The 57,671-nt window shown below is 61.7% G+C and carries 44 protein-coding genes (2 of these 44 cut by a window edge); 16 read left to right on the forward strand and 28 right to left on the reverse strand.

Annotated elements, in window-relative coordinates:
• The 9 genes from thrC to ffh form a co-directional block, all read right to left on the reverse strand.
• On the reverse strand, positions 1-447 hold the 5' portion of the coding sequence (gene thrC, locus LUB09_RS17760; protein WP_057007235.1) for a threonine synthase. 963 nt of this gene lie to the left of the window's left edge; only the first 447 of its 1,410 coding nucleotides appear in the window; it begins with the start codon at positions 445-447; the stop codon falls past the left edge of the window.
• Between the two features lie 67 nt (positions 448-514).
• The gene (locus LUB09_RS17765; protein ID WP_209984430.1) at positions 515-1,819 is read right to left on the reverse strand and encodes a homoserine dehydrogenase; all 1,305 of its coding nucleotides are present in this window, start codon (positions 1,817-1,819) and stop codon (positions 515-517) included.
• Positions 1,820-1,948: 129 nt separating this feature from the next.
• Complete coding sequence (locus LUB09_RS17770) at positions 1,949-2,680, reverse strand: disulfide isomerase DsbC N-terminal domain-containing protein (RefSeq protein WP_209984432.1); 732 nt, start codon at positions 2,678-2,680, stop codon at positions 1,949-1,951.
• 142 nt (positions 2,681-2,822) lie between these two features.
• Complete coding sequence (gene xerD / locus LUB09_RS17775) at positions 2,823-3,719, reverse strand: site-specific tyrosine recombinase XerD (RefSeq protein WP_209984434.1); 897 nt, start codon at positions 3,717-3,719, stop codon at positions 2,823-2,825.
• Positions 3,720-3,919: 200 nt separating this feature from the next.
• Positions 3,920-4,270, reverse strand: coding sequence for a 50S ribosomal protein L19 (gene rplS, locus LUB09_RS17780; protein ID WP_003175895.1), 351 nt, complete (start codon positions 4,268-4,270; stop codon positions 3,920-3,922).
• A 43-nt stretch (positions 4,271-4,313) separates the two neighbouring features.
• Complete coding sequence (gene trmD, locus LUB09_RS17785; RefSeq protein ID WP_209984441.1) at positions 4,314-5,087, reverse strand: tRNA (guanosine(37)-N1)-methyltransferase TrmD; 774 nt, start codon at positions 5,085-5,087, stop codon at positions 4,314-4,316.
• Positions 5,069-5,605 (reverse strand): ribosome maturation factor RimM, encoded by a 537-nt coding sequence (rimM, locus tag LUB09_RS17790; protein WP_057007239.1) that lies wholly within the window; start codon positions 5,603-5,605, stop codon positions 5,069-5,071. Before rimM ends, trmD begins: the two co-directional genes overlap by 19 nt.
• Positions 5,606-5,610: 5 nt before the next feature.
• Positions 5,611-5,862, reverse strand: coding sequence for a 30S ribosomal protein S16 (gene rpsP, locus LUB09_RS17795; protein WP_003238923.1), 252 nt, complete (start codon positions 5,860-5,862; stop codon positions 5,611-5,613).
• Between the two features lie 251 nt (positions 5,863-6,113).
• The gene (gene ffh / locus LUB09_RS17800) at positions 6,114-7,490 is read right to left on the reverse strand and encodes a signal recognition particle protein (RefSeq protein ID WP_003193965.1); all 1,377 of its coding nucleotides are present in this window, start codon (positions 7,488-7,490) and stop codon (positions 6,114-6,116) included.
• 234 nt (positions 7,491-7,724) lie between these two features.
• Between ffh and LUB09_RS17805 the strand changes: the two genes are divergently transcribed.
• From LUB09_RS17805 to LUB09_RS17815, 3 genes are all read left to right on the forward strand, one after another.
• Entirely contained in the window at positions 7,725-8,537 is an 813-nt protein-coding gene (locus tag LUB09_RS17805) for a cytochrome C assembly family protein (RefSeq protein ID WP_373460566.1), read from the forward strand.
• A gap of 12 nt (positions 8,538-8,549) precedes the next feature.
• Positions 8,550-9,788: a transporter associated domain-containing protein gene (locus LUB09_RS17810; protein ID WP_209984447.1), complete on the forward strand. Its 1,239-nt coding sequence runs from the start codon at positions 8,550-8,552 to the stop codon at positions 9,786-9,788.
• A gap of 152 nt (positions 9,789-9,940) precedes the next feature.
• Positions 9,941-11,251: an MFS transporter gene (locus LUB09_RS17815; protein WP_209984450.1), complete on the forward strand. Its 1,311-nt coding sequence runs from the start codon at positions 9,941-9,943 to the stop codon at positions 11,249-11,251.
• 104 nt (positions 11,252-11,355) lie between these two features.
• Here LUB09_RS17815 and purT read toward each other — a convergent pair whose 3' ends face one another.
• From purT to LUB09_RS17840, 5 genes are all read right to left on the reverse strand, one after another.
• The gene (gene purT, locus LUB09_RS17820) at positions 11,356-12,537 is read right to left on the reverse strand and encodes a formate-dependent phosphoribosylglycinamide formyltransferase (protein WP_209984453.1); all 1,182 of its coding nucleotides are present in this window, start codon (positions 12,535-12,537) and stop codon (positions 11,356-11,358) included.
• A gap of 69 nt (positions 12,538-12,606) precedes the next feature.
• On the reverse strand, positions 12,607-13,074 hold the full coding sequence (locus LUB09_RS17825; protein WP_209984456.1) for a preQ0 transporter: 468 nt from the start codon (positions 13,072-13,074) through the stop codon (positions 12,607-12,609).
• 141 nt (positions 13,075-13,215) lie between these two features.
• Complete coding sequence (locus LUB09_RS17830; protein ID WP_209984459.1) at positions 13,216-13,431, reverse strand: DUF1289 domain-containing protein; 216 nt, start codon at positions 13,429-13,431, stop codon at positions 13,216-13,218.
• Positions 13,428-13,952: a gamma carbonic anhydrase family protein gene (locus LUB09_RS17835; protein WP_231423218.1), complete on the reverse strand. Its 525-nt coding sequence runs from the start codon at positions 13,950-13,952 to the stop codon at positions 13,428-13,430. The genes LUB09_RS17830 and LUB09_RS17835 overlap by 4 nt, the downstream gene beginning before the upstream one ends.
• 35 nt (positions 13,953-13,987) lie before the next feature.
• Positions 13,988-14,590: a CoA pyrophosphatase gene (locus LUB09_RS17840; protein ID WP_057007247.1), complete on the reverse strand. Its 603-nt coding sequence runs from the start codon at positions 14,588-14,590 to the stop codon at positions 13,988-13,990.
• 147 nt (positions 14,591-14,737) lie between these two features.
• On the opposite strand from LUB09_RS17840, the gene LUB09_RS17845 reads away from it, so the two are divergent.
• From LUB09_RS17845 to nagE, 7 genes are all read left to right on the forward strand, one after another.
• A complete protein-coding gene (locus LUB09_RS17845; RefSeq protein WP_231423219.1) occupies positions 14,738-15,289 on the forward strand; it encodes an NUDIX hydrolase in 552 nt (183 codons plus the stop codon).
• 24 nt (positions 15,290-15,313) lie between these two features.
• Entirely contained in the window at positions 15,314-15,817 is a 504-nt protein-coding gene (locus LUB09_RS17850) for a L,D-transpeptidase family protein (protein ID WP_209984468.1), read from the forward strand.
• Positions 15,818-16,079: 262 nt separating this feature from the next.
• The gene (locus LUB09_RS17855; protein WP_209984470.1) at positions 16,080-16,838 is read left to right on the forward strand and encodes a GntR family transcriptional regulator; all 759 of its coding nucleotides are present in this window, start codon (positions 16,080-16,082) and stop codon (positions 16,836-16,838) included.
• 10 nt (positions 16,839-16,848) lie between these two features.
• Positions 16,849-17,955, forward strand: a complete 1,107-nt coding sequence (gene nagA / locus LUB09_RS17860; protein ID WP_209984475.1) for an N-acetylglucosamine-6-phosphate deacetylase — start codon at positions 16,849-16,851, stop codon at positions 17,953-17,955.
• On the forward strand, positions 17,936-18,958 hold the full coding sequence (locus tag LUB09_RS17865) for an SIS domain-containing protein (protein WP_209984477.1): 1,023 nt from the start codon (positions 17,936-17,938) through the stop codon (positions 18,956-18,958). The genes nagA and LUB09_RS17865 overlap by 20 nt, the downstream gene beginning before the upstream one ends.
• 29 nt (positions 18,959-18,987) lie before the next feature.
• Positions 18,988-21,501, forward strand: coding sequence for a phosphoenolpyruvate--protein phosphotransferase (ptsP, locus tag LUB09_RS17870; protein ID WP_231423242.1), 2,514 nt, complete (start codon positions 18,988-18,990; stop codon positions 21,499-21,501).
• A 25-nt stretch (positions 21,502-21,526) separates the two neighbouring features.
• Positions 21,527-23,227, forward strand: coding sequence for an N-acetylglucosamine-specific PTS transporter subunit IIBC (gene nagE, locus LUB09_RS17875; RefSeq protein ID WP_231423220.1), 1,701 nt, complete (start codon positions 21,527-21,529; stop codon positions 23,225-23,227).
• A 143-nt stretch (positions 23,228-23,370) separates the two neighbouring features.
• On the opposite strand, the gene LUB09_RS17880 is transcribed toward nagE, so the two are convergent.
• From LUB09_RS17880 to purL, 3 genes are all read right to left on the reverse strand, one after another.
• Entirely contained in the window at positions 23,371-24,309 is a 939-nt protein-coding gene (locus LUB09_RS17880) for a pectate lyase family protein (RefSeq protein WP_231423221.1), read from the reverse strand.
• A 209-nt stretch (positions 24,310-24,518) separates the two neighbouring features.
• Positions 24,519-24,830: an NGG1p interacting factor NIF3 gene (locus LUB09_RS17885; protein ID WP_209984485.1), complete on the reverse strand. Its 312-nt coding sequence runs from the start codon at positions 24,828-24,830 to the stop codon at positions 24,519-24,521.
• A 4-nt stretch (positions 24,831-24,834) separates the two neighbouring features.
• Positions 24,835-28,731 (reverse strand): phosphoribosylformylglycinamidine synthase, encoded by a 3,897-nt coding sequence (gene purL / locus LUB09_RS17890; protein ID WP_209990499.1) that lies wholly within the window; start codon positions 28,729-28,731, stop codon positions 24,835-24,837.
• Positions 28,732-29,018: 287 nt separating this feature from the next.
• On the opposite strand from purL, the gene mltF reads away from it, so the two are divergent.
• Positions 29,019-30,479 (forward strand): membrane-bound lytic murein transglycosylase MltF, encoded by a 1,461-nt coding sequence (gene mltF / locus LUB09_RS17895; protein ID WP_209984488.1) that lies wholly within the window; start codon positions 29,019-29,021, stop codon positions 30,477-30,479.
• Positions 30,480-30,561: 82 nt separating this feature from the next.
• Here mltF and LUB09_RS17900 read toward each other — a convergent pair whose 3' ends face one another.
• The 5 genes from LUB09_RS17900 to treP form a co-directional block, all read right to left on the reverse strand.
• Positions 30,562-30,837 carry a PTS transporter subunit EIIB gene (locus LUB09_RS17900; RefSeq protein WP_209984492.1) on the reverse strand — a complete coding sequence of 92 codons (276 nt, stop codon included), beginning with the start codon at positions 30,835-30,837 and terminating at the stop codon, positions 30,562-30,564.
• Positions 30,838-30,839: 2 nt separating this feature from the next.
• Complete coding sequence (ptsP, locus tag LUB09_RS17905) at positions 30,840-33,371, reverse strand: phosphoenolpyruvate--protein phosphotransferase (RefSeq protein WP_231423222.1); 2,532 nt, start codon at positions 33,369-33,371, stop codon at positions 30,840-30,842.
• 34 nt (positions 33,372-33,405) lie between these two features.
• Positions 33,406-34,626: a maltoporin gene (locus LUB09_RS17910; protein WP_209984497.1), complete on the reverse strand. Its 1,221-nt coding sequence runs from the start codon at positions 34,624-34,626 to the stop codon at positions 33,406-33,408.
• A 60-nt stretch (positions 34,627-34,686) separates the two neighbouring features.
• Positions 34,687-36,345 carry an alpha,alpha-phosphotrehalase gene (gene treC / locus LUB09_RS17915; protein WP_231423223.1) on the reverse strand — a complete coding sequence of 553 codons (1,659 nt, stop codon included), beginning with the start codon at positions 36,343-36,345 and terminating at the stop codon, positions 34,687-34,689.
• Positions 36,346-36,464: 119 nt separating this feature from the next.
• A complete protein-coding gene (treP, locus tag LUB09_RS17920) occupies positions 36,465-37,907 on the reverse strand; it encodes a PTS system trehalose-specific EIIBC component (RefSeq protein WP_231423224.1) in 1,443 nt (480 codons plus the stop codon).
• Positions 37,908-38,160: 253 nt separating this feature from the next.
• Here treP and treR point away from each other — a divergent pair, with 253 nt between their 5' ends.
• Entirely contained in the window at positions 38,161-38,865 is a 705-nt protein-coding gene (gene treR, locus LUB09_RS17925) for a trehalose operon repressor (protein WP_209984507.1), read from the forward strand.
• A 16-nt stretch (positions 38,866-38,881) separates the two neighbouring features.
• On the opposite strand, the gene LUB09_RS17930 is transcribed toward treR, so the two are convergent.
• Together LUB09_RS17930 and LUB09_RS17935 are read right to left on the reverse strand one after the other, a co-directional pair.
• Positions 38,882-40,117, reverse strand: a complete 1,236-nt coding sequence (locus LUB09_RS17930; protein WP_231423225.1) for a type II toxin-antitoxin system HipA family toxin — start codon at positions 40,115-40,117, stop codon at positions 38,882-38,884.
• Positions 40,110-40,355, reverse strand: a complete 246-nt coding sequence (locus LUB09_RS17935) for a helix-turn-helix domain-containing protein (RefSeq protein ID WP_231423227.1) — start codon at positions 40,353-40,355, stop codon at positions 40,110-40,112. Before LUB09_RS17935 ends, LUB09_RS17930 begins: the two co-directional genes overlap by 8 nt.
• Positions 40,356-41,028: 673 nt before the next feature.
• Between LUB09_RS17935 and LUB09_RS17940 the strand changes: the two genes are divergently transcribed.
• From LUB09_RS17940 to LUB09_RS17955, 4 genes are read left to right on the forward strand one after another with little or no spacing between them, the layout of a single operon-like run.
• The gene (locus tag LUB09_RS17940) at positions 41,029-42,732 is read left to right on the forward strand and encodes a ShlB/FhaC/HecB family hemolysin secretion/activation protein (protein WP_231423228.1); all 1,704 of its coding nucleotides are present in this window, start codon (positions 41,029-41,031) and stop codon (positions 42,730-42,732) included.
• A gap of 11 nt (positions 42,733-42,743) precedes the next feature.
• A complete protein-coding gene (locus LUB09_RS17945) occupies positions 42,744-43,262 on the forward strand; it encodes a toxin-activating lysine-acyltransferase (protein WP_017139694.1) in 519 nt (172 codons plus the stop codon).
• Between the two features lie 44 nt (positions 43,263-43,306).
• Positions 43,307-52,399 carry a hemagglutinin repeat-containing protein gene (locus LUB09_RS17950; RefSeq protein WP_231423229.1) on the forward strand — a complete coding sequence of 3,031 codons (9,093 nt, stop codon included), beginning with the start codon at positions 43,307-43,309 and terminating at the stop codon, positions 52,397-52,399.
• Entirely contained in the window at positions 52,400-53,305 is a 906-nt protein-coding gene (locus tag LUB09_RS17955) for a PoNe immunity protein domain-containing protein (protein WP_231423230.1), read from the forward strand.
• 379 nt (positions 53,306-53,684) lie between these two features.
• Here LUB09_RS17955 and guaA read toward each other — a convergent pair whose 3' ends face one another.
• From guaA to LUB09_RS17975, 4 genes are all read right to left on the reverse strand, one after another.
• A complete protein-coding gene (gene guaA, locus LUB09_RS17960) occupies positions 53,685-55,262 on the reverse strand; it encodes a glutamine-hydrolyzing GMP synthase (RefSeq protein ID WP_003238499.1) in 1,578 nt (525 codons plus the stop codon).
• A 126-nt stretch (positions 55,263-55,388) separates the two neighbouring features.
• Positions 55,389-56,858 (reverse strand): IMP dehydrogenase, encoded by a 1,470-nt coding sequence (guaB, locus tag LUB09_RS17965; RefSeq protein ID WP_003238496.1) that lies wholly within the window; start codon positions 56,856-56,858, stop codon positions 55,389-55,391.
• A 105-nt stretch (positions 56,859-56,963) separates the two neighbouring features.
• Positions 56,964-57,512, reverse strand: a complete 549-nt coding sequence (locus tag LUB09_RS17970) for a sugar ABC transporter ATPase (RefSeq protein WP_209984525.1) — start codon at positions 57,510-57,512, stop codon at positions 56,964-56,966.
• Between the two features lie 141 nt (positions 57,513-57,653).
• Positions 57,654-57,671, reverse strand: partial view of a sulfite exporter TauE/SafE family protein gene (locus tag LUB09_RS17975; RefSeq protein WP_231423231.1) — the final stretch only. It continues 750 nt past the right edge of the window; 18 of the gene's 768 nt are visible here — the last part of the coding sequence; its start codon lies off the right edge, out of view; the stop codon is at positions 57,654-57,656.

The following is a 57,671-nucleotide window of genomic DNA, read 5'->3' on the forward strand; positions in this document are numbered from 1 at the left end:
GATGGCCGCTGAACCGGTGTCACCGGAGGTGGCGCCCATGATCACCACGCGCTCGCCGCGCTTGGCCAGCACGTAATCAAGCAGACGACCCAACAGTTGCAGGGCAAAGTCCTTGAACGCCAGGGTCGGACCGTGGAACAGCTCAAGCACCCACTCGTTGCCGTCCAATTGGCGCAACGGTGCGATGGCACTGTGGGAAAACACGCCGTAGGTTTCTTCCAGGATCTTCTTGAAGTCCGCATCCGGGATGCTACCGGTGACGAACGGGCGCATCACCCGGAACGCCAGCTCGTGGTATGGCAGGCCCACCCACGAAGCGATTTCTTCCTGGGTGAAACGTGGCAGGTTTTCCGGCACGTACAGGCCGCCGTCGGTGGCGAGGCCTGTCAGTAAAACGTCTTCGAAGTTCAGGGCCGGTGCCTGGCCGCGGGTGCTGATATAACGCATGACTGGCTCCTCTACAACATTCTCGAACAGAGGCCGCCGTGCTCACGGGGCCCCTGGAACAGATCGGTTAATTCAAGTGTTCGACACGAATCCGTACCACCGGCCCCACCACGCCTTGCAGGGCTTCCATGGCGGCGATGGCTTCGTTGATATGCCGTTCGAGCACACGGTGGGTCAGCAGGATCATCGGCACCTGGCCGTTCTGCTCCTCGACTTCCTTCTGCATGATCGACTCGATGTTGATCCCGCGCTCCGACAGGATGCTGGCGACCTGGGCCAACACGCCCGGATGATCCTGGGCCTGGATACGCAGATAGTAGGCACTTTCGCACGCCTCGATCGGCAGGATCGGATGGGCCGACAGCGAGTCCGGCTGGAAGGCCAGGTGCGGCACGCGGTTTTCCGGGTCGCTGGTCATGGCGCGAACCACATCCACCAGGTCGGCGATCACCGACGAAGCGGTCGGCTCCATGCCAGCACCGGCGCCGTAGAACAGGGTGGAGCCAGCGGCGTCGCCGTTGACCATCACGGCGTTCATCACGCCGTTGACGTTGGCGATCAGGCGATCAGCCGGGATCAGCGTCGGGTGTACACGCAACTCGATACCTGCCGGGGTGCTGCGCGCCACGCCAAGGTGCTTGATGCGGTAGCCCAGGGCTTCGGCGTAATTCACGTCGGCGGTGGTCAATTGGGTGATGCCTTCGGTGTAGGCCTTGTCGAACTGCAGCGGGATACCAAAGGCGATGGAGGCCAGGATGGTCAGCTTGTGGGCAGCGTCGATGCCTTCCACGTCGAAGGTAGGGTCGGCTTCGGCGTAACCCAGGGCCTGGGCTTCGGCGAGCACGTCTTCAAAGGTACGGCCCTTCTCGCGCATCTCGGTAAGGATGAAGTTACCGGTGCCATTGATGATGCCCGCCACCCAGTTGATGCGGTTGGCGGACAGGCCTTCCCGGATCGCCTTGATCACCGGGATGCCACCGGCCACGGCGGCTTCGAACGCTACGATCACGCCCTTCTCCCGCGCCCTGGCGAAGATTTCGTTGCCGTGCACGGCAATCAGCGCCTTGTTGGCGGTGACCACGTGCTTGCCGTTTTCGATGGCCTTGAGCACCAGCTCGCGGGCCACGGTGTAGCCGCCCACCAGCTCGATGACGATATCGATTTCAGGGTTGCTGGCCACGGCGAAGACATCGTTGGTCATCGCAATACCGGTCGTTTGGAACTGAGGCTTTGGCGAACGCGTGGCAATCTGCGCCACTTCAATCCCGCGACCTGCACGGCGGGAAATTTCCTCAGCATTGCGCTGAAGTACGTTGAAGGTACCGCCACCGACGGTCCCTAACCCACAGATGCCTACTTTGACCGGTTTCACTGAAGAACTCCCCATGAAACGGCCGACGCTAGGTCGGCCGTGGAAAACAGCCGCACAACTGCGGCTTTCAATTAGTGGCCCGCAGGTTTGGCGGCGAGCCCTGATCGTCGAAGCATCGACGATGCTGGTTTATTTGGCATTCAAAGCCAGTTTGGCAACTTGTGGTGCCGGCTGGTAGCCCGGAATCACCTGACCGTCAGCCAAAACGATGGCCGGTGTACCGTTCACGCCGATGGACTGACCGAGGGCAAACTGTCTGGAAACCGGGTTGGCGCATTTGGCGGCCTTGATTTCCTTGCCATCGACCATCTTGTCCATGGCAGCTTTCTTGTCGGCCGAGCACCATACCGCCTGCAACTGCTCGTCACCCGGCGAACCCAGGCCCTGACGCGGGAAGGCGACATAACGCACTTCCACACCCAGCTTGTTCAGCGCCGGCACTTCGGCGTGCAGCTTGTGGCAGTAAGGGCAGGTGGTATCGGTGAACACGGTGATGTGGGTCTTGGTCTCGCCGATCGCCGGGTACACGACGGTCTCAGCCACCGGAATGCCGTTGATCAACCTGGACACGCCCAGGCGTTCGGCTTTCTCGGTCAGGTTGACCGGTTTGCCGTCCTTGAGCTGGAACAGGTAGCCCTGGACGACGTACTGGCCGTCGGCACTGGCGTACAGCACGCGACTGCCCTTGAGCTTGACTTCATACAGGCCGGCCATGGGGCTGGCGCCGATGCTTTCGATGGGTGTGTCGAGCTGCAGGTTGGCCAGGCTCTTGCGAATGGCCTGCTCGGCGGCGTCATCGGCGAAGGCAACGCTGGAAACCAACGCAATGGCTGCGGCGGCAATAATCTGGATCAAGCGCATGGAAACTCCTGAGGGGCAGATGCAGGGACGGTACAGTTATGCCGATTGGAAACTCGGGGGGTGGACCGTCGCCTTTGCTAACCGGCAAAGCCTACCACAGTTGGGCCGCAGGGCAGCCCGTGGCGGCATAAATTGGGCGTTTTCAGCCCCTCGGGTGGTGCCTGGCATGCATATCCTGCAGGCGTGCCCGCGCAACGTGGGTGTAGATCTGGGTGGTGGACAAGTCGCTGTGGCCGAGCAGCATTTGCACCACCCTTAAATCGGCGCCGTGATTGAGCAAGTGGGTAGCAAAAGCATGGCGCAAGGTGTGCGGCGACAGGGCCTTGCCGATCCCGGCGACTTTCGCCTGGTGCTTGATCCGATGCCAGAAGGTCTGTCGCGTCATCTGCTCACCGCGCTGGCTGGGGAACAGCACATCGCTGGGACGCCCGCCGAGCAGTTCATGGCGCGCATCGCGCATGTAGCGCTCCACCCACACAATCGCCTCCTCGCCCATGGGCACCAGCCGCTCCTTGCTGCCCTTGCCCATTACCCGCAACACGCCCTGGCGCAGGTTGACCTGCTCCAGGGTCAGGCTGATCAACTCGGTCACCCGCAGGCCGCACGCGTAGAGCACCTCCAGCATGGCCCGGTCACGCTGGCCGATGGCTTCGCTCAGGTCGGGGGCGGCGAGCAAAGCGTCGACGTCGGCCTCCGACAGCGACTTGGGCAATGGCCTGCCCAGTTGCGGCATGTCGATCTGCAGGGTCGGGTCGAGGGCGATGAGCTTTTCCCGCAGCAAATAACGGTAAAAGCCACGCACGCCCGAGAGAAATCGTGCGGTGGAACGCGGCTTGTAATGCTGCTCCAGGCGCCAGGCGAGGTGATCGAGAATCAGCTCGCGACCAGCGTTGATCAGTTCGAGTTGCTTTTCCTGCAGCCAGCCGTTGAACAAGGCCAGGTCGCTGCGGTAGGCCTGGCGAGTGTTGTCCGACAGGCCTTTTTCCAGCCAGAGGGCGTCGAGGAAGCGGTCGATCAGAGGGTGGTCGATGGCGGGCATGGGGGCTCAGGCTGGTGGCGGTGGTGTCGGGTAGATCCTATCGCAGGCAAGCCAGCGCCCACACTTGAATATGTTTACACATCAACATGTGGGCGCTGGCTTGCCCGCGATAGCTGCAACTCGGCTTTGGGCCAGTCAACAAATCCCGCGCACAAAAAAGCAGCCCGAAGGCTGCTTTTTTCTGCATCGGAACGCTGGACTTAAGCCAGTTTTTCCTTGATGCGAGCTGCTTTACCGGACAGGTCACGCAGGTAGTACAGCTTGGCTTTACGTACGTCACCGCGACGCTTGACGGCCATGCTGTCGATCTGCGGGCTGTAGGTCTGGAAAGTACGCTCTACGCCAACACCGTTGGAGATTTTACGAACAGTGAAAGCACTGTTCACACCACGGTTACGCTTGGCGATTACCACGCCTTCGAACGCTTGCAGACGCGAACGGTCGCCTTCCTTCACTTTCACCTGAACGACAATGGTGTCGCCCGGGGCAAAGGTAGGGATCTCTTTGGTCATCTGCTCTGCTTCGAGTGCAAGGATGATTTTGTTAGTCATGCTGTGCTCCTAAGGTAAGTCAATGGACCTACCATCGATACGTTTAACTATCGTCCCGCGCGAGGATGTATTCCTCGAGCAGCTTCTTCTCTTCTCCAGAAAGCGAGCGGCTATCCAGAAGATCGGCGCGTCGTTCATAGGTCCTACCAAGGGACTGCTGTAAACGCCAACGCCGGATGTGTGCGTGATTGCCACTTAGCAACACGTCGGGAACACGCTGATCCGCATACACCTCCGGGCGGGTGTAATGCGGGCAATCCAGCAAACCATCCGTGAAGGAATCTTCCTCCGCGGAGTCCGCATGCCCTAAAGCTCCAGGCAGCAGCCGTGTAACCGCATCTATCAGGACCATCGCCGGCAGCTCACCGCCAGACAGGACATAGTCCCCAATCGACCACTCTTCATCGACATGAGCGTCAATAAAACGCTCGTCAATGCCTTCATAGCGACCGGCAATCAGGATCAATGCTTCCTCATTCGCCAGTTCGCGGACCCCAGCCTGTTTCAGCTGACGGCCTTGAGGGGACAGGTAAATTACCTTCGCCTTCTCCCCAGCAGCTGCCTTGGCCTGAACCAGTGCGTCTTCCAGGGGCTTGATCTTCATCACCATGCCCGGGCCACCGCCAAATGGGCGGTCGTCCACAGTGTGATGCCGATCCGTCGTGTAGTCTCGCGGGTTCCAACAGGTGAGCTGCAACAGCCCCTGTTTCACCGCCCGACTGGTGATGCCATACTCGCTGATGGCGGAAAACATCTCGGGAAACAAACTGATCACTTCAATGCGCAAATTAGCCACGCCTAGAAGTCCGCATCCCATTCCACCTTCATCTCGCCTGCGGCCAGGTCGACGGCCAACACGCAGTGCCCGGTATAGGGCAACAGCCGTTCGCGATCATCCAGGCTGCCAGCGCAAGGCTTGACCACCATTACATCATTGGCGCCGGTTTCCAGAAGATGATCGATTTTCCCGAGCAATTGCCCCAGTTGATCAATAACCTTCAGACCTTCCAGCTGGTACCAGTAGTACTCGCCATCGGTCAATTCAGGGAACAGGTTGCGCGGCACGCAGATCTCATAACCGGCAAGAAGACGAGCTTCTTCACGATCATCAAGACCCTTGAGCTTTGCGACCAGGAACTTGTCGCTCCCGCGCCCACTGACCAGCTCGACCTGTTTCACACTACCTTCGCGCTTGAGCGTCCAGGTCTTGTACTGCAACAGGTTTTCAGTCGGATCAGTAAAGGAATACACCTTCACTTCGCCGCGAACGCCATGAACAGAGTAAATCTTGCCGATAACGATCAAATCATCAGCAACAGTTGGCGTCGCGTTCATATTGCTCAGGCTGCGGCCTTAGCCGAGTCCTTCAACAACTTTGCAACGCGCTCGGATGGCTGTGCACCCACGCTCAGCCAGTAGGCTACGCGCTCTTGGTTCACGGACAGACGAACTTCTTGACCACGAGCGATCGGGTTGAAGAAACCAACCTGTTCCTTGTGCGAACCGTCGCGCGGGTTGCGGCTGTCGGTTACGGTCAAGTGGTAAAACGGGCGCTTTTTGGAGCCGCCAAGGGCAAGACGGATTGTTAGCATGTGAACATCGTTCCTGTAGTCGGTGCTGCAAATCTAAATGCACAGCGGGCATAGGTGCCCGAAAGGCCGCATATTCTAAGGAATATCCGGACTTTTGCAAATGTCTTTTTCCGGCGCCTGCCCGCGTGCCATTCAGATCTGCTATAGAGCCGTCGTTAAAAACGGCGAGTCAGCCCCCGCCAACGGCGGGTTTGCTGGAGATCCCACATCCCTGTGGGTCGGAGCGCACGCTGTGCCTGCGCTCGAATACTTTACATTTTCGGCATGCCACCGCCGGGCAACATACCGCCCATGCCGCGCATCATCTTGGCCATTCCGCCCTTGGCGGAGAATTTCTTCATCATCTTCTGCATCTGCTTGTGCTGCTTGATCAAGCGACCGATGTCCTGCACCTGAGTGCCGGAGCCCATGGCGATCCGACGCTTGCGCGAACCGCTGATCAGCTCAGGGTCGCGGCGCTCGGCCGGGGTCATGGAATTGATGATGGCTTCCATCTGCTTGAACTGCTTCTCTGCCGCGCCCTGGGCATTGCCCATCTGCGCCAGGTTCACACCGCCGATGTTCGGCAGCTTGTCCATCAGGCCACCAAGGCCGCCCATGTTCTTCATCTGCTGCAGCTGGTCACGGAAGTCTTCGAGGTCGAAGCCCTTGCCCTTCTTCAGCTTCTTGGCCAGCTTGTCGGCCTTGTCCTTGTCGAGGGTGGCTTCGGCCTGCTCGATCAGGCTGAGCACGTCGCCCATGCCGAGGATGCGCGAAGCGATACGCTCAGGGTGGAACGGCTCGAGCGCTTCGCTCTTCTCGCCCATACCGATGAACTTGATCGGCTTGCCGGTGATGGCACGCACCGACAGCGCGGCACCGCCACGGGCATCGCCGTCGACCTTGGTCAGGATCACGCCGGTCAGCGGCAGCGCGTCGCCGAAGGCCTTGGCGGTGTTGGCCGCATCCTGGCCGGTCATGGCGTCGACCACGAACAGCGTCTCGACCGGATTGATCGCGGCATGCAGCGCCTTGATCTCGCCCATCATCTCTTCGTCGATGTGCAGGCGACCGGCGGTGTCGACGATGACCACGTCGATGAACTTCAGTTTGGCTTCTTTAATAGCTGCGTTGGCAATGTCGACCGGCTTTTGGCTCAGGTCCGACGGGAAGAAGGTCACGCCCACTTCGCCCGCGAGCATTTCCAGCTGCTTGATGGCGGCCGGACGGTAGACGTCAGCCGACACCACCATTACCGACTTCTTCTTGCGCTCTTTAAGAAAGCGCGCCAGTTTGCCGGCCGTGGTGGTTTTACCCGCGCCCTGCAGACCGGCCATCAGCACGACGGCCGGCGGCACGGCGCTGAGGTTCAGGTCTTCGTTGGCGGCGCCCATCAGGCTTTCGAGTTCGGCCTGGACGATCTTCACGAACGCCTGGCCCGGGGTCAGGCTGCGCGACACCTCAGTGCCGACCGCACGCTCCTTGACCGAGTTGACGAAGTCCTTGACCACCGGCAGGGCGACGTCGGCTTCCAGCAACGCCATGCGCACTTCGCGCAGGGTGTCTTTAATATTGTCCTCGGTCAGCTTGGCCTTGCCGGTAACGTGGCGCAGCGTCTGCGAGAGACGGTCAGTCAGGTTTTCAAACATGCGCGATCCTTTCAGGCCCCATTCATCGAAATGCTTTGGTAGACCGAGGTAATGACGGCCCAGGCTGTGGTAAATCGCTATTAAAAACAGCGCTCGGCGAGCCTGCGGCGTGGGCAGGTCGCGGATTATAGCGAAGACTGCGCCCATGCACACCCGCTGTCTGGCCCGGGAGTCTTTCGTGCAACGTCTGTGTATGCCAAACTCAGCGCCTTTCGGGCTTTCCTTTCAGGATTTATGCTTCCCTTGTCACCCAGTTTGCTACCCAGCCTCGCCGCCGCCATCCTGTATGCCGCTGCGACCCTCTACCAGGGCACCCGCCTGGCCAAATGCGTCAAGGCCGACAAACGCCTGCTCGCAGGCCTTGGCGGCCTCGCCCTGGTGGCGCACGTCGCCAGCCTGTTTACCCACCTGATGACGCCGATCGGCCTGGGCCTGGATTTTTTCAGCGCCGCCAGCCTGATCGCGGCGGCCGTGATCGGCCTGACGCTGATCGCCTGCACGCGCATCCCGGTGGAAAACCTGCTGGTGCTGCTCTTCCCGCTGGGCGTGCTCACGGTGCTACTGGCGCAGTTCGCCCCCACCGGCACGGTGCAGGTGATCGATGAAGAGCCGGGCATCCTGTCGCATATCCTGCTGTCGATCCTCGCCTACGGCATGTTCACCATCGCGGTGTTCCAGGCCCTGCTCCTGCTGCTGCAGGACCACCAGCTCAAACATAAACACCCTTCTGGCCTGATCAAGAACTTCCCGCCGCTGCAAACCATGGAAAGCCTGCTGTTCGGGTTCCTGTGGGCCGGCTGGACGCTCCTGTCGCTGTCGCTGATTTCCGGCTGGCTGTTCGTCGAGAACCTGTTTGCCCAGCACCTGGTGCACAAAACCCTGCTGGCGTGCCTGGCCTGGGTGGTGTTCAGCGTGCTGCTGTGGGGCCGCAACCGCCTCGGCTGGCGCGGGCACAAGGCAATCCGCTGGACCCTGGCCGGTTTCTGCCTGCTGATGCTGGCCTATTTCGGCAGCAAGCTGGTTCGCGAATACATCCTGCATATCTGACGGGCAGTACACATGGACAACTTGCCCCTGGGGCCGATGCTCGCGGTAATCGCCCTGCTGGTGTTATGGGCGGCGCTGTTTACCGCCATCGAAGCCGCCCAGCAGCACCTGCTGGCCCTGCGTCCCGGCACGCGCCAGGGTGACAAGGCGGCCGCACGCCTGAACTTCCCGCGTAACAGCCTGATCCTGTGCAACACCCTGTGCCGGGGCGTGGTGGTGATTCTCTGCACCCTGCTGGCGATTTATGCGTGGGCGCAAAACGGCCCCTGGCTGGGCTGGGCGATCTCCAGCGCCCTGCTGCTGGTGCTGGCCGACTACCTGCCCCGCGCCCTGGCCACCCGCCACCCTCAGGCGGTGCTGGGGTTTGGCAATGTGCTGCTGGGCCTGCCGTTGAAACTCCTCTACCCCCTGGCCTGGCTGCTCAATGCTTTGAGCTTGCTGCTATTGCGCCCGTTTGCGCGCAAACCCGGCGTGGTGAAACACAGCGATGACCCACTGCCCGATCATGACGACGAGCCGCAAGCCGACACCGATGAAGACCGCACGCCTGGCATGCCCGGTATCCATGCGCTGGACAACATCACGGTGAATGACATCCTGGTGCCGCGCAGTGAAGTGGACGGCATCAACCTGGATGATTCGATCGACGAAATCATCGAGCAACTGCGCAATACCCTGCGCACCCGACTGCCGGTGTTTCACAGCGACATCAACCAGGTCGAAGCCGTGCTCAATACCCGGCAGATCCAGCACCTGCTGCCCGATGCCCGCCTCACCAAAGACGGCTTGCTGAGCGCCTGCCACGAACCCTACTTCGTCCCGGAAAGCACGCCACTGCAACTCCAGTTGCTGAACTTCCACAAACAACAGCGGCGTCTGGGCATGGTGGTGGATGAGTACGGCGAAGTGATGGGCATCGTCACCCTGGAAGATATCCTCGAAGAAATTGTCGGCGAGTTCGAGAACGAGCAAAGCTCGGACAACCCGCATATCGAGGCCCAGACCGATGGCCGCTACATCATTGACGGCGCCGCCTCGATCCGCGACCTGAACAAGAGCCTGACCTGGCACCTGCCCAGCGACGGCCCCAAGACCCTCAACGGCCTGGTGACCGAAGCACTGGAGACCATTCCGGATTGCGCGGTATGCCTGAAGATCGGCCGGTACCGCCTGGAGATCCTCGAGACCGAGGACAACCGGGTCAGCAAGGTGCTGATCTGGCACACCAGCCGTGTGCCTGTCGCGATCTGACAAAACACAGCTCACCCTGAGGGAGACCTGCCCCCTCCCGCACTGGATTTGCGGTAGCTGATGCCACGCTGTTGTTCCTATAATCCCTGCGAGCCCCGCCCACCCAGTCCTATGGGTGTTCGACCAATAACAACGACCGCCAGGGATACCTCATGACCACCACGTATAGCGAGGCAGCGCCTGCCGCCCCGAGCAATTCGACCGCACGGGTTGCCACCGCAAGCATCGTCGGCACCGCCATCGAGTTCTACGACTTCTATATCTACGCCACCGCAGCTGCACTGGTGATCGGTCCGGTGTTCTTCCCGCAGACCTCCGGCACCGCGCAGATGCTCGCGTCGTTCCTGACCTTCGGCATCGCCTTTATCGCCCGTCCACTGGGCTCGGCGCTGTTCGGCCACTTCGGTGACCGCATTGGCCGCAAGTCCACGCTGGTCGCGTCGCTGCTGCTGATGGGCGTATGCACTACGCTGATCGGCTTGCTGCCCGGTTACGACAGCATCGGTGCCTGGGCGCCGATTCTGCTGTGCGTGCTGCGCTTCGGCCAGGGCCTGGGCCTTGGCGGGGAATGGGGCGGCGCGGCGTTGCTGGCCACCGAGAACGCTCCCAAGGGCAAGCGCGCCTGGTTTGGCATGTTCCCGCAACTGGGTCCGTCCATCGGCTTCCTGGCGGCCAACGGTCTGTTCCTGATTCTGGCGATGAGCCTGAACGACGAGCAGTTCCGCAGCTGGGGCTGGCGTATTCCATTCATCCTCAGCGCGGTGCTGGTGATGGTCGGCCTGTACGCCCGCCTGAAGCTGCATGAAACCCCGGTGTTCGCCAATGCCGTCGCCAAACAGGCGCCGGTGAAAGTGCCCCTGGTGGAACTGTTCAGCCAACATTGGCTGCCGGTGCTGCTGGGCGCTGCGTCGATGGTGGTGTGCTATGCGCTGTTCTATATCACCACGGCGTTTTCCCTGAGCTACGGGGTGTCGACACTGGGCTACAGCCGCGAAACCTTCCTCGGCCTGCTGTGCTTTGCGGTGCTGTTCATGGGGCTGGCGACACCGCTGGCGGCGCTGGCCAGTGATCGCTACGGGCGCAAGCCGGTGCTGATCGTCGGCGCGATCCTGACGATGCTGTCGGGCTTCACCATGGAACCGCTGCTGACCCAGGGTTCGACCTGGGGGGTCGCCTTGTTTCTGGCCCTGGAGCTGTTCCTGATGGGGGTGACGTTCGCCCCGATGGGCGCGCTGCTGCCGGAGCTGTTCCCGACCCGCGTGCGTTATACCGGCGCTTCGGCTGCGTATAACCTGGGTGGCATCGTGGGGGCTTCAGCGGCGCCGTTCTTCGCGACCAAGCTGGTGGCGATGGGCGGGCTGAGTTATGTGGGCGGGTATGTGTCGGCGGCGGCGCTGATCAGCTTGATTGCGGTGCTGTGCCTGAAAGAGACGCGGGATAACGACTTGAACAAGGTGGCCTGATAGAGCGCTATCGGGAGCAAGCCCCCTCCCACATTTGATCGTGGTTCACAGGGTTGGATGTGTGAATACATTCAAATGTGGGAGGGGGCTTGCTCCCGATGCTTTTAGAGCTCTACAACAACAGCCTTCGAAGCACGGGTCGCCTTGGCTCGAGCCGCTTCAATCGACTCATCCCGCGCCAACGCCACACCCATGCGGCGCTGGCCATTCACCTCCGGCTTGCCAAACAACCGCAATGCCGTGTCCGGCTCGCTCAACGCGGCACCGAGGTTGGCAAATGCGGTCTGCGTCGATTGACCTTCCACCAGAATCACCGCCGACGCCGACGGGCCGAACTGACGAATCAACGGAATCGGCAGGCCAAGAATGGCGCGCGCGTGCAGGGCAAACTGCGACAGGTCCTGGGAAATCAGGGTCACCAGGCCAGTGTCATGGGGGCGCGGCGACACTTCGCTGAACCACACCTGATCGCCCTTGATGAACAACTCCACACCAAACAGACCGCGACCGCCCAGGGCCTCGGTCACCGCTTTGGCAACGCGCTCGGATTCCGCCAGGGCCACCGGGCTCATGGCCTGGGGCTGCCAGGATTCCTGATAGTCGCCCTTCTCCTGACGATGACCGACCGGCGCGCAGAACGTGGTACCGCCGATGTGGCGCACGGTCAGCAGGGTGATTTCGTAGTCGAAGTCGATAAAGCCCTCGATGATCACGCGGCCCTTGCCGGCACGCCCGCCTTCCTGCGCGTAATCCCACGCCTGGCGCACATCCTCGGCGCTACGCAACAGGCTCTGGCCCTTGCCCGACGAACTCATCACCGGCTTGACCACACACGGGAAGCCCAGGTCCTGCACGGCCTTGCTGTAGTCTTCGAAGGTATCGGCAAAGTGATACGGCGAGGTCGGCAGGTCCAGTTCTTCGGCAGCCAGGCGACGGATGCCTTCACGGTTCATGGTCAGCGAGGTGGCACGCGCGGTCGGGATCACGGTGAAGCCTTCGGCTTCCAGCTCGACCAGGGTGGCGGTGGCGATGGCTTCGATTTCCGGCACGATGAAGTGCGGTTTTTCCGCCTCGATCACCGCGCGCAGGGCGGCGCCGTCGAGCATGTTGATCACGTGACTGCGATGCGCCACCTGCATGGCCGGCGCGTTGGCGTAGCGATCCACGGCAATCACTTCAACGCCCAGGCGTTGCAGCTCGATCACCACTTCCTTGCCCAGCTCACCGCAGCCACACAGCATTACGCGGGTCGCGGTCGGCGACAATGGAGTTCCGATTCGGGTCATCTCAGGTCCTCAGGGGAGCGGATCATGGGGAGAAAGGCCGGCATTTTACATGAACTGTAAAAATTGGCCTCAGTTGGCGACAGCCCGTTTACGCAGACGCCAGGCCATGATCAACCACACCACCGTGACGCCGGCGAATTTCGACACCAGCGCCGTACCTGCAACGGCCGGGGTCAGCGCGCCGATCAGACCGAAGAAGATAAAGGTATCCAGAGGAATGCTCAGCGCCGAACTGATCCACAGGCGGTCATGCAACGGCCGCTGGGTGATGCTGAACACCAGCCAGTCGATGCATTCGGACACTGCGAACGCCGTGGCGCTGGCCAGCGCGATGGACGGGTCGGAGGTGATGTAGGACAGCACCAGCGCGGCCAGCATGGCAATGATCGCACCGTGGCCGAAGCGGGTTTGCACCATGTCGCGCAGGATGAACACCAGCCCGCCCCAGGCGGACCAGATGACGTCCAGGTGCGGGGCGGTGGAGAAGGCGAAGTTGATCAGCACGACGCTGCCGATGTAGGCGATCAGGAAGAGCATGGGGTAGAGCCTGTGGGTAATTAGGTTGTCAGATAAGGCCTCATCGGGAGCAAGCCCCCTCCCACATTTGATCGGGTTCACCCAGTTGGATGTGTGAATACATGCAAATGTGGGAGGGGGCTTGCTCCCGATGGCGGTGGTTCAGGCGCCGGACTTGCCCGGCATCATAAACACCAACCCACCGGCCACCGCCCGCTCATGACACAACCCCAGCACCACCCGGCGCTCGGCATTGTCCATGCGGCTCCAGCGCGTAATCTCGGCCACCGTGCGCTGGCAGCCGGTACAGATATCGTCATCATCCAATGCACAGATGCTCACACACGGCGAGGCGACGGGACGTTCAGCCGGGTTCATGCCTGCTGCTCGGCCAGGTCGCGCGCATACCGCTGGGCGTTATGCACATAGTGCGCGGCGCTGGCTTCGAGCATGCGCTTCTGCGCCTCGGTCAGCTCACGCACCACCTTGCCCGGCGAGCCCATTACCAGCGAGCCGTCGGGAATTTCCTTGCCCTCACCGATCAGCGAATTGGCGCCGATGATGCAGTGCTTGCCAATTCTGGCACCATTGAGAACCACCGCGTTAATGCCGATCAGGCTGTAATCGTCGACGCTGCAGCCGTGCAGCATGGCGTTATGGCCGATGGTCACGCCGGTGCCCAGGGTCAGCGGGTAGCCCATGTCGGTGTGCATCACGCTGCCATCCTGCACATTGCTGTTCCTGCCGATCAGGATCAGTTCATTGTCGCCCCGCAACACCGCGTTGAACCAGACGTTGGCGCCCTCCTCCAGCTTGACCTTGCCCACGAGTGTGGCATTGGGTGCCACCCAGCTGTCAGGGTGGGTCTCGACGCGGGCGTCGCCCAGGCGGTATTTCATGGTGTGTCCTCGCGGCTTGCCATTCAGGTGATGGCTTAGATATTGATGAAGCTCTTGGGCGGCTGGTGCAGGCTGATCCTGGCGTCGTCATACAGCAGGTTGATCAGCTCGACGATCATGATGGCGGTCAGTCCCCAGATCTTGTACTCGCCAAAGCGGTAGCTCGGCACGTACCAACTGCGGCCCTGATAATCGATGCGATGGGTGTGCTCGCGCGGGTCCTGACGGAAAAAATCCAGCGGCACGCTGAAAACAGCGGCAATTTCGGCGTCGTTGGCCAGGTACTCGACGTAATCGGGAACCACCCCCACGTAAGGCGTAACGCGAATGCCATGCAGGGAAATCAGCGGGCTCAAGGGGCCGATCACTTCCACCAGGCCCGGCGGCAGGCCGATTTCCTCTTCGGCTTCGCGCAGCGCGGTGAAGATCAGGTCCGGGTCTTCGGGGTCACGGCGCCCGCCGGGAAACGCGACTTCGCCGCCATGGGTCGACAGCCCGCTGGCGCGCAGGGTCAGGATCAGTTCGGGTTCGTCGCTGCGGGTAATTGGCACCAGCACCGCGGCCTCGGGGAACCGCCCGTCGGTCTCCAGCGTGTGCGGCGTGTGATTGCTTACCCGGCGAAGTAGCTCGTCCAGCATGAGTCATCTCGGTCTGTTGGCTACCTTGCATCATGCACCAAAGCGTGCGGGCGCCCAACCCCAAAACCGCAGGCGTGTCGTTAAACGACAACTTGCAGGAACGCCCGGCACCAAGCCAAGATGCACGCAATCTCCAGGAACCCGAGCATGAACTTCTGCAGCCAGTGCGGTAAACCGGTCACCCAACGCATCCCCGATGGCGACGCGCACCTGCGTTATGTGTGCGATCACTGCCACACCATCCACTATCAGAACCCCAATATCGTGGCCGGCACCCTGCCGGTGTGGGGCGACCAAGTGCTGCTGTGCCGCCGCGCCATCGAGCCGCGCCTGGGTTACTGGACCCTGCCCGCAGGCTTCATGGAAAACGGCGAGACCGTGGAACAGGCCGCCGTGCGCGAAACCTTCGAAGAAGCCTGCGCGCGCATCCGCAACCTGCAGATCTATACCCTGATCGACGTGCCGCATATCAGCCAGGTGCATATTTTCTACCGCGCAGAACTCGTCGACCTAAACTTTGCCGCCGGTATCGAAAGCCTTGAGGTGAAGCTGTTCGACGAGGCCGATATCCCTTGGTCCGAACTGGCTTTCCGCACGGTGGGGCGTACCCTGGAATGCTTTTTTGCCGACCGTCGGCAACAGGCTTTCCCCGTGCGCAGCGAAGCGGTACCGCCCATGTCCAACACCGCCCGGTCCTGATCCGGCCCCCAGGAAATCGTGTCAATGCGTTGGTTGCTCGCTCTGCTCTGCCTGTCGTTCGCCTCGCTGTCATCGGCGTCCACCCTGGAAACCCTGGGCGGCAAACCGGTGGAGAAGGTCCTGGTGCTCAAGTCTGCCCACCAATTGCAGTTGATCAACGACGGCAAGCCCCTCAAGACCTACCGCATCTCCCTGGGCAAGAACCCCAAGGGCCACAAGCTGATCGAGGGCGACCGCCGTACACCGGAAGGTTTTTACTGGCTCGACTGGCGCAAGGTCAGCGACCGCTACAACCTGGCCATGCACATTTCCTACCCCAATATCAGCGACGCCGCCCGCGCCCGCCGCGAAGGCGTGAAGCCCGGCAGCATGATCATGATCCACGGCACGCCTGACACCGCAGACTACCCGGAGCAGTGGTTCCACACCCTGGACTGGACCGATGGCTGCATCGGCATGCGCAACGTCGACATGCGCGAGGTCTGGAACCTGGTCAAGGACGGCACCCTGATCGAGATCCGGCCCTGATCTTCAATCGCCCGTAAAATAATTCGAAATATTTTCCCGCCCCTGACAGCGCCTGCCGGTGAATACCAGTTCACCGCGCGGGCTTGCGTCGTTCTGCGCGCCATAAAGACCTCTCTAATACCACTTGATGCCAAGCCCCAATACAGGGCTCTGAAACCGTTGCCTGCACGGTTTTGGGTGCATTGACATGGTATCTAAGTGGTATTAGTTTCCGGCCAATACCGGGCGACAACATTCCAAATAACGCATCGGACACTCACCCATGAATCCCATCCTGGCCCTGCGCCCTGACGACACGCAATCCACGCCGCTGTACCTGCAACTGGCCCGTAACCTGGAAGCGGCCATCCATGCCGGCGAGTGGAAATCCGAACAGGCCTTGCCCTCCGAACGCGTACTCAGTGAGCAGTTGAGTATCTCGCGGGTCACTGCACGCAAAGCCCTGCAAGTGCTGTTTGCCCAGGGCCTGATCCGTCGCAGTCAGGGCTCCGGCACCTTTATCACGCCGCGCCTGGAACAACCGCTGTCGCGCCTTTCGGGCTTCAGCGAAATGCTGCGCCTCAAGGGCTTTGTGCCCAGCTCGCACTGGCTGGAGCGCGAGGTCACCCCGCCAACGCACGAAGAGCTGATCCGCCTCGCCCTGTCACCCACCGACAAGGTCGCGCGCCTCAAGCGTTTGCGCAAAGCCGATGACACGGTCATGGCCATCGAGATGACCACCCTCCCCGCCTCGGTGCTGCCACAGCCGCACACCTTGGGCAACTCGCTCTACGAATACCTGGAAGGCATCGGCAAGCCCATCGTGCGCGCCCTGCAGCATGTGCAGGCAATCAATGCGTCGGACGAGTTCGCCGCCCTCGTGGGCATCGCCCCCGGCACCGCCATGCTGCTGATGTCGCGGGTTGGCTACACCGCCGACAACACGCCGATTGAGATCACCGACACCTACTGCCGCAACGACTACTACGACTTTGTCGCAGAGCTGCGTCGTCATGACTACTCCGCTGAACTGCGACTCTAGAGAACTGCCCATGTCCGAAGACAACATCCTCACACCCCAGGGCTGGATTCGCGGCCGCCTGGTGCACGAAAACGGCCGGGTGAGCGCCATCGAAGGCACGCCCTGTGACCCCGCCGACAATGACCTGCCTTACCTGCTGCCGGGCTTTATCGACCTGCATGTGCACGGCGGCGGCGGGGCCGACATCATGGAAGGTGCAAGCGCCTTCGAGACCATCACCCGCACCCACGTGCGCTTTGGCACCACCTCACTGCTGGCCACCACCATGACCGCGCCGGTGGAGGAGATTTCCCGCGTACTCGGCCAGCTCGGCACCTTCTGCGAGCAACGCCCCACCGGCAGCGCACGGGTGCTCGGTGTACACCTGGAAGGGCCCTACATCAACCCGGGCAAACTCGGCGCCCAGCCCAACTTCGCCCATACCGCCTTGATCGCCGAAGTGGAGGCCTACCTCGCCCTGGCGCCGATCCGCGTGATCACCATCGCGCCGGAAATCGCCGGCCACGCGGCGTTGATCCGCGCGCTCAGCGAACGCGGCGTGCGCATGCAGATCGGCCACACCCTGGGCAGCTATGAAGAAGGCGTGGCCGCCCTCGAAGCCGGCGCCACCAGCTTCACCCATTTGTACAACGCCATGAGCCCGCTGCATCACCGTGAACCCGGCATCGTCGGCGCCGCGCTGGCCCACGCCCAATACGCCGAGCTGATCCCCGACCTGCTGCACGTGCACCCCGGTGCCATGCGCGTGGCCCTGCGTTCGATCCCGTGCCTGTACTGCGTGACCGACTCCACCGCCGCCGCCGGCATGCCCGACGGCGAATACAAGCTGGGCAGCCACACCGTGACCAAATGCCTGGGCGGCGTGCGCCTGGCCGACGGCACCCTGGCCGGCAGCACGCTGACCATGGATCAGGCGCTGCGCAACCTGGTGAAAATCGGCCTGCCCATCAGCGAAGCCTCACAACGCCTGTCGCAATTTCCGGCGGACTACCTGGGCCTGCAGGCGCGCGGCCGCCTGCAACCCGGCAGCTTTGCCGACTGCGTGCGCCTGGACCGCGCCCTGACCCTCACCGACGTAATGGTCGAAGGAGAAACCATTGACTTCAAAAATGCTTGAAGAGGCCCTGGCCTCCGCTGATGCCGTCGCCGCGCAACTGCAACGCCTCGGCGTGCCACTGGAGAACATCGCCGAGCGCCTGCGCCGCCAGCCGCCGCAGGTGGCGCTGACCATCGCCCGCGGCAGTTCCGACCATGCCGCCAGCTACTTCGCCTACCTCGCCATGCAGCATGTGGGCATCCCGGTGGCGTCGCTGCCAATGTCGGTGGTGACCCTGTTGCAGGCGCCGTTGCAGGTCAGCGGCCAGGTGGCGTTCGGTTTCTCGCAGTCGGGGCAGAGCCCGGACCTGGTCGACAGCCTGCGCCTGCTGCGCAAGCGAGGGGCCTTGAGTATCTCGCTGGTCAACGCCGAGGACTCGCCGCTGGAAGCCGCCTGCGAATTCCACGTGCCACTGTGCGCAGGGCCGGAACTCAGCGTGGCGGCGACCAAAAGCTTTATCGCCACCCTCAGCGCCAGCGCGCAGTTGATCGGGCACTGGAGCCAGGAAGCCGATTTGCTGCGATCCTGCCGCGCCCTGCCCGACGAGCTGCGTGCCGCCGCGAAGCAGGATTGGACACTCGCCATCGACGCCCTCAAAGGCAGCCAGCGCCTGATGGTGATCGGCCGTGGCGCCGGTTTTGCCATCGCCCAGGAAGCCGCGCTCAAGCTCAAGGAAACCTCGGCGATCCAGGCCGAAGCCTTCAGCAGCGCCGAAGTGCGCCACGGCCCGATGGCCCTGATCGACGAAAACTACCCCCTGCTGGTATTCGCCCCACGCGGTGCCGAGCAGGCCGGCCTGTTGAGCCTGGCCGCCGATATGCGCCAGCGCGGCGCCCGGGTGTTGCTGGCCGCGCCGGACGATATCGCCGAACGCGACCTGACCCTGAGCCGCGCCGAGCACCCGAGCCTCGATCCGATCCTGGCCATCCAGAGTTTCTACGTGATGGCCGCAGGTCTCGCTGAAGCCCGGGGCATGGACCCGGACCAGCCGCGCCACCTGAGCAAAGTCACCCGCACTCACTGAGTGGTGTTTTCCTGATGAGTACCGTGCCCATGTCCAACAACAATAATGTATTGACCCTCAGCGCTCCCCTCAGCGGGCCGCTGCTGGCCCTGGGCGACGTCCCCGACGACGTGTTCGCCAGCGGCGCCATGGGCGACGGTATTGCCATCGACCCGTTGAATGACTGCCTGCATGCGCCGTGCGACGGTGTGATCATCCATGTCGCCCGCACCGGGCATGCATTGACGATTCGCGCTGCAAACGGCGCCGAACTGCTGATGCACCTGGGCATCGACACCGTGGAGCTGGGTGGCGAAGGCTTTGAGCTGCTGGTCGAGCACGGTGCGCAGGTGAGCAACGGGCAGGCACTGGTGCGCTTTGACCTGGACCGCATCGCGCGGCGGTGCAAGAGCCTGGTGAGCCCGATCATTCTGACCAACAGCGAACGCTTTGAACTGACGCCTCGGTCATTGAAAACCGTGAAAGTCGGCGAGCCGTTGATGCAGGTCGCCGTGCGTTCAGCCGCCTGCGTTCAAACCGCTGTGGATAACTCAACGGTCGAGGCCAGCGCCCGTGTGCGCGTTACTCACCGTGGTGGTTTGCACGCACGTCCGGCTGCGCTGATCCGCAAAACCGCCCAGGGCTTCAGCAGCCAGGCACAGTTGCACTTCGCGGGTAAATCGGCGGCATGCGACAGCCTGATTGGCCTGATGGGCTTGGGCATTGGCGAGGGCGATGAAGTACGCGTCAGCTGTCGCGGCAACGACGCCGAGGCGGCGTTGCAGGCATTGGTGGCCGCCCTGTCCGTGGCAATCAGCGAAGCCCATCAGCCCCCGGCCGTTACCGCTGCGCCACCTCGAGTCCGCGTCGAAGCCGACGTGCTGCAAGGCGTGTGCGCTGCGCCCGGCCTGGTGTGCGGACCGTTGATCCGTCTCAGCGGCGTTGAGCTGCCAGCCGATACCGGCGGCCATCGCGTCGATGAACAACTCGAACGCCTGGACGCGGCGCTGGAACAGGTGCGCGGCGAAATCCGCGACACGCTGGCCCACGCTCGGCAGCGCAAAAATGCCGAGGAAGAAGACATCTTCGCCGCCCACCAGGCCCTGCTGGAAGACCCGGCGCTGCTTGACGCGGCCACCGCGTCCATCGAACACGGCAGCGCCGCCACCCACGCCTGGCGCGATGCGATCCAGGCCCAATGCGCGGTGTTGCTGGCGCTGGGCAAGCCGCTGTTCGCCGAACGCGCCAACGACCTGCGTGACCTGCAACAACGCGTGTTGCGCGCCTTGCTCGGTGACGCCTGGCATGTCGAATTGCCGGCGGGTGCGATTGTCAGCGCCCATGAGCTGACACCGTCCGACCTGCTGCAACTGAGCGCGCAAAACGCCGTCGGCATCTGCATGGCCGAAGGTGGCGCGACGTCCCACGTGGCGATCCTGGCCCGGGGTCAGGGCTTGCCCTGCGTGGTGGCGTTGGGCACCGAGCTCCTGGATGTGCCGCAGGGCCAGCGTGTGGTCCTGGACGCGGCCAATGGTCGCCTGGAACTGGCGCCCAGCGACGCCCGGCACGCCCAGGTGCACCAGATTCGCGATGCGCAGAAGCTGCGCCGCCAGCAGCAACAGACCAAGGCCCAATTACCCGCACACACCACCGACGGCGTGAGCGTTGAAGTCGCTGCCAATGTCGCCTCCAGCGCCGAAGCCGAGGTGGCCTTTGAAAACGGCGCCGACGGCGTCGGCCTGTTGCGTACCGAATTCCTCTTCGTCGACCGTCGCACCGCGCCCGATGAACAGGAGCAACGTCAGGCCTATCAAGCCGTACTGGATGCCATGGGCGATAAGTCGGTGATCATCCGTACTATCGATGTGGGCGGCGACAAGCAACTGGACTACCTGCCGTTGCCCGCCGAGGCCAACCCGGTGTTGGGCCTGCGCGGTATTCGCCTGGCCCAGGTGCGCCCCGATGTGCTCGACCAGCAACTGCGCGCGCTGCTGCAAGTAGCGCCGCTCGAACGCTGCCGCATCCTGCTGCCGATGGTCAGCGAGGTGGATGAACTGCTGCAGATCCGCCAGCGCCTGGATCAACTATGCGCCGAGCTGGAACTGACCCGGCGTCCGGAACTGGGCGTGATGATCGAAGTGCCCGCCGCTGCACTGATGGCCGAGCAGCTCGCGCTGTATGCAGACTTTTTGTCCATCGGCACCAATGACCTGTCCCAGTACACCCTGGCCATGGACCGCGATCACGCCGGTCTGGCGGCGCGGGTCGATGCGTTGCACCCGGCGCTGCTACGGCTGATTGCCCAGACCTGCGCGGGGGCAGCGAAACATGGGCGTTGGGTTGGCGTATGTGGCGCCCTGGCCTGCGACCCAATGGCCACGCCGGTGCTGATCGGCCTGGGCGTCAGCGAGCTGTCGGTGAGCCCGCTGCAGATCGGCGAAATCAAGGACCGCGTCCGCCACCTGGATGCGGCGCACTGCCGGCAACTGAGCCAGGGCCTGCTCGACCTGAGCAGCGCCCGAGCCGTTCGCCAGGCCTGTCAACACCACTGGCCGCTGAGCTGATAACAACAACAAAAGGAGACACGCCATGTATCAACATTTCATCGAAGGCCTGCAACGCCTGGGCCGCGCCTTGATGCTGCCGATCGCGATTCTGCCGATTGCCGGCCTGCTGCTGCGCCTGGGCGATACCGACCTTTTGAACATCGCGGTGATGCACGACGCCGGGCAAGCGATTTTCGCCAACCTGGCATTGATCTTCGCCATCGGCATTGCCGTGGGTTTTGCCCGCGACAACAACGGCACGGCAGGTCTGGCCGGTGCGATTGGTTACCTGGTGATGATCTCCACTCTCAAGGTGATGGACACCACCATCAACATGGGCATGCTCGCCGGTATCGCCAGTGGCTTGATGGCAGGCGCACTGTATAACCGCTTCAAGGACATCAAGTTGCCGGAGTACCTCGCCTTTTTTGGCGGGCGACGGTTTGTGCCGATTGTCACCGGGTTCAGCGCGGTTGGCCTTGGCGTGATCTTCGGGCTGATCTGGCCGCCGATCCAACAGGGCATCAACAGCTTCGGCGCGTTGCTGATGGACAGCGGCAGCCTCGGCGCCTTCGTGTTTGGTGTGTTCAACCGGCTGCTGATCGTCACCGGCCTGCACCATATCCTCAACAACATGGCCTGGTTTGTGTTTGGCACCTTTACCGACCCGGTCACCGGCGCGGTCGTCACCGGTGACCTGACCCGTTACTTCGCCGGCGACCCCAAAGGCGGCCAGTTCATGACCGGCATGTTCCCGGTGATGCTGTTCGGCCTGCCTGCCGCGTGTCTGGCGATGTACCGCAACGCGCTGCCGGAACGGCGCAAAGTGATGGGCGGGATTTTCCTGTCGATGGCGCTGACCTCGTTCCTGACCGGCGTGACGGAGCCGATCGAGTTCGCATTCATGTTTCTGGCGCCGTTCCTGTACCTGATCCACGCGGTGCTGACCGGCCTGTCGATGGCCGTGACCAACCTGCTGAATATCCACCTCGGGTTTACCTTCTCCGGAGGGTTTATCGACATGGTGCTGGGTTGGGGCAAGTCCACCAATGGCTGGCTGATATTCCCGGTTGGCCTGGCCTACGCGTTGATTTACTACAGCGTGTTCAGCTACTGCATTCGCCGTTTCAACCTGAAGACACCGGGCCGGGAAGATATCCAGGTGGTGCAGGCTGAGGTGATGAACGACAACCGGCGTGCCACGGCTTATATCCGCGCGCTGGGCGGCGCGGACAATCTGCTGAGCGTGGGCGCCTGCACCACGCGGTTGCGCCTGGACATGGTCGATCGCAACAAGGCAGTGGATGCGGAGTTGAAAGCGCTGGGCGCCATGGCGGTGGTGCGGCCGGGTAATGGCGGGAGTTTGCAGGTGGTGGTCGGACCGATGGCCGACAGCATTGCTGATGAAATTCGCCTGGCGATGCCGTCGTTTGTTGCCAGTGTGCCGGTTGCGCCTGTGGATAAGCCAGCGGCGGTGAATGTGCAGGAGGCCGAGAAATGGCTGAGTGCACTGGGCGGACGAGCCAATGTGCAGCAGTTGGAGGCCGTGGCGATGACGCGGTTGCGGGTGGAATTGGGGGATGACTCGGGGTTGTCCGAAACGGCCCTGACCGCGCTGGGTTGTCAGGGTGTCAGCCGGCTGGAAAGCGGAGTCTGGCACTTGTTGATTGGCGACAAGGCCCTGGGCCTGGGTGAAGCGCTGGATCGGTTGGTCGGTGACCGTGAGGTCGGTTCCAGGGTTTAGAAGCACAGTGGTTCCATTGGCCCCAATCGGGAGCAAGCCCCCTCCCACATTTTGACTATGTGAATACGTTCAAATGTGGGAGGGGGCTTGCTCCCGATTGGGCCTGACAGGCGCCCGAGAATCAGGCGCCTGTCACCCGGGCCTTAGCCACCAAAGACCAGGTTGGCCGACTGAGCCCCCGCGTTTTTCACCGTAAAGTCCTTGGCTTGCACGGCGGTCTTCAACGCGTAGTCATAGTTGGAATTGGCCGTCCACTGCGCCTTCGGCGACTTCTGGTTAGTGATCGCAGGCACGCTGCCGATATCGGTGAAGGTGCCGTTGCCTTTGTCGTCCAACATGCCGTTGCTGGCGCTGCCCTCACCAAAGTGGTTGTACTCGGAAAGAATGTTGGCGTTTTGCGCCAGGGTAAAGCCCAGGTGGAACTTGTTGATGTAGTTGTTATAGACATGGAAGTAGCCATAGCGCATCAGCCCCGGTGCGCGCACTTCCAGATTGTCGAAGCGGTTATGGCAGATCGTCAGCCGTGGAAAACCGTTGAACGCCGTGTTGTTGTCATCGCTAGGGTGGCCGAGGATCAAGCCGTACTTGTGGTTACCAAAGAAGCAGTTGCTGATGGTCGCGTAGTCGGCCTTGTCACCCATGTAGAGCAACTTGTCGAGGCTGCCGTCGTTGACGGACCAGGTGTGACCGACGAAAGAGCAATGGTCGATCCAGTACTTGCTGCCGTGGTTGAGGTACAGCTGGATGTCGTCGTTGTCTTTGATGCCAGCCGAGTGCTGGAAAACGATGTTCTGGAAAATGATGTTTTGCGACGCTGAGGTTGCCCGCAGGTGGATGTTGGTGAGGGTGCGGTTCTGGAACGAGCCCACCAGGGTCTTGTTGGAGCCCAGGTTCACTTTGGTCAGGCTGGAAGCCGAAAGGTTGCTGTTGATCACCAGCACGCGAGGGGTCGCGTCGCCGATATTGGCCTTGAGTTGATCCAGGTTGGTAATGCTGACCACGGGACCTGCCCAGCCGCCGGTAACCTTGGCAGCCTTGGCAAAGCCTGTGATGCCGTTGAGTTTGCTTTCTGGATAAGACATGTGAGTTCCCTCTCTAAAGAAACATGACCGTCCTGGTCATGGGTACAAATACTGTACATGCAAACAGTGCTTTATAAATTTATTATCGTCAACCCCTATTCAAATCCAGGCTGTCCGGGACGCCGCCCTCGCGAGCAAGTTTCAACCGACGATAAAAAACCCGCTGACCAAACCGGCCCAGCGGGTTTCCTGTTTTTACAGCCGTCGAATCAAAAATCCGCCAACTGCCATACCTCATAAGCCGGTGTTTCATACGGGTGGCTCAGCTTCAAAGCAGCCACAACAGCCATAATCAACGCATCCGCCACCACCAGCTCAACCTTCCATTCTTCAACCACTTCAACCTGACCCACCTGCCCAAGATACGGCTGGCTGCCGTCCAATGCGCGAAACTGGCCCTGGCCCGGCACTTGCCAGGCGCAGCTGTCGTAGTTGCCGATGCGCCCGCCGCCGGCGGCGAAGACGGCGGTTTTCACCGTCTCCACATGGCTTGCGGGTACAAAGAAGGCGAGCTTGTACACCGCCTCAGTTCACCCACACGCGGGCGTTGCGGAACATGCGCATCCAGCCGCCGTCTTCGTCCCACTCTTCCGGGCGCCACGAGTTCTGCACGGCGCGGAACACGCGCTCCGGGTGCGGCATCATGATGGTCACGCGGCCGTCGCGGCTGGTGAGGCCGGTGATCCCGCGCGGCGAGCCGTTCGGGTTGGCCGGGTAGCCTTCGGTGACCTTGCCGTGGTTGTCGACGAAACGCAGGGCCACGGTGCCGGACAGGTCGGCTTCGAGCAGCGCCTCTTCGCTGGCGAACTCCGCGTGGCCTTCACCGTGGGCGATGGCGATCGGCATGCGCGAACCGGCCATGCCCTGCAGGAAGATCGAGTTGGACTCCTGCACCTGCACCATGGCAACGCGCGCTTCGAACTGCTCGGAGCGGTTGCGCACAAAGTGTGGCCAGAACTCGCTGCCGGGGATCAGTTCGCTGAGGTTGGACATCATCTGGCAACCGTTGCATACGCCCAGCGTGAAGCTGTCGTTGCGCTCGAAGAAGCCCTGGAACGCATCGCGGGCGCGGCTGTTGAACAGCGCCGACTTGGCCCAGCCTTCGCCGGCCCCCAGCACGTCGCCGTAGGAGAAACCGCCACAAGCGACCAGGCCTTTGAACTCATTGAGGTCAACGCGACCGGCGAGGATGTCGCTCATGTGCACGTCAATCGCATTGAAGCCGGCACGGTCGAACGCGGCCGCCATTTCCACCTGGCCGTTGACACCCTGCTCACGCAGCACGGCAACCTGTGGCCGGATGCCTTTCTTGATGTAGGGCGCGGCCACGTCCTGGTTGACGTCGAAGCTGAGCATGGTGCTCAGGCCCGGGTTGTCTTCTTCCAGGATCGCGTCGAATTCCTGCTCGGCGCAATCGGCGTTATCACGCAGGCGCTGGATCTGGTAGCTGGTCTCGGACCATTGGCGTTGCAGCAGGCGGCGCTGGCCGGAGAACACGGTGTCGCCGTTGAACGAGATGTTGATCTCACCGTTGTTGATCGGCTGGCCGATGACGGCCACGCAGTCATCCAGGCCGGCGGCGCTGAATTGGGCGAGTACGTCCGGGGTCGCGTCCTGGCGTACCTGGATCACGGCGCCCAGCTCTTCGTTGAACAGGATGCCGTTGATTTCAGAGGCATCCTCGGCAACGCTGTCGAGCACGATGTTCAGACCGCAGTGACCGGCAAAGGCCATTTCCACAACGCTGGTGAGCAGGCCACCATCGGAACGGTCGTGATAAGCCAGCAGGTGGCCGTCGGCGTTGAGGCCCTGGATCACGGCGAAGAAGGCCTTGAGGTCCTCTGCGTCGTCGACGTCCGGCGCCTGCTTGCCGAGCTTGCCGTGGGTCTGCGCAAGGATCGAGGCGCCCATGCGGTTCTGCCCACGGCCCAGGTCGATCAGGATCAGGTCGGTGGTGCCCTTGTCCATGCGCAGTTGCGGGGTAAGGGTCTGGCGGATATCGGTGACCGGGGCAAAACCGGTGACGATCAGCGACAGCGGCGAGGTGACGCTCTTGTCGGTGCCGTCCTCGTTCCAGCGGGTGGCCATGGACATGGAGTCCTTGCCCACCGGAATGGTGATGCCCAGCTCCGGGCACAGCTCCATGCCCACGGCCTTGACGGTGTCGTAGAGGCGCGCGTCTTCACCGGGATGGCCGGCGGCCGACATCCAGTTGGCCGACAGTTTGATATCGGACAATTTACCGATGCGCGAAGCTGCGATGTTGGTGAGGGTTTCACCAATCGCCATGCGGCCCGACGCCGGAGCGTCCAGCAGGGCCAGCGGCGTGCGCTCGCCCATGGCCATGGCTTCACCGGTGTACACGTCGAAGCTGGTGGCGGTGACGGCAACGTCGGCCACCGGCACCTGCCACGGGCCGACCATCTGGTCACGGGCCACGAGGCCGGTGATGGTACGGTCGCCAATGGTGATCAGAAAGCTTTTGCTGGCCACGGCCGGGTGGTGCAGCACGCGCTCGATGCTGTCGGCCAGCTCCAGCGCGCGTGGGTCGAAATCATCGCCCAGCTCGGCTTCACGAACCGCCGAACGGTGCATGCGCGGGGCCTTGCCCAGCAGCACTTCGAGCGGCATGTCCACCGGGCTGTTGCCGAAGTGGCTGTCGGTCACGGTCAGTTGCGGCTCGGCCGTGGCCTCGCCGACCACGGCAAACGGGCAACGCTCGCGTTCGCAGATAGCCTGGAAGCGCGCGAAATCTTCAGGGCCGACGGCGAGTACGTAGCGCTCCTGGGATTCGTTGCTCCAGATTTCGTGCGGGGCCATGCCCGGCTCGTCATTTGGAATATTGCGCAGTTCAAAACGACCGCCCCGCTCGCCATCGTTGACCAGTTCCGGGAAGGCGTTGGACAAGCCACCGGCGCCCACGTCGTGGATAAAGCTGATCGGGTTCTTGTCACCCAACTGCCAGCAACGGTCGATGACTTCCTGGCAGCGACGTTCCATCTCCGGGTTTTCGCGCTGTACGGAAGCGAAGTCCAGGTCCGCCGAGCTGGTGCCGGTGGCCATGGAGGAAGCTGCACCGCCGCCCAGGCCGATCAGCATCGCCGGGCCGCCGAGCACGATCAGCTTGGAGCCGACCAGAATCTCGCCTTTCTTGACGTGTTCTTCACGGATGTTGCCCATGCCGCCGGCCAGCATGATCGGCTTGTGGTAGCCGCGCACTTCATCGCCACGCGGGGTGGTGATGGACTGTTCGAAGGTGCGGAAATAACCGGTGAGCGCCGGGCGCCCGAATTCGTTGTTGAACGCGGCGCCGCCCAGCGGGCCTTCGATCATGATGTCCAGCGCGGTGACGATGCGCTCAGGCTTGCCGTAGGGCACTTCCCAGGGCTGTTCGAAGCCCGGGATCTGCAGGTTGGACACGGTAAAACCGGTGAGGCCCGCCTTGGGCTTGGCGCCACGGCCGGTGGCGCCTTCGTCGCGGATTTCGCCGCCCGAACCGGTGGCGGCGCCCGGGAACGGGGCAATCGCGGTCGGGTGGTTGTGGGTCTCGACCTTCATCAGGATGTGCACCGGTTCCTGCACCGCGCCGTACTGGCGGGTTTCAGGGTCCGGGAAGAAGCGACCGGCGACCGAGCCGACGATCACCGAGGCGTTGTCCTTGTACGCCGACAGCACACCTTCGCTGTGCATCACGTAGGTGTTCTTGATCATGCCGAACAGGCTTTTTTCCTGGCTCTGGCCGTCAATGTCCCAACTGGCGTTGAAGATCTTGTGACGGCAATGCTCGGAGTTGGCCTGGGCGAACATCATCAGTTCGATGTCGTGGGGGTTGCGCTGCAGGCCGTTGAAGGCGTCGACCAGGTAGTCGATCTCGTCTTCGGCGAGCGCCAGGCCCAGTTCGGTGTTGGCTTTCTCGAGGGCGGCGCGGCCACCGCCGAGCACGTCAATCGCGGTGAGCGGCTTGGGCTCGGCGTGGCTGAACAGGCCGGCGGCCTGTTCCAGCTGGCTGACGATGATCTGGGTCATGCGGTCGTGCAGGCTGCTGGCAATCAGCTCGGCTTCGGCGTCGCTGAACTGCCCGGCGACGTAGAAGGCGATGCCGCGTTCCAGGCGCTGGATCTTGTCCAGGCCACAGTTGCGGGCGATGTCGCTGGCCTTGCTCGACCAGGGCGAGATGGTGCCGAACCGTGGCAGAACCAGGAACAAGCGCCCGGCGGGCTCTTGAACGGGAACGCTGGGACCGTACTTCAGAAGGCGTGCCAGCACTTGCTGTTCGTCGGCGGTCAAGACGCCGTTAACGTCGGCGAAATGAGCAAATTCAGCATACAGGCCTGTAACCGCTGGAACCTTCTGGCTCAGTTGCTCAAGGAGTTTGCTGTGGCGAAAGGCAGAAAGGGCAGGAGCGCCGCGCAGGATCAACATCTTCGGGACAGCCTCGGGAAGGGGGTGTGCTTTGAGGCCGTGCATTCTAGCGTAAACCTTCGCCAACGGCACCCGAAACGGCACCGCTGGCCGCCGCCGAACGTCAGTTGGCCGTGATTGCACCCTATCGGGGCAAAATCCCTGGCGTTGGGCGCAGTTATTTTAACCGTCACAATCGTGCGCCAACCCGCGTTTCTGCGGGCTGCAGCACAGTTTTTGCGGCGCTAGCAGACAAGTGCGCCGCTGTCGAGATATGGCGCCACGGGCCGTTTGCGTATACTGCGCAGATGTTCTCCCCAACTGCTTTGCGCCCGCGATGCGCCAAATGGCTGCTCGCAACCGGACTCTTCCTGATGCTCAGCGCCTGTGTTGACAAACCCAGCACGCTCGAACGAATCAAGGAGGATGGCGTATTGCGGGTGATCACCCGGAACAGCCCCGCTACTTATTTCCAGGACCGCAACGGTGAAACCGGTTTCGAGTACGAACTGGTCAAGCGCTTTGCCGATGACCTGGGCGTGAAGCTCGAGATCGAGACCGCCGACAACCTCGATGACCTGTTCGGCCAACTGGGCAAGCCCAACGGCCCGGTGCTCGCCGCCGCAGGCCTGGTGCGCAGCGAGCCGCGCCAGCAGCAGGTGCGCTTCTCCCATCCGTACCTGGAAGTGACCCCGCAGGTCATCTATCGCAATGGTCAGTCACGCCCGACCAACGCGGCGGACCTGGTGGGCAAGAAGATCATGGTGCTCAAGGGCAGCACCCACGCCGAACAACTGGCGGCGCTGAAAAAACAGAACCCTGCCATCGAATATGAAGAATCCGACGCCGTCGAGGTGGTCGACCTGTTGCGCATGGTGGACGAGGGGCAAATCGACCTGACCCTGGTGGACTCCAACGAAGTGGCGATGAACCAGGTGTACTTCCCCAATGTGCGCGTGGCCTTCGACCTTGGCGATGCCAGCAACCAGAGCTGGGCCGTGGCCGCAGGCACCGACAACAGCCTGCTTAACGAGATCAACAGCTACCTCGACAAGGTGGAAAAGAACGGCACCCTGCAGCGTCTCAAAGACCGTTATTACGGGCATGTGGATGTACTCGGCTATGTCGGCGCCTACACCTTCGCCCAGCACTTGCAGCAACGCCTGCCCAAATACGAGAAACACTTCCGGGCCTATGCCAAGGAAGAAAAGGTCGACTGGCGGCTATTGGCGGCCATCGGCTATCAGGAATCGCTGTGGCAGCCGGCCGTCACCTCCAAAACCGGCGTGCGCGGCCTGATGATGCTGACGCAGAACACGGCCCAGGCGATGGGCGTGTCCAACCGCCTGGACGCCAAACAGAGCATCATGGGCGGCGCCAAGTACCTGGCCCGGATCAAGGATGAGCTGGACGACAAGATCGCCGAGCCGGACCGTACCTGGTTCGCCCTCGCCGCCTATAACGTGGGCACCGGCCACCTGGATGACGCGCGGATCCTGGCGAAGAAGGAAGGCCTGAACCCGAACAAGTGGCTGGACGTGAAGAAGATGCTGCCGCGCCTGGCGCAAAAGCAGTGGTACAGCAAGACCCGCTACGGTTATGCCCGCGGCGGTGAACCGGTGCACTTCGTGGCGAACATCCGGCGTTACTACGACATCCTCACCTGGGTGACCCAGCCGCAGCTTGAGGGCAACCAGGTGGTGGAAGGCGACCTGCATGTGCCGGGCGTGGACAAGAGCAAGCCGCCGGAAGACAACCCCAAACTCTGAGCACAGTACAAAACCAATGTGGGAGGGGGCTTGCCCCCTCCCACACTTGGATCTCCATTGCTGGCTGGATCTGCATTCGGGCTTAAAGGCCGGTGATCAGGTGTACGACACCGTCTGACAACACCACCGCTGGCACCCCTGCTGCCTTTAACGCCGCCTCATCCAACCGCCCCGCCTCCTGCAGTTGCACCCTCACCCGCGTCAGCGCCACCCGTTGCTGCGACTTGAGGTTATCGGCCCCGCCCAATGCACTCAGCACCTCGGCCGACAACAGCCCCGGTACCGGCGCGGCGTCCGTTTCGGCGATCAGGTCCGGGGTCAGCGCCTTCCAGAACGCCTGCTTCAGTTTATCCAACATGCTCAGTTCTCCCGCACAGGTGAGGTGTCGACGCTGGCCGCGTGAAATTGGCGCAGGGCCTCGCGCACATGGGCGGCCTCTTCCAGGCCCAGCACTTGGCGGGCGATAAGCTGGCAGTCGGTCAGCGCCCGCTCACGCACCGTGGCCTTGATGGTGGGAATGAGCGGCACGCTGACCGACAGCTCGTCCACCCCCAGGCCGATCAACAGCGGCACCGCCAACACTTCGGACGCCAATGCGCCGCACACGCCTACCCACTTGCCGTGGGCATGGGCGGCCTTGACGGTGCTGGCGATCAGACGCAGCACTGCCGGGTGAAAGCTGTCGGCCTGGCGGGCCAGCCGGGGGTGGTCGCGGTCCATGGCCAGGGTGTACTGGGTCAGGTCGTTGGTGCCGATGGAGAAAAAATCCACATGGGGCGCAAACACATCCGCCATCAGCGCGGCGGACGGCACTTCGATCATGATGCCCAGCTTGGGCAACTCACTCAGGCCCAGCGCCTGCGCCTCCTCCTCCAGCATCTTGCGCGCCAGGTGCAGCTCCGACAGCAGGCTGACCATCGGCAACATGATATGCAGCCGCGCCAGCCCGGCACTGGCGAGGATCGCTCGGAACTGTTCGCGCAACAGCTCGGGACGCTCCAGGCACAGGCGAATGCCGCGTAAACCCAGAAACGGATTGGCCTCCGCTTCCATTGGCACATAGGCCAGCGGTTTGTCGCCGCCAACGTCAAGGGTGCGCACCACCAGGCTGCGCTCGGAACCCAGGGCACGGGCGATGGCGCTGTAGGTGTCCGCCTGTTCCTCGGGGCCGGGCGCGCGGTTGCGGTCCAGGTAGAGAAACTCCGAGCGCAGCAGGCCGACGCCCTCGCCGCCCAGCGTCAGGGACTGCTGTACCTCCTGCAACGAGGCGACGTTGGCGGTGATGTCGATGCGGTGCCCATCACGTGTTGTGGCAGGCGCTGACGCCTGCGCCATGTCCCGCTCACGCCGCTGCAGTTGCTGTTCGCGCTCGGTTTGCAGTGCTTCGATTTCGGCCAGGTCAGGCGCCAGGTGCAACTCGCCCTTGTCGGCGTCGAGCAACACCTGCATGCCGTTGGCCAGGGCCAGCACCTGCATCGGCACGCCACACAGTGACGGCAGGCCAAGGGCGCGGGCCAGGATCGCGACATGGCTGGTGGCACCGCCGCCGACGGTGACAAACCCCAGCACTTTGCCGGTATCCAGGCTGGCGGTTTGCGACGGGGTGAGCTGCTCGGCGATCAGGATGGCGCGCTCGGGCAATTCCCAGGCGCTGTCCTGAACGCCCAGAATCAGCTTCAGCACACGCCGGCCGACATCGGCCAGGTCCGTCGCCCGCTCGGCGAGCAGCGCATTGCCCATGCCGAGGAACAGTCTGGCGGTTGAGGTGGTGGCGTAGTTCCAGGCGTACGCGGCGCTTTTGCCCTTGCTGAGCAGACCATGGGCCTGCTCCAGCAGGGTGGGGTCGTCGAGCAGTTCCTGATGGGCGCGGAAAATCTGCGCCTGGGCACTGCCGGCCGCCTTGTCCTGGAGCGCCTGCAAGGCTTCGGCGGCGGCCAGCAGCGCACGGGTGAGCGTTGCGTGTTCGGCCGAGGTGCCGGCGCCGTTTTCGGTGATGTGCAGCGCCGGTTCAGCCACTTGAAACACTTGGCCGAACGCCGAACCCGGTGACGCGCACACGCCGCGCAGCAAGGTCGCCGACGCATCGGGCGTGGCCGCTTGCGCTGGCTGCGGCGCAGTCTCGACGGTCTCGCCGCAACCCTGCGCCAACAAGGTGACCAACGCCTTGATCGCCGCGTCGGCATCCTCCCCTGTCGCGCTGACCTGCAAGGTATCGCCCTGCACGGTTTGCAGCGCCATGATCGCGACCAGGGACTTGGCGTTGGCGCTTTGGGTTTGCTTGTGCAAGTGAACGGTGGCCTTGAAGCCTTTGGCCGTCTGCGCCAGCACCGCCGCCGGGCGCGCGTGCAGACCGTTGGCATTGGGCAGGGCCAGCGGCTCGGAGAACACGGCATTGCCCTCGTCCCTGCCGATTACCTCATCTGCGTCGGCGGGCGACACCTGCATCAGTGGCTGTCCCACCGCGACCGTGTCGGCGTCCGGCGCCAGCAGCACAAACGGCTCGCCGCTCGCCACCAGCACCAGCGTGAGCAAACTGCGGGCATTGAGCGCCACGTAATCGGCATCGAACTCGATCAGTGCTTGCCCGGCCTCCACCCGCTGGCCCTCCACGACCAACCGGGTGAAACCCTTCCCGGCCAGGTGCACCGTGTCCAGGCCAATATGCATCAGTACCTGCACACCGTTGTCGTCGGTGACGCTGACGGCGTGCCCGGTGTCCTGGATATTGCTGATGACCCCGACGAACGGCGCGCAGAGGGTTTGCGAAGTAGGGTCGATGCACAGCCCATCGCCAATCATGCGGCTGGAAAATACCGGGTCGGGTACCTGCTCCAGCGCCAGCAGCACCCCGGACAGGGGCGCCAGCAGTTCCAGGGGTTTGGATAGGGTCATGCCTTCACCTGTTGTTTTTTGAGTGGGTCCGCGTTCATTTCCACCAGTATTCAACCTGCACCCCCACGTTCGAACCATGCTGCGCGCTGCCGTAGGCACCGGTGTCGGACAACGCCGAACCGGCCGCCAGTTCATTCGCCGCACGCTTGGCCGCCGCGTTCCATGTCGCATACGTGTAGTACAAACGCACCTCCGGCCGCGCCCAGAATTCCGGGCCCTTGGGCGACCAGGTCGGGGCGAAGGTGAATTTGCTCAGCTTGCGCGTCCCGCCGGCGGCGTCGACCTGATCATGGCCGAGTTCGGTGACCAGTTTGAATTGTTCAGTGAGCGCATACGCGGGGCGCACGCCGATGGACATCCAGGTCTGGTCCTGGCTGCCGGGGCGAATGTCCTTCTGGTACACCGCCTCGACCTGCCCACCGAAACGCGGAGTCACCTGCCAGTCGAAGAACTCGACGGCGCGGTAACTTTTGCTGCTCTTGTCGAGAAAGGTGTTGCCGGTGTAGCCCAGGCCCGTGCCGGGGCCTTCGCCGTATTGCAGGGCTAATTTGTTCTTGCCGCCCAGAAAGCCCGTTTGCACATGCTGCGCCGTCAAGGCCCAGCCGCTGTTGGTGTCGCGCCCACCGGCCCTGGCGATGTAACTCAAGCCCAACTCCAGCTCGCCGCCGGGATTGGTGTTGAAGCCGGCGACGTTGAAGTCGTGGCGGGTGGCGTATTCCTTCTGGTACAGGTTGTCCTTGCGCGACAGCGCGTAGCTGTACTTGAGGCCGCCGATCAGCACGTCCTCGATACCGCCGCCGGTGGCGCTCTGGTTCCAGTAGTAGAAGTCGGAAATATGGATGTCGTTACGTTTGTAGTAACGCCGCCCGGCCCACAGTGATCCGCCGTTAAGGGCGGGCAGGTTGGACCACTGCGCATACAACTGCGGCATGCGCGCCGAGCCGTTGTCTTCGCCCTGAAACGTGAGGGCGCGGTCATATTTGTTGTACAGCGACGCCATCGCATCGACGCTGAGCACCGAGCCATCGTCGAAGGTCAGCAGGTCCTGGCGCAGTTCCAGTTCGCCGTATTGCTCGCATTCGTTGCCCAAGCGGTATTTGGTCTGCGCACCCGGCAGTTGGAAGCATTGCTGCTTGCCACTGCCCGTAGACGTCCCCACGCCACTGCGCAAATAACCGGAAAATTCCAGCGCCTCGGCGCCGAACGGCAGGCCCAGACAGGAAGCAACGAGGCCCAGCTTTATGGTTGTTTTCATGACGCACTCCACTCATTTTTTATTATGGTTTTGAAGCGCCCCCGCATGCCCATGCAGGGGTTACAACGAGGCTGATTCCTTGAGGTGCAGCACAAAGGATTCATAAGGACGCAACGCCACAGAGCCCGTAAGCGCCGGGCAATCGGGGTAGTTGCTGATCAGCAGGCGTTGCTCGCTCGCCGCATTGATCACGGACTCAGGCAACTGGATGTCGCAGGGCTGGCCGTAAAAATTGTTGACCACCAGCAGGCGTTCGCCGTGGCCTTCGCGCAGGTAGGCCCAGACTTGCCGATGGCCTTGCAGCAACTCGCAGTAAACGCCTTCCTGGATCAGCGGTTCGCGGCGGCGCAAGCCGATGAGTGCGCGGTAATGATGCAGCACCGAGTGCGGGTCATCCCGCTGGCAGTCGACGTTGATCTGCGCCGCATTGGCCGGGATGCCGATCCACGGTTCGCCGCTGCTGAAGCCGGCGTTCGCCGCGCTGCTCCATTGCATTGGCGTGCGCCCGTTATCGCGGGACTTTTGCATGATCGCCGCCATGCTCGACGCCTCGGACTCACCGGCGTCACGCTTGAGGCGGAAGATATTCAGGGTCTCCACATCGCGATACTGCTCGATCCGGTCGAACCCCGGATTGGTCATGCCCAGCTCTTCGCCCTGGTACACAAACGGCGTGCCCTGCAAAAAGTGCAGCGCGGTGGCGAGCATCCTCGCCGAGACCACGCGATGTTCGCCGTCGTCACCAAAGCGCGAGACCACCCGCGGCTGATCATGGTTACACCAGAACAGCGCGTTCCAGCCGCCGCCGGCCTGCATGCCCAGTTGCCAGTCGGAGAAAATGCGCTTGAGCTGCAGAAAATCGAAGTCGGCCTGCACCCACTTCTGCAGGTTGGGGTAGTCGACTTTCAGGTGATGAAAATTGAAGGTCATCGACAGTTCTTTCGACTCCGGCCGCGAGTAGCGGATGCAGTGCTCGAGGCTGGTGGATGACATCTCGCCGACGTTGATCAGGTCGTGGCCTTCGAAGACTTCGCGGTGCATTTCCTGCAGGTACTGGTGCACGTTCGGGCCGTCGGTGTAGAAGCGCCGGCCGTCGCTGCTGTCTTCAGGGAAGTCGGCGGGCTTGGAGATCAGGTTGATCACGTCCAGGCGGAAACCGCCCACGCCCTTGTCGCGCCAGAAGCGCATCAGCTTGAACACCTCGGCGCGCACTTTGGGGTTGTCCCAATTGAGGTCGGCCTGGGTGTGGTCGAACAGGTGCAGGTAGTACTGCCCGGTCTGCGCCTCGTACTCCCAGGCCGAGCCGCCGAACTTGGATTCCCAATTGTTCGGCTGGTCGCGCCAGATGTAGAAGTCGCGGTACGGATTGTCGAGGCTGCTGCGCGCCTGCTGGAACCATTCGTGCTCGATGGAGGTGTGGTTGACCACGATATCGAGCATCAACTTGATGCCGCGTTTGGCCGCTTCGCCGATCAGCAGCTCGCAGTCGGCCATGGTTCCGTAGCTGGGGTCGATGGCGTAGTAATCGCTGATGTCGTAGCCATTGTCGCGTTGCGGCGAGCGCAGGAATGGGGTGATCCACAGGCAGTCGACGCCCAGCCACTGGAGGTAATCGAGCTTGTCCACGATGCCGAGCAGGTCCCCGGTGGCGTTACCCGCGTGGCTGTGGAAGCTTTTGGGGTAGATCTGGTAGATCACCGAGTGTTGCCAGTTTTGCATGGTGGGTTCCTTCAGTAGAATTTTGTGCCGTAGATGAGGGACTCATTGGGAGCAAGCCCCCTCCCACACTTGAACTGCATTCCAACTGTGGGAGGGGGCTTGCTCCCGATAGCGGCAGGTCAGGCAACCCTGTACCCGGGCCGAACGATCTTCATGCTCAACACGCAGGTCAAAACAAACGGCACGACCATCGCGATCACCATGCCCACCACAAACACCGGGATGGCACTCGGCACGATCGAGATAAACCCGGGCAACCCACCCACGCCGATGGCCGACGCCTGGACCTTGTTCAGCGCGAGGAAAATGCTGCCCAGGGCCGAGCCCAGCAGCGCTGCATAGAACGGAAACTTGAAGCGCAGGTTCACACCGAACATCGCCGGTTCCGTGATGCCGAAGTAGGCGGAAATCGCCGAGGTCGAGGCCATGCTTTTGTCCCGCGCGTTACGGGTCATGTAGAACACCGCCAGCGCGGCGCTGCCCTGGGCCAGGTTGGACATGACGATCATCGGCCAGATAAAGGTGCCGCCCTGGGTGGAGATAAGCTGCAGGTCGACGGCGAGAAACATGTGGTGCATGCCGGTGATCACCAGCGGCGCATAGAGCAGGCCGAAAATCGCGCCGCCGAGCATGGGCGCGATCTCGAACAGGGTGACCAGGCCTTCGGTGATCAGGATGCCGAGGTGACGCGTCACCGGGCCGATGATCGCCAGGGCCAGCACGCCGGTCACCACGATGGTGGTGATCGGCACCACCAGCAGTTGAATGGCATTCGGCACCCGCGCGCGCAGCCATTTTTCGATCACGCTCATCACAAAGGCCGCCATCAGGATCGGCAGAATCTGCCCCTGGTAACCGACCTTTTCGATCCGGAACCAGCCGAAAATATCGAAGTACGGCAGGCTCTGGCCGTCGAGCCCGGCGACGGCCTTGCCGTAGTTCCAGGCGTTGAGCAGATCGGGATGCACCAGCATCAGGCCGAGCACGATGCCGAGAATTTCACTGCCGCCGAACCGCTTGGCCGCCGACCAGCCGACCAGCGCCGGCAAGAACACGAACGAGGTGTTGGCCATCAGGTTGATCAGGCTCCACAGCCCGTCCAGGTTCGGGTAGGCCTCGAGCAGGGTCTGGCCCTCGATGAACATGCCCTTGGCGCCCATCAGGTTGTTAATGCCCATCAGCAGACCGGCGATGATCAGCGCAGGCAGGATCGGCATGAACACATCGGAGAACACCCGCACCAGACGCTGCATGGGGTTGGTCTTGTCGCCGCCGGCCTTCTTCACGTCGGCGATGGTCGACGCCGCCAGGCCGGTCAGTTCGCGCAGGGCGGCGTAGACCTTTTCCACTTCGCCGGGGCCGATCACCACCTGGAACAGGCCGCCGGTGAAGAACGACCCCTTGACCAGATCGACCTGGTTCAAGGCGCTGACCTTGACCAGGCCGGGGTCCTTGAGCGCCAGGCGCAGGCGCGTCACACAGTGGGCGGCTTGCTCAAGATTGTCGCGCCCGCCGAGGTTGTCGAGGATCTCGCGGGCGATGCTGGAATAGTCGTGGCTCATGCTTGTGGTATCCACTTTGATTTTTTTATTGGGGGGCAGCCATTGGCAGCACGCCGAGAACAAACCTACTCGTACAGACGAGTTATAGCAATAACTCGTCTGTACGAGTTACATAATGTTTGATTTTCCGAATTTGTAGTCAGGCATTTCTGATCATCCGCCCGCGCCCAATGGACAAACCCCACCTCTGCCACTAAGGTTCCTGCCTTGAACGCGCCGTTCACCTTCATAAAGCCGGCACAGAGCCATCCCCATGAGCAAATACAACCAGATCTATACGGATCTGCTTGCCAGCATCACCACCGAACGCCTGCAGCGCGGCACGCGCCTTCCCTCCGAAACCGAATTGATGGACAGCTACCAGGCCAGCCGAGGTACCGTGCGCCGCGCCATCGAGCAATTGCAGGAGCGCGGATTCGCGCAAAAAATCCACGGCAAGGGCACGTTCGTGCTCTCGCCCAACCCCATCGAGTTTCAACTGGGCGGCATCGTCAGCTTCCATGAAACCCACGCCGATCTTGGCGATGACGTGCACACCGACGTCGTCGAGTTCACCCAGTTGCCGCTTGAAGGCTCACTGCTGCAACACTTCGAAGCCGAACCCGGCACGTTGATCACCCGCATCAAACGGGTACGGCGCATCGGCGGCAAACGGGTGATCCTCGATATCAACCACTTCATCGCCGACCTGATCCCGGGGCTGGATCGCTCGATTGCCGAACAGTCGATCTATGCGTTTATCGAAGAAAAGTTACAGCTGCAGATCAGCTACGCGCAGCGCACCATCGAAGCCCTGCCCCGCAGCAAGGACGACCAGGCGCACCTGGACCTTGATGGGCAGAGTCATGTGATTGTGGTGAGTAACCAGACGTTTTTGCAGGATGGGCGGCAGTTTGAGTACACCGAGTCGCGGCATACGTTGGATAAGTTTTATTTTTCGGATGTGGCGCGGCGGTGAGCGTAACCTGGGAGGATCACTGTACTGCGATACTCTTCGCCAGTCCTGCTGCCCAGGCAGCGCTCATCCTCTCCCCTACCACCTCGAACTCTGGGTGAGTGCGTCGGTATTCGGAAAGCTCCGACATCGCGCGGGTCATGCCGTCATGCACCCTGGCCAACAGTTGGTTGCACCGAGCCTCTGTCAGCCCGCACGAACTTCGCCCGAACTGGACCAGCATCTTGCGCTTTGGCCAGGCCTTGGAACCGCCGAGCAGCAACCCCATGATGTCGTTGTTGCTGTACACCGTGGTGGTCACCAGATCGTAAGCAGGGGCGAGCCAAACGTCCGCGTCCTCGGCGCAATTCTCATACAACAGACCGAAGTTTTTCAGGTGCGCATCGCCGTTCTGGATCCCGGCAGAAAGCGCCACCATCAGAAAGAAATCTTCCAGTGCCCTGGTGACACGACTGGGCGTGACAAATGACCTGATCAGCTTCGCACACCCCTGATAGCTGCCGTCGTATTTCCTGGCGGTTCCCCATCCCGATAGAACGCACATGTCCTCAAATCCGAGGTAGGCGCTTGCACCAATGTCGAACCGTTTCACCACCAGGAACTTCCCCTGCTGGCTGAGCTGAAACTCAGGCACCTCCAGGCCGCAATGAAACGCGGCCCGCATGCAGAAAAACTCATTGGCAGCCAATTGTGAAAAGTCAGATTCATTGAACGCCTTCACCAGATGCGTGGCGCCCTTGTGCGCGAGACGCTCAATGCCAGGGGTTGTATCGTCAAAATCACGTACCAGCACCTTGGGTTGAACACCCGACACCCCGGAATAGGCCGCATAGGTTGTCAGAAGATCATCAAGCAGGTCTTTCGCCCCGTCATAGACCAGCAACTCTGAGAGCTTGACCCCAGGCAGGGACTCGTCACCCGCACCGTGGACAACGCTGATACGACCAAGCTGGTGCGGACCCACGATACCCAGCAGGGTAAAGTCGTCAAAGCCGCGTACCGACTTGTTGAAACGTCGCACAAGTTCGTTCTTGAGATGCCCTTCGGGGATATGCATCTCGAACAACGGGTGGACTCCATACTTCCAGTTGTAGCTCTCCAGGCGCACGGGCATGGTCAAGGAAACAGCATTCTCTTGAGCAACCTCTTCGTTATACGAGAACACTGAATCACGCCGGTCTTCTTCACCGCGCCCGAGCGTTCCAGCAGACATGCCACCAGCGCCGATATACAACCGGTCACGTTGACTAGTCATGGATGCCCCCTGATTTCAGTTCATCGAGAGTCTTGCGATGATGCCTTGGTACGGCAGTCAACTGATAGCCCAATCCCTCCAGGATCGCCGCGACCTTACGAATCCCGACTTCCGGGATGGTGTCGTTCTCGATTCCCGAGATAGTGGCGCGACTCATGCCGTGCCGCTGCGCGAGTTGGGCCTGTGAAAGACCGGCGGCCTTGCGCAGACTTTTGATCAGCGTACCTAAATCGGCCATATCAAGATGCATCCCATACAATGCAAAAATAAAAAATAGCGAATTAATGCACTATATACGATGCAAACAACCTCGAATAACGCTTTATGTTGATACGCTTCTCGATTGAAGGCTGACATCCCGAAAATACAAAACCCCGGTACCAGGCCGCAATGCTGTTCACTTAAGAAAAAACGGCGCTTACCCCGAAATGGGAAAGCGCCGTTTTCTTGAGTTTCACCTCAGTACCAAAGATCAAAAACCTTCGGTCTGTGGCTTAAGTGAACAGCATTGCGGCACCAGACCGGGGTTTTGTCATCAACACTCACCTGCTAGCGCAGGATCATTTCCACTCAAACTATCTGATTCGCTTGCCTCAGCACTCGCAATACGCGTGAAGATCGTCACATTCCTGAGCGTTTTCCTGAGCGTTGTTATCGCAGTCTTGCCCGTCACGGAACTTTCGGGCTAAGCCTCCATCAGAGCGTGTGATTGAATGTAGGAAATTTCGTTTTCTGCTCGTCGAAACCTTTACATTTTTCTATTTTCTTCAGTGCCACTGCCGTTCCAGGCGGTTCACTTATTGTGCCTCTGATTCTGATCACAAGGATGTGAAATGCCTGCGGACTCACGCTGCCCACTGCACAAGCTTGGCCCCTCTCGATATGTCGTGGGGCTGGCCCGCTTGTCGTCGATGAATGCAAGACACCTCGCGCTGACGGCGCTGGCAGTGTGGACACTCTTTACGACCGCCACCGCTCAGGCTGCCGGGCCTGAAGAGGAATTACTGCGTCAGCAGGAGCGTGAGCGCGCGCTGCGTGATCAATTGGAATCGCGGCCCGATGTGCGTCTTCAGGCACCTGTGCTCGACGAAGGCGGCTCTCGTCTTCCTGTAAAAGAAGCGCCCTGCTTCGCCATTAAAGACATCCGCCTGATTGGCGACGCATCCGAGAAGTTTCAATGGGCGCTGAAGGCCGCCAACCCCGAGGAAGACCCCGCCGTGGGGCGTTGCCTGGGTGGCGCGGGCATCAACATGACGATGAAGCGCATGCAGAATGCGATCATCCAGGCGGGATTTGTCACCACCCGCGTGCTTGCCGAAGCGCAGGACCTCAACAGCAGGATTCTGGTGCTGACAATCGTGCCGGGGCGCATCCGCGAAATCCGCTTTGCCGAAGGCACCAGCCGTCGCGCTACCCTGTGGAATGCGATGCCTGCCAACCCCGGCGACCTGCTTAACCTGCGCGATATCGAACAGGCGCTGGAAAACTTCAAGCGCGTGCCCACTGCCGACGCCGACATTCAAATCACCCCCACCCTGGCGGCTGATGCCAAGCCCGGCGAAAGCGATGTGGTGATCAAATGGAGCCAGCAGTTTCCGGCCCGCGTGAGCCTGTCCGTCGACAACTCGGGCAGCAAATCCACAGGCAAGTATCAGGGCAATGTGTCGCTGTCGCTGGACAACCTGCTGTCGCTCAACGACTTGTTCTACGCCAGCTTCAACCACGACCTGGGCGGCGGCGAGTCCGGCCGACACGGCTCCAATGGCAATACGCTCCACTACTCGCTGCCGATGGGTTACTGGCAACTGGCGTTCACCACCAGCGAGTATAACTACGAGCAGTCGGTCGCCGGCGCCACCCAGACGTACCAGTATCGAGGCGAAAGCCGTACCAACGATCTGCGCCTGTCTCGCCTGCTTTACCGCGATGCCGTGCGCAAGACCACGGCGTGGGGTGGCCTGTGGACACGGTCTTCTGAAAACTTCATCGACGACACCGAGATCGGCAACCAGGATCGGCGCATGGCGGGCTGGCAGCTCGGCCTGGATCACCGGGAATTTATCGGCACCTCTATTCTGGACCTTGGCGTCGCCTACCGTCGCGGCACCGGCGCACATGACTCGCTGCCGGCCCCCGAAGAAGCCTCTGGTGCAGGCACATCCCGCTCGCAGATCATCACCGCCGACGTCCAGCTGCAAGTGCCATTCGCCCTCAGCGACCAGCGCTTGCGCTATATCGGCAGTTGGCGGTCGCAGTGGAACCGCACACCGTTGGTGCCGCAAGACCGCTTCTCGATTGGCGGACGCTACAGCGTGCGCGGGTTTGACGGCGAAAACATTCTTTCTGCCGATCGCGGCTGGACACTGCGCAACGAAGTCGGCCTGGCGCTGGGGCAAACCGGCCAGGAGCTTTACACCGGTGTCGACTACGGCGAAGTCAGCGGTCAGGCCAGTAAGTTCCTGATTGGTAAACGACTGGCGGGGGCTGTGGTGGGTGTGCGTGGTGGTTACAAGGGCCTGTCTTATGACTGGTCGGTAGGCACGCCGCTCAAGAAGCCCGACGGCTTCAAGACCGCCAACGTGACCAGCGACTTTACCGTCATCTGGTCGTTCTGAGGGGTAATGCCATGCGTTTTGAAACCCTGGACATCACGGCACCCGGCCTGATCGACGAGCCTTGGAACGAGGCGGCAGTGCTGGGCTCGGTCACTTGGTTGTGGATGCATTCCAGCGCTCACCGTGATGCGCCACTGCACAGCTTACCGACACTTCTGCTGCCGGCGCTCAAGCATCGCCAATTCGTGCTGGGCAGCGAGCACGGCAAGCCGGTGTGCTACCTCTCCTGGCTTAACGTCGATGAAGCAGCGGAACAGCGCTATTTGCAGCAATCACCGTTGACATTGAGCGACGCGGACTGGAATTGCGGCGAGCGTCTCTGGCTCAACGACTGGGTCGCGCCGTTTGGCCATACAGCCACCTTTACCCGAATCCTCCAGCGCCACCTGTTCGCCAACCGATGCGGTCGCGCGCTGTATCACCGGGGCGACGAGCGAGGCCTGCAAATCAAGACATTCCAGGGCATCGGTGTGATCCCTGAACAGGCCAGAGCCTGGTTTGCAGCTCACCCGGTTGCCACAGCACCGTAACTTCAACTTTTGTATCGCGGGCCGGCTCCGCAAATGGAATTGCTATGAACAAGCACCTGTACCGAATTGTTTTCAACAAGGCACGCGGGCTGTTGATGGTGGTGGCGGAGAACGTCACCAGCCAGGTCAAGGCGCCGGGCACTCGCGTCAGCCTCACCACCGCCTCCGCGGGCTGCACGGCAACGCTCGGGCCGATGCGTTTTGCATTGATGATCGCGCTCGGGCTGGTGTCCTGGAGCGCTGTACCGGCGTGGGCGGCGGGCACGATTGTGGCCGATCCGGCCGCCGCAGCCGGCCAGCGTCCGACGGTGATTCAAAGCGCCAACGGCACGCCGCAGGTGAATATTCAAGCGCCCAGCGCGGCCGGGGTTTCGCGTAACACCTACAATCAGTTCGATGTCGACCCGCGCGGCGTCATCCTCAACAACAGCGGCGCCAACACCCAAACGCAACTGGGTGGCTGGATCGAAGGCAACGCAGCGATGGCCAAAGGCAGCGCGCGGGTCATCCTCAATGAGGTCAACGCCAGCAACCCCAGCCAGTTACGCGGCTATGTCGAAGTCGCCGGGCAACGCGCCCAGGTGGTCATCGCCAACCCGGCCGGCATTACCTGCGACGGTTGCGGCTTCATCAACGCCAACCGTGCGACCCTGAGCACCGGTCAGGTGCAGCTGGAGAACGGCAGCATCAGCGGCTACACCGTGAACGGCGGCACCCTGAACATTCAGGGCAAGGGCCTTGATAGCCGCGACGCCGATTACACCGACCTGATTGCCCGTACCGTGCAGGTCAATGCGGGTATCTGGGCCAATGACCTTAAGGTCACTGCCGGACGCAATCAGGTCAACGCCGATAACACCCAGGCCAAGCCTCAGGCCGGCGCCGACGGCGACAAGCCAGCCGTCGGCATCGACGTGGCGCAATTGGGCGGAATGTACGCCGGGAAGATCGTGCTGGTGGGGACCGAATCGGGTGTCGGCATGCGCAATGCCGGGCAAATTGGCGCCATGGCGGGTGAAGTGGTCATCAGCGCAGACGGCAAACTGCACAACATGGGCACAATCAGCGGCACCACGGCCACCCGTATCACTGCCACAAGCGTTGACAATAGCGGCTCGCTTTACGCCAAGGGCGATTTGAACCTCACCAGCTCCGGGGATATCGACAACAGCGGCACGATTGCCAGCCAGAATCAAACAACCCTCAGCGCCAAATCGATTCGTAGCACCCAGGGCTCAAGCCTGGCGGCGGGCGCAGGCGTGGACGGCAAACTGGGCAGCAGCGGCAACCTTGCGGTACGCGCCACCCACGTCAAAGCGCAGGGTCAAAACCTGGCGGCAGGCGATGTCAGCATCCAGGCCGATGATCTGGACCTCAGCGGCAGCCAGACTCAAGGCCGCAATGTCACCCTGACCGCCAACAACGGCGATAGCAATCTCAGTGGCAGCCGCGTGGATGCCAGCCAGACCCTCGCGGCCAACGCGACAAAAACCCTGCGCACAGACGGCGCCAGCGTCAACGCCGACAACCTGCAACTGAACGCCGGTGATCTGTCCAACGTCGGCGGCGAGCTGGTGCAGACCGGCGTCGCCGACACCTCGATAAACGCCACCGCGAGCCTCGACAACCGTAGCGGACGAATTGCCTCAAACGCGACCAATACCCGGATCAGCGCCGGTCGCATCGACAACGGCAGCGGCAGCATCGAACACGCAGGCAAGGGTTCGCTGGGCATTCAGGCCAACCAACTCGGCAGTACCAAAGGCAGCATTGCCAGTAATGGCAGCGTGTCGATCAAGGCTGACGACGTGGTGCTGGATGAAGGGCTGGCCCAGGGCCAACAGCTCACGCTTCAGGCCCGCACCCTGTCCAATCAATACGGGCGCATTCTGCAAACGGGGTTGGAGCCTTTACAGATCAATGTCAGCGAGCAATTCAACAATCAGAACGGCAAGGTCAGCAGCCCTGGCGCTGTGGCGATCAACGTTGGCACGCTGAATAATCAGAACGGCAAAGTTGTTGCAACCGACGGCGGCCTGCTGACGGTGACCGCCAGTGATTTGATCGACAACAGCGGCGGAACGCTGGCTGCCAGCGGCGGCGCTGAACTGAGCGGCGCGCGCCTGGAAAATGCTCAGGGCACCCTCAGCGCCGGCAGCACGCTGCAAGCCCGCTTCGGTCAACTGAACAATATCGGCGGCACGCTCGCCTCGACCCAGCGCATGGCGATCATCGCCGGGCAATTCAACAACACCCATGGCGTGCTGGGTTCGGTGCAGTCCGGGCTGTCGGTGAACGTGACCGATGGCGCACTGAACAACGACGCAGGGCGTCTCGAAGCCCAGGGCGACATCGCCGTGGCGGCGCAAGGGGTGAACAACCACAGCGGTGTGATCAGTGGCCTGGCACTGGACCTCAACAGCAACAGCAATCTGTTTGACAACAGCGATGGCACGCTCGACGCACGTGCCACGCTCGACCTGCGCAGCGGCGAATTGCGTAACGCGGCGGGCTTGATTCAGTCTGCAGGCAAACTGTTTATCGACACCGGAAATCAGGTCCTCAATAACCTCGACTCCGGCACCACCAAAGGCATCAGCGGTCAGGATGCCGTGGAAATCCGCAGCGCCAGCGTCAATAACAGCACTGGCTTTTTGAGTACCAAGGGCAATCTGTTGCTCACCGCCAGCGACGTGGTCAACACCAACGGCGGCCAAATCATTGGCGAGAAGACCGTACACGTCGACGGCGCACGCCTGGATAACCGTGGCGGCCAGTTGCAAAGCCTCGGCGACGTCGAGCTGGCACTGGGTCAGGCCCTCATCAATCAGGGTGGGCTGGTCCGCAGTGCAGGCGCGTTGAACCTGAGCACCGATGTGCTCGACAACAGCGCCACCCAGGGCACCAACCTGGGCCTTGAAGGCCGCAGCATGAACCTGGCGGTCAACACCTTCAACAACCAGACCGGTGCCGTGCGCACCGATGAAGGCCTGCTGCTGGGCGTGAGCCAGACGCTGAATAACCAGAGCGGGCTGATCTCTTCGACCGGTGACCTGACCATCCGCGACCGCGACACGGCACAGCGTCGCCAATCGGTAAACAACCTCGACGGTACGCTGATTGCGGGCAAGCTGCTGTCGCTCAACGCGGCCTATTACAGCGGCACGGGCCGGGCCCTGAGCTTGGGCGACATCAAGTTCAAGGTGCAGAGTGGCCTTGATCTGAGCGGGCAGATTCAAGCCAACAACGGCGTTGATCTGAGCACCGCCGGAGCGCTCAACAACACCGGGCGTTTGCTGGCGGGCAAGTCCCTGCTGGTCAGCGCGCAGACGCTCGACAACAGCGCCAACGCCGAAATCAGCGCGGGTCAGGTTCGTCTGAACGTCGCTGACACCCTGACCAACCGCGGGCTGATCGACGGCCAGCAAGTCCGCGTGCAGGCAGCGACGCTGAATAACCTCGGCACCGCGCGCCTGTATGGCGACCAACTGGCGATAGCCACCTCGACGTTGAACAACCTCGATGAAAATGGCACCGCAGCAACGATAGCAGCCCGTGAATCACTGAATATCGGCACCGCAACCCTGAATAACCGCGAGCAATCGCTGGTCTTCAGTGCTGGCGATCTCGCCATTGGCGGGACCTTGAGCACGCTCGACACCGCTGAGGGTCGCGCCCAATTGCTGACCAATGCCAGCGCGACCTTCGAAGCGCTTGGCGATCTGTCATTGAACGTACAAAGCGTGCGCAACACCAACGAACATTTCAGCACGCGCGATGTTGAGGTCAGTCGAACGCCTGAGCAGGAATTTCAACTCACCGGCTCGACCAACCGCTACCAAGCCAACGAGATCTCCCTGCGCCACGATGAGGTGAATTACCTGGTCACCCCCGAGGGCCAGCGCGACAACTGGAACCGCTACGACTACACCCGCGTCGTCAACGAAACCCAGATCGCCACCTCGGCCCCAGCGCAGATCCTGTCTGGCGGGACAATGCAGATCAGCGCCGGCGACGTGCTCAACGACAAGAGCCGCATCATCGCCGGCGGACTATTGCAGGCAGACGTCACCAGCCTGACCAACACCGAAGTGTCGGGCCAGCGCACCACCGTCGACAGCGGCAGCGTCACCAACTTCTACCGCATCCAGCGCAAGGGACGCGACCGGCAAGGCGCGAACACCGCAGCCTATACCCCTGCCCCGCTGATTCAGGATATCTCCCTGCAACCTACCGTCTTCGCGCAGAACACAGCGGTCAGCGGCACGGGCACCCAGATCAGCGCACGCGGTACTCAGGCCGTCGGTCAGCAGATCGCTTCCACCGGTACGGTCAGCGCTCCGGCCGCGCGTACCTTTCAAGTAGCTCCGATCGTTCAGGTCGCAGCGCAGACCACCCAGAACGCACAAGGCGTGGCCGAGCAAATTCGCACCGGGGGCCCGTCCCTGGAATTGCCGAATAACAGCCTGTTCACCACCCATCCGCAGACCACCAGCAATTACCTGGTCGAAACAGATCCGCGTTTCGCCAGCTATCGCACCTGGCTGTCTTCGGATTACATGCTGGAGCGCTTGCAAGTCGACCCTGCGCTCACCCAGCAGCGTCTCGGCGATGGCTTCTATGAGCAAAAACTGATTCGCGAACAGGTCGCGCAACTCACTGGTCGGCGCTTTCTCGACGGCTACGCCAACGACGAAGCGCAATACCGGGCGCTGATCGACAATGCCGTCACCCTTGCCAATCAATGGAAACTGGTGCCGGGCATCGAGCTGTCCCCCGAGCAGATGGCGCAACTGACCAGCGATATCGTCTGGCTGGTACAGAAAAAAGTCACCCTCGCCAGCGGCGAAACCCGCAACGTGCTGGTGCCACAGGTCTATGTGCGGGTGCAGGAAAGCGACCTCAACGGCTCCGGCGCACTGATCGCCGGGCAACGCCTGAACCTGAACATTGCCGGTGATCTGGTCAACAGCGGCAGCCTGGCCGGGCGCAGCGTGATGGCGATTACCGCGCAGAACATCGAAAACCTCGGCGGCCGCATCCAGGCCGACAAGGTCTCGCTGACGGCACGGGAAAACCTCGACAACCTCGGCGGCCTGATCGGCGCCACCGATACCCTGGCGATCAATGCAGGGCAAAACGTCAACGTTGTGTCCAACAGCCGTGACAGCAGCAGCACCCAGGGTACGCGCACCAATCTCTCGCGGGTGGCCGGGCTGTTTGTCAGCGGTGCTGGCGGCACCATGGACGTCAACGCGGGCAAAGACCTCAACCTGACCGGCGCTCAGGTGGTCAACGCAGGCGCCGGCGGCAGTACCTCGCTGCAAGCAGGCAACAACATCAACCTGACCACCGTTGGCGAAGCCCATCAGCAATCGGTTAACTGGAACGGCAGCAACTGGCGCAAAGACGCCAGCCAGACCGAAGTCGGCTCAACCATTCAAGGCCAAGGCGATGTGCGCCTCAGTGCCGGGCAGGACCTCAATGCCCGAGGCGCAAGCGTCACCAGTCAGCAAGGTGCAATCATCGCCGACGCCGGGCGCGACGTGAACCTGACCGCAGCGCAAAACACCCAGTTCGCCGATGAAGCGCACAAATTTAAAGGCAGCAACGGCCTGTTCTCCAGCAAGACCACCACCACACGCGACACCGTCAACCAGACCCAGGCGCAGGGCTCGACGCTGAGTGCCGAGAAAACCTATGTGCAGGCCGGTCGCGACATCAACGTCAGCGGCAGCAACGTGGTGTCCACCAACCAGACCGTCCTGGCGGCTGACAACAACATCAATATCGAAGCCGCGACGGAAAGCAGCAGCGAACGTCACGACAAGTCAGTCAAGAAAAGCGGCCTGTTCAGCGGCGGCGGCATCGCGGTCACGCTCGGCACGCAGCAGCAAACGGTTAAGGACCTCACCACCAGCCAGACCGCAGCGGCGAGTACCGTGGGGTCAACCAAGGGCGATGTGCTGATGGAAGCGGGCAAAGGCTACCGCCAGGTGGGCAGCCAGGTGAGCGCGCCCGAAGGCAGCGTCGATATCACCGGGCAAACCATCGATGTCGTCGAAGCCCGCAACACCAGCAAGCGCGAACGTGAAACCCTGTTCAAACAGACCGGGTTCACTCTGACGGTGACTAACCCTGTCATCAGTGCAATCCAGACCACCCAGCAGATGAAGCAGGCATCGGAGAAAACCGATGACGGGCGCATGAAGGCGCTGGCAGCGGCCACGGTCCTGCTGGCCGGTAACAACGCCGCCACGGCGGTGGCAATGGACCCTGGCGCGGCAGGCGGTATCAACATCAGCCTGTCGCTGGGCACCAAGAAGAACGAAAGCAAAACCACCCAGACCAGCGACAGCGCCGCCGGTTCGACCATCACCGCCGGTCAAGATGTGCGCCTGCGCGCGACCGGCGCAGGTGCAGACAGCAACATCACGGTCCAAGGCAGCCAGATCAAGGCCGGGCGTGACGCCAGCCTGATGGCCGACGGCGACATCAACCTGCTCGCCGCCAACAACACCAGCCAGCAAAACACCGACAGCAAAGGCAGCAGCGCCAGCATCGGTATCGGCCTCTCGCTGGGCGGTAGCAGAAACGGCTTTACCCTGGACCTGGGTGCCACCGGAAACCGGGGCCAGGCCGACGGCGACGAGCTGACCCATACCAATACCAAAGTGGAGGCTGGCAACCAGTTGCTGCTGTCATCCGGCGGCGACACGCAGCTTAAGGGGGCGGTGGCCAGTGGCAAAAAAGTCATCGCCGACGTCGGCGGCGATCTTAGTATCGAAAGCCTGCAAGACACCAACACGTACAAAGTCGATGAAAAGAGCCTGGGCATCGGCATCAGTCTTTGTATTCCACCGTTCTGCTACGGCATGAGCTCGATAAGCGGTGCCAGCGCAAACTTTGGCGCAACCAACATCGACTCCAACTATGCCAGCGTCACCGAACAATCGGGCATCAAGGCCGGTGATGACGGTTTCGACATCAACGTGCGGGGCAACACCGATTTGGTCGGCGGCGTGATAGCCAGCAGCGACAAGGCCGTGCAGGACGGCAAAAACAGCCTGGTCACATCCAGCCTCACCAGCCGCGACATCAAGAACAAGGCGGATTACGACGCCAATACCGTCAGCCTGGGCGGCGGCTACAACGAAGTCGGCAAGGACCAGAAGGGCAACGCGCAGACTGGCGGCAAGGTTAACCCGGGTACCGACCTGGCCAAAAACGAGAACAACATCGGCGCCAACATGCCGATCGCCATCAGCGCCAGCGACAAGGCCAGCAGCGTGACGCGCAGCGGCATCAGTGGCGGTGCCGTTGTCATCACCAACGATGCCGAACAACAGAAGCGCACCGGGCAGAGCGCCGAGCAAACCGTCGCCAGTCTCAACCGTGACGTGTCCAGTGATCGCGATGGCAGCAACTCGCTCAAACCGATCTTCGACGAAGATGAAATCCGCGCCGGTTTTGAGATCGTCAGCGCGTTCTCCAACGAAGCCAGTACCTTCCTTGCGAACAAAGCCAGGGAAGCGGACCTCAAACGCCAACAGGCAAAAGAGCTGCAGTCAAAAGCAGACAATCGTGACACGCCAATGAGTGACGCTGCGCGCCTGCAACTGCAGCTCCAGGCGCGGGAGTACTCGGCACAGGCCAACGCGATCTCCGAAAACTGGGGCGCAGGCGGCACCTATCGCCAGATCACCACCGCCCTGATCGGTGCTGCAGGCGGCAATATCAGCGCGGGCAACGCTGCCTTCGTGCAAGGCCTGGTGGTCAATTATGTGCAGCAACGGGGTGCCGGCTACATCGGCGACCTGGTGGCCAAAGGCGAACTCATCGAAGGCTCGCCACTGCACGCGGCCCTGCACGGCATCGTCGCCTGCGCCGGTGCCGCCGCCAGCAGCCAAAGTTGCGGCAGCGGCGCGGCAGGCGCGGCGGCATCAAGCCTGCTAACCGGCCTGTTCTCACAAACCAGCCCCGACGAAAGCGAAGAACAACGCGAAGCCAAGCGCAACCTGATCGTCAGCCTGGTAACCGGCCTGGCAGCAACCAGCGCCTCCATCGACCCGACCACCGCCAATACCGCGGCGGGTGCGGCGGTGGATAACAACTGGCTGGCGACTCAGCAGATCGTGCAGTTCAAGAAGGAGTATGACGAAGCAAAAGGCCTGATTGCCGCCGGCAAAGTCGTTGCCAAATGGTCGTACATCAGCGGCAGGCAGGATGTTCTGACCCAGTTCGGCATCGGCAAGGGGTTGGCCCAGTCAGGCTGGAATGACGTCACGGGCCTCGCCGAATTTGTTGCGCACCCCATCGAAGGGCTTACCGGCCTTGGCCAACTGATTAATAACCCGGAGGCCAGAAAGCAGTTTGGCGACAGCGTCGTCAACGAACTCAACGTCAAGATAGAAACGATCAAGACCGCGCTGGAAGTCGGCGGCGACGAAAACGCCGAAGCCTTGGGCAAGGCCATCGGCGAAATCGCCTGGCAGGTCGGCAGCATTGCAACGGGCGTCGGCGGGGCTGCGAAAGGTGGCGTGGCGCTGGCCAAGGCAGGGATCAAGGTTGGAGCGCAGCAGCTTGAAAAGATGGCTGAGGTGGCGAGCCTCGCCAAATTCGACAAGCTTGTAGCACGCGGCGGGCAGTTCAACCCTAACGGCACCCCGCTGATGGACTTCCGCGCCATGACCAACGCGCAGAAGAGCATCGTCGGGGACATCATGGGTGGAGAGCAAATCAAGACGTTGGTGCCCGGCGCTGAAAAAATTGGCCGGGCTCCCGATATTGGCCAGACAGGCATTGACGATTTGTACAAGGTAGATAAGCCTGGTGTCGACTACCTGATTGTTGAGTACAAATTTGGCTCGTCCAAGCTGAAGCCCACCCGAGATGGGCTGCAGATGAGTGATGATTGGATGACGGGGGCGACCACTAATTACAATCGTATTCTTGAATCTGTAGGGGGAGATGCATCAATGGCAAGGAATATCCGTGACTCTCTGCTATCAGGGAGAGTTGAGAAGTGGCTAGTGCATACTGATCCATTTGGCAATGTTACGGTTGGCGTCTTGGATAAAGGTGGGAAGTTTGTTGAGGATCCTATTGCGACATCGAAGCTCATAGGGAGAAAGTGAATGATTCGCGCACCACTCGGCCATGCCAGCTATTGGGATAAGGTCGTTAACGACAGCGACAGCTATATCGCGAAGTCTCAAAAGCTTCTCTTGGCGCCAACCGCTGACCCCGATTACGCCCCCCAGTATGCGTTTGAAATCGGACAGGACCATTTGCACCAAATTTTGCGCAGATATTCCGCCGGAGATCCAATAACTCACTTGGCCCACTACTTCCCCGGTCTGCTAGCAGCATGGGAACAGGCGGAACACCTCGGCACCACCGTGTGGACTACGGAGCAGCAATTCACCCGGCACCACTGGCGCGTCAACTACGACCACTACATCATTTGCTTCTGGCTGGTCGGCTTGGCACTCGCACTCGACATTCCAGACGAGCAATGGCATCGCTTGCTGGCCTTGATCGGCAATGATGGCGAAGACGTACTTCTTGATCGGATCATTGCCAGCCGTAGTCCAGACCGCAAGATAGGAGCCGTGCTTCTATATCCCAAACCCTATGGTCGTTTGTTGAAGGCAGTAAATGCGCCCTCAGATTCTCAGGCACCGCTGCTCAAAGCCTTTGTCGAGCACTGGTATCTGGAAGTGCGCAATGGCGCGAAATCCGGATCAGACCCGCAAGCGGTCAGCTATCGGCATCCTTATTGGTATACCTATGGCGACCAGAACTTTGAAGGCGGGGCTTATTTTGGTCGTTGGTGTGTAGAAGCCGTAGCTGCCGTGAAGGCGTTTGGAATGGATGACTCGCCATGTCTAGGTCAAGAGCATTATCCGGGAGACCTTTTGAGACCTGATGGCCCTGGCACTCACCCGGCAAGAGAGACAACAGAGCCACATCCACCGTTGGCTTCAGCAAAGAAAGCCGGCTTTTGGGCCCGAATTTTCACCCGGTCCAGTGATAGATAAGCGCCAGTGTGATCAAGCAAGACACGGCTATCGCAAGGCACGCACCTGCCGAGAAGTGCCAACGTCGATGCCGGCGATGGCACGTGACAGGTCCACGCAGCTTTCCATCTTCTTTGATACTTGCTGGGTCTTGCCGCCGAGGGCGCTGAGCAACTGTTCGACTTCCCCAGTGGGGTGCTGCCATCCATGGACTGGTTGACAGCTTCGGACCGGGTGTTGAGCACAGAGATCACGCCCACCAAGCTCACGGGAATGGCCGCGACGAGCACAAAAGCCAGGACCATCCACATAATGCGACTCTTTAATCAGCAAGAATAGGCCCTTATCGCGGGCATGAAAAAACCGGCAAAAGCCGGTTTTTTCATGCCTCACTGTGGGCTCACTCCCACTCAATCGTCGCCGGCGGCTTGCTCGACACGTCATACGTCACGCGCGAGATACCCTCAATCTCATTGATGATCCGCCCACTGACCGTCTCCAGCAGCTCATACGGCAGGTGTGCCCAACGCGCGGTCATGAAGTCGATCGTCTCCACTGCACGCAGTGCCACAACCCACGCATAACGACGGCCATCGCCTACCACGCCCACCGATTTCACCGGTTGGAACACCACGAACGCCTGGCTCACCTTGTGATACCAGTCAGCCTTGCGCAGTTCTTCGATGAAGATGTGGTCGGCGCGACGCAGCAGGTCGGCGTATTCCTTTTTCACTTCACCCAGGATACGCACGCCCAGGCCCGGGCCTGGGAATGGGTGGCGGTAGACCATGTCGTACGGCAGGCCGAGTTCCAGGCCGAGGCGGCGGACTTCGTCCTTGAACAGTTCGCGCAGCGGCTCGACCAGCTTGAGGTTCATTTCCTCGGGCAGGCCACCCACGTTGTGGTGGGACTTGATCACGTGGGCCTTGCCGCTCTTGGCGCCAGCCGACTCGATCACGTCAGGATAGATGGTGCCCTGCGCGAGGTACTTTATGTTGTCCAGGTGTTTGGCCTGGGCATCGAAGACGTCGATGAAGGTGCGGCCGATGATCTTGCGCTTCTTCTCCGGGTCGGACTCGCCGGCCAGGTTGTCGAGGAACTGGTCCTCGGCGTTGGCGCGAATCACTTTGACGCCCATGTTCTCGGCGAACATGGCCATCACTTGCTCGCCTTCGTGCAGGCGCAGCAGGCCGTTGTCGACGAACACGCAGGTCAGTTGGTCGCCGATGGCCTTGTGCAGCAGTGCGGCAACCACGGAGGAGTCGACGCCACCGGACAGGCCGAGCAGCACGTTGTCGGTGCCGACCTGGGCGCGCACGCTGGCGATGGCGTCTTCAGCGATCTTGGAGGGGGTCCACAGGGCTTCGCACTGGCAGATGTCGAGGATGAAGCGCGACAGGATGCGCCCGCCCTGCTTGGTGTGGGTCACTTCCGGGTGGAACTGCACGCCGTAGTAGCCGCGTTCGTCGTTGAACATGCCGGCAATCGGGCAACTCGGGGTGCTGGCCAGGATGTGGAAGTCTTCCGGCAGTTTGGTGACCTTGTCACCGTGGCTCATCCATACATCGAGGCCGAACAGGCCATCGGCGTCGATGTGGTCTTCGATGCCGTCCAGCAGGCGGCTCTTGCCGACCACGTCGACGCGGGCATAACCGAATTCACGCAGCTCGGACCCTGCCACCTTGCCGCCCAACTGCTCGGCCATGGTCTGCATGCCGTAGCAGATCCCGAAAACCGGCACGCCCAGGTCGAATACCGCTTGCGGGCAGCGCGGGCTGTCGGCTTCGTGCACGGACTCGGGGCCACCGGCGAGGATGACGCCTTTGGGCGCGAAGGCGCGGATCGCGTCGTCATCCATGTCGAACGGGTGCAGTTCGCAGTACACGCCGATTTCACGCACGCGGCGGGCGATCAGTTGGGTGTACTGGGAACCGAAGTCGAGGATCAGGATGCGGTGGGCGTGAATGTCGAGGGCCATAGGAGAAACTCTGAAGAGCAGTTGCAAGCTTCAAGCTGCAAGCTGCAAGTAATCGGGGGCTGCGCGGAAGCTGCATCAACACAGCCCCGCTTGCAGCTTATAACTTGTGGCTTTTAGCTGTCGGCATCAGCCGACCCGATAGTTCGGCGCTTCCTTGGTGATCTGCACGTCGTGGACATGGGATTCAGCCATGCCGGCGCCGGTGATCCGTACGAACTCTGGCTTGGTGCGCATTTCTTCGATGTCGGCGCTGCCGGTGTAGCCCATCGAGGAACGCAGGCCGCCCATCAGTTGATGGATGATCGCGCTCAAGCTGCCCTTGTACGGCACACGGCCTTCGATGCCTTCCGGGACGAGTTTCTCGGCGCCTGCCGAGGAGTCTTGGAAGTAACGGTCGGACGAGCCCTGCGCCTGGGACATGGCGCCCAGCGAGCCCATGCCGCGGTAAGCCTTGTAGGAACGGCCCTGGAACAGCTCAACCTCGCCCGGGGCCTCTTCGGTGCCGGCGAACATCGAGCCCATCATCACACAGGACGCACCGGCCACGATGGCCTTGGACAGGTCACCGGAGAAGCGGATGCCGCCGTCGGCGATCAACGGCACGCCGGTGCCTTCGAGGGCTGCGGCGACGTTAGCGATGGCGCTGATCTGCGGCACGCCCACACCGGCGACGATCCGCGTGGTGCAGATCGAACCAGGGCCGATACCGACCTTGACCGCGTCGGCGCCGGCTTCGGCCAGGGCCTTGGCCGCAGCGCCGGTGGCGATGTTGCCGCCGATCACCTGCACGTCAGGGAAGTTCTGCTTGACCCAGCGCACGCGGTCGATCACGCCTTTGGAGTGACCGTGGGCGGTGTCGACCACCACCACGTCAACGCCGGCAGCCACGAGGGCCGAGACGCGGTCGCCGGTGTCTTTACCGGTACCGACCGCCGCGCCGACGCGCAGACGACCCTGGTCATCCTTGCTGGCCAGCGGGTAAGCCTTGGCTTTTTCAATGTCGTTGACGGTCATCATGCCCTTGAGGGCGAACTTGTCGTCGACGATCAGCACGCGCTCGATGCGGTGCTTGTGCAGCAGCTCGCGCACATCGTTCTTGTCGGCGCCTTCCTTGACGGTGACGAGGCGCTCTTTAGGCGTCATCACTTCACGGACGGTGACTTCAAGACGGTTCTCGAAACGCACGTCACGGGAGGTGACGATGCCGACCAGGTCGCCATCGTGCAGCACCGGAACGCCGGAGATGTTGTGCATGCGGGTGAGGTCGAACAGGTCACGCACGGTGGCGTCGGCTTCGATGGTGATCGGATCTTTCACCACGCCGGCTTCGTAACGCTTGACCTTGCGCACTTCGGCAGCCTGCTGCTCGATGGTCATGTTCTTGTGGATGATGCCGATGCCGCCTTCCTGGGCCATGGCAATGGCCAGACGGGCTTCGGTGACGGTGTCCATGGCAGCGGAAACCAGGGGAATATTCAGCTCGATGCCACGGGTTAGGCGGGTCTTGAGACTGACTTCGTTAGGAAGCACCTCGGAATAACCGGGCACTAGGAGAATGTCGTCGAATGTCAGAGCTTCTTGGCTGATACGCAGCATCGCGGGGGCTCCCGAGCGGGAAAATGGAAGCGCGCCATTATACTCAGACACCCCTCAGGTCTCAATGTAAAACTCTGACATATTTGGGAATACGGATAGGAGGGGTTACAGCTCGACCCTGACCCAGGCGATCTTCTGGTCCAGCCAATCGGCGAACTCATCGATAAAGCTCTGTTTGAACCCCGCCTCCGCCCAGTTGTTGAAGATGAAACCCAGGTTGGAAAACCCGCATTCCTGCAGGAACAGAAAGCCGTTGATGTCATCTTCATGCCCACACAGCGGGCAGGTGAAGTTGTCGGTGTGGCCGGGCATCCAGTCTTCCAGGCTCTCGAACAGCGCCTCGCCGATCTCCTTGAGGCATTGCGGGCAACCGGCTTCTTCGAGAAAGCCCTTGGCCGGGGTATAGATACAGCGTTTGTAGATGATCTCCAGCCCGTTGATCGGCTCGTTGAACGGCAGCGCTTCGGGGTGCAGCACCACGGCGCGGGCGCCGTCGGCCAGGCCGTAAGCCATGCGGTTGCCGGTGCGGCCACAGGTGGTGAGTTCTTCCTTGATGATGTTCTTGCGCACCAGCCAGCGCACGATCGCCCGTGCGCGGGGTTCGTGGACGGGCAAGGTGGAAATTTTCGGGACAAGGATGCTTTGGGAGTTCATTGGAGTCCTGCGGTGTGGCGGCTGGCGCCATCGGGAGCAAGCCCCCTCCACCTGTTGATCGGTAAATGCATTCAAATGCGGGAGGGGCTTGCTCCCGATGAGGCCCTGAAGGCAGGCAGCTTAATCCCTGCCCTGCACAGGTCAAGTGCTCAAATACCG

The sequence above is a fragment of the Pseudomonas sp. Leaf59 genome (assembly GCF_920984685.1).
Taxonomy (GTDB): Bacteria; Pseudomonadota; Gammaproteobacteria; order Pseudomonadales; family Pseudomonadaceae; genus Aquipseudomonas.

Coding starts and splice junctions, on each gene's coding strand:
- LUB09_RS17845 (WP_231423219.1), top strand. CDS start 14,738: ATGAACTTCTGCAGCCAGTGCGGTAAACCGGTCACCCAACGCATCCCC.
- LUB09_RS17835 (WP_231423218.1), bottom strand. CDS start 13,952: ATGAAATACCGCCTGGGCGACGCCCGCGTCGAGACCCACCCTGACAGC.
- xerD (WP_209984434.1), bottom strand. CDS start 3,719: ATGCCCGCCATCGACCACCCTCTGATCGACCGCTTCCTCGACGCCCTC.
- LUB09_RS17945 (WP_017139694.1), top strand. CDS start 42,744: ATGCGTTTTGAAACCCTGGACATCACGGCACCCGGCCTGATCGACGAG.
- ffh (WP_003193965.1), bottom strand. CDS start 7,490: ATGTTTGAAAACCTGACTGACCGTCTCTCGCAGACGCTGCGCCACGTT.
- LUB09_RS17910 (WP_209984497.1), bottom strand. CDS start 34,626: ATGAAAACAACCATAAAGCTGGGCCTCGTTGCTTCCTGTCTGGGCCTG.
- purT (WP_209984453.1), bottom strand. CDS start 12,537: ATGACCCGAATCGGAACTCCATTGTCGCCGACCGCGACCCGCGTAATG.
- LUB09_RS17970 (WP_209984525.1), bottom strand. CDS start 57,512: ATGAACTCCCAAAGCATCCTTGTCCCGAAAATTTCCACCTTGCCCGTC.
- LUB09_RS17855 (WP_209984470.1), top strand. CDS start 16,080: ATGAATCCCATCCTGGCCCTGCGCCCTGACGACACGCAATCCACGCCG.
- LUB09_RS17830 (WP_209984459.1), bottom strand. CDS start 13,431: ATGAACCCGGCTGAACGTCCCGTCGCCTCGCCGTGTGTGAGCATCTGT.
- LUB09_RS17815 (WP_209984450.1), top strand. CDS start 9,941: ATGACCACCACGTATAGCGAGGCAGCGCCTGCCGCCCCGAGCAATTCG.
- LUB09_RS17805 (WP_373460566.1), top strand. CDS start 7,725: ATGCTTCCCTTGTCACCCAGTTTGCTACCCAGCCTCGCCGCCGCCATC.
- LUB09_RS17900 (WP_209984492.1), bottom strand. CDS start 30,837: ATGTTGGATAAACTGAAGCAGGCGTTCTGGAAGGCGCTGACCCCGGAC.
- LUB09_RS17810 (WP_209984447.1), top strand. CDS start 8,550: ATGGACAACTTGCCCCTGGGGCCGATGCTCGCGGTAATCGCCCTGCTG.
- LUB09_RS17850 (WP_209984468.1), top strand. CDS start 15,314: ATGCGTTGGTTGCTCGCTCTGCTCTGCCTGTCGTTCGCCTCGCTGTCA.
- rimM (WP_057007239.1), bottom strand. CDS start 5,605: ATGAACGCGACGCCAACTGTTGCTGATGATTTGATCGTTATCGGCAAG.
- LUB09_RS17770 (WP_209984432.1), bottom strand. CDS start 2,680: ATGCGCTTGATCCAGATTATTGCCGCCGCAGCCATTGCGTTGGTTTCC.
- LUB09_RS17940 (WP_231423228.1), top strand. CDS start 41,029: ATGAATGCAAGACACCTCGCGCTGACGGCGCTGGCAGTGTGGACACTC.
- treP (WP_231423224.1), bottom strand. CDS start 37,907: ATGAGCCACGACTATTCCAGCATCGCCCGCGAGATCCTCGACAACCTC.
- LUB09_RS17950 (WP_231423229.1), top strand. CDS start 43,307: ATGAACAAGCACCTGTACCGAATTGTTTTCAACAAGGCACGCGGGCTG.
- nagA (WP_209984475.1), top strand. CDS start 16,849: ATGTCCGAAGACAACATCCTCACACCCCAGGGCTGGATTCGCGGCCGC.
- LUB09_RS17825 (WP_209984456.1), bottom strand. CDS start 13,074: ATGCTCTTCCTGATCGCCTACATCGGCAGCGTCGTGCTGATCAACTTC.
- LUB09_RS17840 (WP_057007247.1), bottom strand. CDS start 14,590: ATGCTGGACGAGCTACTTCGCCGGGTAAGCAATCACACGCCGCACACG.
- LUB09_RS17930 (WP_231423225.1), bottom strand. CDS start 40,117: ATGACTAGTCAACGTGACCGGTTGTATATCGGCGCTGGTGGCATGTCT.
- mltF (WP_209984488.1), top strand. CDS start 29,019: ATGTTCTCCCCAACTGCTTTGCGCCCGCGATGCGCCAAATGGCTGCTC.
- rplS (WP_003175895.1), bottom strand. CDS start 4,270: ATGACTAACAAAATCATCCTTGCACTCGAAGCAGAGCAGATGACCAAA.
- rpsP (WP_003238923.1), bottom strand. CDS start 5,862: ATGCTAACAATCCGTCTTGCCCTTGGCGGCTCCAAAAAGCGCCCGTTT.
- guaB (WP_003238496.1), bottom strand. CDS start 56,858: ATGCTGCGTATCAGCCAAGAAGCTCTGACATTCGACGACATTCTCCTA.
- LUB09_RS17955 (WP_231423230.1), top strand. CDS start 52,400: ATGATTCGCGCACCACTCGGCCATGCCAGCTATTGGGATAAGGTCGTT.
- purL (WP_209990499.1), bottom strand. CDS start 28,731: ATGTTGATCCTGCGCGGCGCTCCTGCCCTTTCTGCCTTTCGCCACAGC.
- nagE (WP_231423220.1), top strand. CDS start 21,527: ATGTATCAACATTTCATCGAAGGCCTGCAACGCCTGGGCCGCGCCTTG.
- LUB09_RS17880 (WP_231423221.1), bottom strand. CDS start 24,309: ATGTCTTATCCAGAAAGCAAACTCAACGGCATCACAGGCTTTGCCAAG.
- treR (WP_209984507.1), top strand. CDS start 38,161: ATGAGCAAATACAACCAGATCTATACGGATCTGCTTGCCAGCATCACC.
- trmD (WP_209984441.1), bottom strand. CDS start 5,087: ATGGGATGCGGACTTCTAGGCGTGGCTAATTTGCGCATTGAAGTGATC.
- treC (WP_231423223.1), bottom strand. CDS start 36,345: ATGCAAAACTGGCAACACTCGGTGATCTACCAGATCTACCCCAAAAGC.
- guaA (WP_003238499.1), bottom strand. CDS start 55,262: ATGGCCCTCGACATTCACGCCCACCGCATCCTGATCCTCGACTTCGGT.
- ptsP (WP_231423242.1), top strand. CDS start 18,988: ATGTCCAACAACAATAATGTATTGACCCTCAGCGCTCCCCTCAGCGGG.
- ptsP (WP_231423222.1), bottom strand. CDS start 33,371: ATGACCCTATCCAAACCCCTGGAACTGCTGGCGCCCCTGTCCGGGGTG.
- LUB09_RS17935 (WP_231423227.1), bottom strand. CDS start 40,355: ATGGCCGATTTAGGTACGCTGATCAAAAGTCTGCGCAAGGCCGCCGGT.